The sequence below is a fragment of the Corynebacterium sp. S7 genome, from assembly GCF_054401105.1.
Genome location: NZ_CM136760.1, coordinates 796,640 through 853,799 on the forward strand (window position 1 = coordinate 796,640; position 57,160 = coordinate 853,799).

Sequence of the window (57,160 nt, forward strand, 5' to 3'; positions counted from 1 at the left end):
ATGTCGGCGCCGTGGAGTGGGCGGGGGGTAACGGTGATGATATCGGTCTCGTCATTACTGCTGTGCTCAAATTCCGTGCCGAGAGAGGCCATCGCCTGTTCCATCAGGTCCGTATCACGGGAACGTAGTGCGCCGATGATCTTCGACGGATAAGACGCCAACGCCGCCAAGATGTACGCGCGGTTAGTGATTGATTTCGACCCAGGGATGGTCTGGGTATGGGCAATGGGGCCGCGGGCGGTCGGGGCATGCCAAAGATCTGTCATACAGTACATAATAGATGGTATGTGTGGACGATTCGTTCTCTTTACCACCGGCGAGGATCTCATGAGCGAGATTGGCAATCTACCTGGTGTGACCTCCGTGGTCGCCCCCGAAGGTTTGCCCGTGCCGCGCTACAACGTGGCGCCGACCCAGAAGGTGCCCGTGGTGCGCTTTGCAGGCTCCGAGGCCAGCATCGAACCCGCCCGATGGGGCCTGTTGCCTGCCTGGAAGAAGGATGAGACGGGCCCGCCGCTGTTTAACGCGCGCGGTGAGACCGTGGCCGAGAAGCCATCGTTTCGCTCCGCGTTTAAGGCGCGGCGCGCGATCATGGTGCTTGACGGCTACTACGAGTGGCACGAAAAGAAGCCATACTACGTCACCCGCCAGGAAGGCATGCTGTATGCCGCCGCACTCTGGGAGACTGGGCTCGATCAGCTGTCCACCACGATGGTGACCACGGCCTCGCAGGGCAAGATTGAATGGCTCCACGACCGTCTGCCGTTGTTCTTGCACGAAGATGACATTGAGCAGTGGGTCAGTGGCTCTCCAGAGCAGGCCCTTGAGCTTGTCCAGCCATCACAGCTTGCCGACGATCTGCAGTGGAAGCCGGCCGACCCCGCAGTGGGCAATGTGCGCAATGATTACCCTGAGTTGATCTCAGATTCGACCACCTTGTTTTAGAAAACTGGTTGTGCTTTACAATGGCCACATGTCACAGACCGATAGTTCTCAGCGTTTCACTGAGGAGGCCATGCCACTTCTGGATCAGCTCTACGGTGGCGCCCTGCGCATGACCCGAAATCCTCAGGACGCCGAGGACCTCGTCCAGGAAACGTATCTCAAGGCATTTAAAGCCTTTGATTCGTTCAAAGAGGGGACGAATTTGAAGGCATGGCTGTACCGCATCATGACGAATACCTATATAAATACGTATCGCAAGAAGCAGCGTCGCCCGCTGGAGACGTCGGCGGATGAAGTAACTGATCATCAGCTCTACACCACGAGCACACATGACTCGACCGGCCTGCAATCGGCCGAGGTCGAGGCCTTGAAAAACATGCCGGATTCCCAAATCACCGAGGCATTGAATTCGCTTTCCGACGATTACCGCATGGTGGTCTACCTCGCCGATGTCGAGGGCTTGGCCTATAAAGAGATCGCTGAAATTATGGATACGCCACTCGGAACTGTGATGAGTCGTCTCCATCGTGGAAGAAAACAACTACGGGGTTTGTTGAAAGACGTAGCAGCCGAAAAAGGCATTGGATTAGACCACCCAGACATGCAGGAAGGAATCGAGCAATGAGTGCCGAGAACCACGAGGAAAATTGCGGCAAGCAGTGCGACGATCAGCAAGCGCTTCTCTGCGAGCTACTCGACGATGACACAACCCCAGAGCGCGCAGAAGAAATTCAAACGATCATTGCAAGCTGCCCCGAGTGCTTCGGACGATTGAAGTCAGAGCAAGAAGTTAGGGCCATGGTGCGCCGTTGTGGGCAGCCAGAGCCTGCGCCTGAGCAGCTGCGCACGCGTATCATGCAGCGTATTTCGATTACCTATACTGAAAGTCACTGGTCATAATCAAATATATAAACCAACGAAAAACGCCCTCTTTCCTGTGAAAGGAAAGAGGGCGTTAGCTGTTCTTAAGCATTTGGACGCTTACCGTGGTTTGCGCCCTTCTTGCGACGGTCCTTACGCTTACGACCACGCTTCGACATATGCGGCCTCCTTCGAGATAGGTGAGTAGATAACTTCTTACCTACTGACAATAGTGTTTTGGATTATCAGCAGGAAATTTGGGTCCTGTTATTAAAGGAGGCCAGCAGAAGAGGAGACTTTTTAGAAAGTCGCGCTAACGCGCTTATGCGGTGACGCGAGCACGACGACCGCGTGCCTTGTTGCGACGCTTGAGAGCGCGACGCTCTTCTTCAGACAAGCCGCCCCAGACACCAGCATCCTGGCCGGTTTCAAGTGCCCACTTCAGGCACTGGGAGGTTACTGGGCAGCGGTTGCAGACCAGCTTGGCCTGGGCGATCTGGGAAAGTGCAGGGCCGGAGTTACCGACAGGGAAGAACAGTTCTGGGTCTTCATCGCGGCAAATAGCTTCGTGGCGCCAATCCATGGTAATTTTCTCCTTAAGTGTTTCGAACAGCGAGTTCGGTGTTGCTTGTTGTTGCTTGGTGTTGTGAGACTTTCAATGCGCACCACAAATAGACCCCATGTGAAGTGGGTGTCTAATGCAAAGTGTTTGCGTACCAAGTGGTGGGACGGCAGTCCTGCGGTGGTTCCGAGGCCCATCAACTTTACTTGGTTTTAACTCCGTGGTGACCGAGAGTTAATGGCTAATTAATTAGCCCGTCGTTTTTGCTACCCGAGAATCATGACATGTTTAGTTCATTAGCGCTAGAGTTAGCGCCTAAAATGTGATGAAGCTCACATAATTTCATGCAGTTAATCTACGTAACCTACGCCACATTTTCTAAATGTGTCCATATCACCAATGGCGTGACCTGCGGTTATCGGGACTAAAGAAATATGCGCACTTCTTTGGAAAGGTCAAATCTTCGTGGTTCAAATTGGGGCGCAGATCACATTTCCATTAAGCAAACTGCATAAGCTGCAAGTTACGTTGAGTTTGCTTTGACTTAAAGTTAAGGGAAAGCGGAGAAAATTCCCAGGGAAGCTAGACTCGCTTAATGTGACGAAGAAACCTCAAGCACCAGGAACTCAGCTCCCCGCCCCATTGAAATGGGCCGCGATAATCTCGCTCGTACAGATGGTTGCCGCATTCATTTACGCCGGCATGCAAATTTATTGGGAGATAGCGGGCACGGAGCAGTCCTCGGTGGAATCGGCAAGCCCGAATGCTCAGTACGTTGGATACGGCACCGCCATCTTCATCATCTTGGTCTTTGGCGGGATGGGCGTGGCCGCCGTTGCCATGCTGAAAGGTAAGGTTCGGGGCCGCGGTCTGATCGTGCTGATGCAATTCATCCTGCTCGGCGTTGCCTATTTCATGATCACGGGCGGAGCAATGGCGCTGGGCATCGTTACCGGCCTGTCGGCGATCATCACACTTATCATGCTGTTTAACCCGCGCTCTACCGAGTGGGTTGCCTCGCATTACGGCGCTTAGCTTAAGAAGAACAACTCGTCGCCACGCTTTTCGACGATGGTGCCCCCCGCGGAACCGAGCGATACCGTGCCGACATAGCCCCCGCGATCGACCGGAATGGTGCGCTCGACTTGCTGGGCATCCCAATCGGCTACGGCGATCCCGCCCTCGACAGGGTATAGCAGCTTGTTGTCCACGGCGATACCTGTGCCCAGTGCCCCCTGGTAAACAGTTTGTACGGCCATGGTCTGCGGATTCATGAGCCAGAGGCTGGTGCCGTCGAAGAAGCTCTCATGGTTCGGAAGCGAGTGAACTGCAGGTTCGAACAGCGTGGGAATCTCGCCGAGAGCTGCAACTTTGGAGCGAGAGACTTCGACTCCTGAATCGTTGATTCCGATGACTTCTTCGGTCGTGGGATCGTATATAGCTGCGACATGAGTGCTTGTACCAACAAGCACGGAGCCGGGAGAGATCGTCGCATTTGCGCGGATTTCGGGTGCGCGTGAATCCTTCGGCGTGGTGTCCTGGAAACGCAGCCAGGTCGTATCTCCACAGATCTCGGTAACAGTGAAGAGGTCTGAACTAGTCAGTGCCGAGGTAATGAGGCAACCTGAATTCGGCTGCATGCCAGCCTCTTGGGGGGCTTCTACTTCTCCGTACTCGACGGTGCGCACCAGATCTGAACGCCACAGCTCAGTGCGCGCTCCACTGACCGTGCCCACCCGCTCTTTCGAGGAAACAGAGACGACTTCATCAGGGGCGTTAGCGGAACGAGTGCCGGCATAATTGCCAGAACTTGCATCAATGGCCACAACATCGCCGCAGCCCACATTGGTACGGTAGGTAGCTACTACTTTCCCCCACGCTGAGGCGAGAGCGCACAACTCGTCGTCACGCGAATAACTCCAAGCCTGCGAACCCGCCGGCGTATAGGCGCGCAGGGTATGCCCGTCGTAGCCCACGGTCATCCCGGACGCCACAATCGGGGCAAGCGCGGGGGAGGATTCGGAAACGCGTGTGGTCTCGTGAAGAGTTTCCGGGATCACGGTGAGCTGGCCGTAGTCTTGATGCGTACTGTTCGCCGGTGTGAGCTCGGCAGAGCGAATGGGCGCGGTGAAAAAAGCTATCAAGACAACCACCACAACAATCACGGTGATCACACCGGTGGCAATCCAATCCTTCTTCGAGCGATTCAGGGGTGCGACGGCCATTTAGGAGCGGCCCCGAAGACGCGATTGCCGGCGAGCGGAACTTGAACCGTGTGGCCTGCGCCCTTGCTGCGACACTGATTTCGCACCGACAACCTTGCGTGGTTCGCCGACCGTGGCGGTGGCATCCTTTGGAATATCCAGGGCTTCATAGAGCTCGGGAGATGTGGAGAACCACTCTGGTGGGGAAGGTTGCTCGAGGCCAAGCTCGGCGTTAATCAAAGACCACTTATGCAGTTCGTCGTAGCCGACCAAAGTCACTGCCGTGCCGGACTGACCTGCACGACCGGTCCGGCCAATGCGGTGAACATAGGTCATTGGGTCATCTGGCGTTTGGTAATTGATCACGTGGGTGACATCGTCGACGTCAATGCCGCGGGCAGCAACATCGGTTGCGACAAGGATCTCCACGGAACCAGTACGGAACGCATTTAGCGAGCGCTCCCGGGCCTCTTGGCCTAAGTCACCGTGCACCGACCCCACGGAGAAACCCCGCTTGGCCATGTCCTCGGCTACTTCGGCAGCCGTGCGTTTTGTCCGGGTGAAAATGATGGTGCGCCCGCGCCCCTTAGCCTGAAGAATGCGGGCGGTGACCTCGGGCTTGTCCATCTTGTGCGCCTGAAAAACCACTTGCTTCGTTGTCGCGTGGGTGGCACCGGCATCTGCGGATTCTGCCCGGATATGTACTGGTTTGTGCATGAACGTGCGAGCCAATGTCAGGATCGGGCCGGGCATAGTGGCCGAGAACAACATCGTTTGGTGCTTATGGGTCAGTGCCGACCAGATTTTTTCAATATCAGGCAGGAAACCGAGGTCGAGCATCTCGTCGGCCTCGTCGAGGACTAAAATTGCCACCTTATCGAGGGTGAGCGAGCCACGCTCGTAGAGATCAAGCAGGCGACCAGGAGTGCCCACGACAACGTCTACTCCAGCGTCCAACGCTTCGATTTGCTCGTCGTATGGGCGACCGCCGTAGATGTTAAGCACCTGGATCGGCAGATTGACTGCAGCCTGGGTTAGATCAGAGCCCACCTGGACTGCAAGCTCGCGTGTGGGAACGACCACCAAAGCGCGTGGAGTGCCGTCAAGCTCTGCGATATCAGCATCGTCAAAAACCCTATCTAGCAGGGGAATTCCAAACGCATAGGTCTTACCCATACCCGTGCGGGCCTGCCCGATGAGGTCGGTGCCGTCCAAGGCCAAAGGAAGCGTGAGCTCCTGAATAGAAAACGTATGCGTGATGCCTTGTGCAGCAAGCGCGTCGGTGATTTCCTCGGCGACACCAAGCTCGGAAAAAGTCGGAGTTGGTGTTGGAGTATTGGCACCGTGGTCTAAACGGTCTTGACGGTCTGAGTGGTCTAAGTGGTCAGATACGTTCGAGGACACACGAGCTATCTTAGCCGACGCGACTACAATAGAATCACTGTCGTATTCAGCGACCAAATCAACAATTTACTAAGGATAGTGAAAACCCACATTATGGATATCAAGATCGGTCTTCTCCAAAGCCCACGCGAACTGGTTATCTCTAGCTCTGATGCTCAGGAAGATGTAGTAGAAAAGATTACTCAGGCCATCGAGTCCAACCAGGCTACCGTGACCCTGCAGGATGCAAAGGAGCGCAAGTTTGTGCTTCGCACCGACCGGATTTCTTACGTCGAGGTTGGCCAGTCCGCTCCTCACGCCGTGGGTTTTGCGGGCTAATGCGCTAAATTGTTTGTACTATGGCAGACCTCCAAGATTTCGAAGGTGATCAGCACGCCACCTCGCAGGGGCAAGACACCGAACCAGAATCAAAGCGCTCAAAATTTGAAGCGTTTTTAGTTCGGTTTGCCCGTGAGTACGGGTGGCGCGCCTACGCCATCCCTGTGCTCGCTGTAATCACCATTTTTGTGGTGGTTGATGTAGTACGAACGCCTTCTGAAGATGCCTCAGCGGCGGATTACACTTCAGAAGTTTCTTCTTCGACAGGTTCTCGTACCCCCAGCGCCTCGCGTGGCCCTGGGCCCGATCCTTCACAGTCGAATCCCGTCCAGATCGACATGTCGAGGCTGCCTGCCGGTGGCTCCTTCACCCAGCAGGGTGAAAAAACTTACCGCGTTGTTGGTGAGCCGGGCCTAGTTGCCGGCCAGGGGGATTCGTTGGTAACTACCTACGTCGTTGAGATTGAAAACGGCGTGGATACCAGCTCCTACGGCGGCGACGCAGCATTTGCCCGCATGGTGGATGCAACGCTTTCGGATCCCCGTGGCTGGACAAATGACCCCAGTTTCCGTTTCGAGCACGTGACGCCCGACCAGAACCCTGACATGCGTATCCAGCTCTCGTCAGTAAATACAACGGCTGAGATGTGTGGCGCAGACTTGGAAATGGAAACCAGTTGCCGCACGACCTTGGGTGGAGGCAACACCGTCGTACTCAACGAGGCGCGCTGGGTCCGCGGTGCCGCACCATTCGAGGGTGACCTCGGTGCTTACCGCCAGTACCTGATCAACCACGAAGTCGGCCACGGCATCGGATACGCTGACCACGTCCCGTGTGGTGAAGATGGTGCGCTTGCCCCGATCATGATGCAGCAAACGTTGAGCCTGAACAATTCTGACCTGCAGCGCATGAACCCAGACGAGGTTTATCCGGACGATGGTAATACATGCCACGCGAACGCTTGGCCGTTCCCAAATCTGTAAGTCCCAAAGGAGTTTCACGTGGCATTACCTAAGCACGTCTTGTCTGCATTCCAGGCCGATTCTTTAAACCCCACCGCGTTGGGCCAGGCGTGGGACAACGGAGTGTTGTACGGAAATATTGTCGTCTCTCAGGCGAACTCTACGGCCGCGTGGTCGGCCAAAATCCGCGACAAGATCTCCATTGACGGCGTCCGCGTTGCACGCCCCGTTCGTGCAACTGACGGACGGTTCATCGTTGGCGGATACAAAGCCAGCGATTACATCGAGGGCGAGAACGCGCGACGCGTCGACGAAACCATCGCTGCAGCATTGCGCTTCGATACGGCGATGGCCGAGGTCGAGGTCCCCACAATAGAGCGTGACGACGAATGGGCCGCCGCGGACCGTGCTGCGTGGGATGGAGCAGACGTGCCTGGAAAGCCACAGGTCTGCCATGCGGACTTTCTTGCCTGCACGATCTACTCCGGAACCCTGCTCCCAGCTCTGACTGATATCGTGCCAACGGCAACGCCACACCCGCACGGATATAGTGCCGCACTTGTCTTGGTCGATGGCCTGCTTCACCGCGCTGTGGACAGCGCGGTCTTAAGCCGATGGATGCACGTTCCGAACTTCTCTGAGCTTTGCCAGCGGGCGTTGGAATACCGCCAACGACTGGTCCAACCAGGGGATATTTACGCGCTTTCGAACATTGAACGAGTTGAAAAGCTCATCATGTCTGACGCGTCTGCAACAATCTAGGGCATGTCGAATAAGCGGCCTGAACTACCCAGCGTTGAATTACCTCCCAACCCCACGGTGTACTTAGTCCCGCGTACTGCGGTGACGAAGAAGCGCTCGTGGCAGTACCCCCTGCCTGAGCAAGGGGTGTGGAAAGTAACCGGTCAAGCCGGCTCAGGTGTGTCCAGCTTTTTGGTGGACACGGTGATGAACACCATCGAGCAAGGCAAGGACCCAGATGGCGTGCTGGTAGTTACCGCTTCGAAGGAATCTGGTGCGCGCTTGCGCCGCGAGCTGTCAGAACGCGTGGCGGAGTCTGGCTTCGTGGCCAACGAACCACTTGTTCGCTCCGTTCACTCCCTTGCCTTTGCGCTGCTACGCCAGCGTTCAAGCGAACAAATCCGGTTGATCTCCGGCGCGGAGCAAGACTCGGTCATTCGCCAGCTGCTGCAGGGTAATGCGGAATACGGCACCGGTTCCTGGCCACAGGATCTGCGCTCGGCGCTCACGTTTGTGGGCTTTGCCCGCCAGCTGCGAGATTTCATTTTGCGTGCCGTCGAACGCCAGCAAACTCCCGACACCCTGCGTGATCTGGGTGTCTTGCACAACCGGCCGATTTGGCAGGCGTCTGGGGATTTCCTCGCGGAGTATCAAAACGTCATGCGTTTGTGGGGAGTACACAGCTATTCGGCCTCAGAGCTGGTTTCGGCGGTGCTTTCCGGGCCGATTAGCTCTCGCTGGCACACGATTGTTGTTGATGATGCCCAGCACCTCGATCCAACATCGGGGAAGCTGCTCCAGCAACTGATCGACGAGGCAGATCTTGCCGTTGTCGGGGGAGACCTTGAACAGTCGGTCTTTCATTTCCGTGGTGCCTCTCCAGCGTTTTTCCAAGAGCTTAAGGCCACTCCGATTGATTTGGGCGCCTCGCGTCGTAGCCCGCGTCGTCGAGTAGCGGAAGCTCCAACACAGGCAGCACATACAGCGTTCCTGACCGATTATGTGCGTCGCGCCCACCTAGATGAGGGCGTTGCCTGGCGGGACATGGCAGTGGTGGTGCGCTCGACAGGGATGATTGAGCCGATTCGCCGCGCATTGCTCCAGGCTGAGGTACCCGTGTCGCTGAACCCCACCGATGTGGTGCTGGGAGAACAGCGCATTGTCTCGGCGATGCTTTTGGGCATCCGTGCCCTGTACACGGAGCTGACACCTTCGGAGTGGCGCGAGCTGCTGCTCGGACCGGTCGGTGGCGCGGACCCAGTCACCCTGAGGCGTTTGCTGCGCGGTCTACGCAGGTTCGCGCCGGGAACACGTGCCGAAGATACGCTGCAGGAATTGCTTCGCCACTCCAGCGAATTGCCTGATTTTGAAGGAGTGCTCACCGACCGTGAGCTTGGCATTCTTGAGCGGATCAGGTCGGTCTTGCGAGCCGGCCACGAGGCGTTGGAAAGAAATGCCAGCGTGGAAGAGGTTCTCTGGGAAGTCTGGAATGCCACCAAGCTCTCGGACAGGTTGTTAGCCCAGGCCTTGCGTGGCGGTGCGGCCGGTTCGCAGGCAGACCGAGATCTGGACGCCATGATGGCGTTATTCGATGCCGCGGGCGATTTCGCAGAGCGCAGGGAGCACGCCAGCATCGATGCGTTTGTCACTCACATCACCGAACAAGAGCTGCCTACGGGTGTGCGCGATCGTCGTATAGCAACTCCTGATGCCGTCGCCCTGCTTACGGCGCACGGCGTGGTCGGGCGCGAATACCAGCGCGTGGTGGTCGCGGGAGTTCAAGAAGGCACGTGGCCGAGCCTCGGGGAGACGGGCTCCTTGTTCGGGCAGGAGGATTTGGTTGACCTGCTTGACCGAGACATTGACCCGAACTTGCCGGTCTCGCATAGCGCGGACCGGCTCAAAGAGGAGCGGCGCCTCTTCCATGTGGCTAGTACTCGTGCTACCGAAGAAGTTGTGGTGACCTCGGTCAATGCCCCCGATGACGATGAGGCCCGCGAGCCCTCTCGGTTCATCGAGGAATTCTGCGCACGCCACGATCTACACGTTGAGCTGGTGGAACAGGCCTATGCCCCGGCGAGCGCGGACGCAGTCGAGGAAGGCACGTCTACTTTCCGAGTACTGGCCAAGGACGAACTGCTTGCAGAATTACGCCGGGCCGTGTCGGATCCTGAGGGCTCGGAAGCCTCGAAGAACCAGGCCTCCCGGCAGCTCGCGCGCCTGGCGCAGGAAGGAGTAGCAGGCGCTCATCCTGAGCAGTGGTACACGACGACGCAGCCGTCCACGAGTGAGCCGATCGATGCGCCGCGTGCGTTATCTCCTTCGCGGATCGAGGGGCTGTTGGCCTGCCCGTTGCAAGACGTACTAGGTCGAGCTCTGCAGACTCCCAACACCGTGGCCATGGTGCGTGGTTCCATGGTGCATGCCTATTTTGAGGCGATTGCCAAGGGCGCCGATGAGGAATTAGCGCGCCGGGACACTATCAACGCATATCAGGAAATCCGCAGCGTTCCCGCTTGGAAGGCGGAATCGGATACCGAGACCTTTGACGAATTGTTGCAGCGATCGCACCAGTGGATGGTGCAGTCCCGCTCGGCCCTCGAGCTCGTTGGCACCGAGGTCGACGTTGATGTGAGCATCTCCGAGGAGGTGAGAATCCGCGGGCGCATGGACAGGCTGGAACGCGAAGGATCTGGCGAGGCCGTCATTGTGGATCTTAAGACAGGCAAGTCGGTTCCCTCGAAAGAAGATACGGCCGCGAATGCCCAGTTGTTCGCATACCAGTTGGCGCTTTCGCGCGGGGTGCTTCGCGACGAAGGCGTGGTCACCGCGGGGCCCGGAGAAGAACCGATCAGCGTGGGTAGCGCCATCTTGGTCTATCCAGCAAAGGCGTCCAAGGGCATTACCACCAGGGAGCAAGCGAAGAAATCTCCCGAGGAGCTCGATGAGTTCCTCGAGGCGATTACGCCCTTGCCCGCAGAACTTACCGGTCCCACACTGACCGCAAAAACAGGCCCGCACTGCACCTATTGCCCAGTGCGCCAGGTCTGCCCAGTCCAACCAGAAGGAGGAGACGTTACTCATGGCTGATATGTCGCCCAAGGTCCTGTCCGGATACCTCGGTCAGAAGTTTCCCCCAACCGACCAGCAAGCCGATGTGATCGGCGCGGCACCCGGCCCGCTATTGGTGGTTGCCGGAGCCGGGGCAGGAAAAACCGAAACCATGGCCTCGCGCGTGGTGTGGCTTGTAGCCAATGGCTACGCCCGCCCCGAGGAAGTCCTGGGGTTGACCTTTACGCGTAAGGCCGCCCAGGAACTCGGGCGCAGGATCCGCGACCGGCTGGCCACGTTGGCCTCCAACTCTGATTTGGTGCGCCGGCTTGATCCCACAGGTCAGCTGGGGGAAGCCCTGACAGTTATTGCGCCCACGGTATCTACTTACGATGCCTATGCAGCCGATCTTGTGCGAGAATACGGCCTTTTGGTCCCCGTCGAGCCGGACTCGCGCCTGATTACCGCCGCCGAACTGCACTCCATTGCCCGCGAAGTAGTTATGAACTACACAGGTGATCTCCGTGGAGGCGCCGAGGTGAACTCCGCGACGACACATCTGCTGGATTTGGTCACTGAGATGGGCAACGGTCTTGTCACCGCCGAGCAGGTCTCGGACGATGCGCACACGTTTATCTCAGAGAGCGAGTCCTTGCCTAAGGGCCCAAAGCAGCGAGTTGAGGATTTCACCGCTACCGTGGCTGGGTGGCGCGACACCCAACTGGAGCGCTTGGACTATCTGCCGTTGATTGAAGAACTCAAGGCCGAGCTGAACAAGCGCGGAGTAGTCACGTTCAACGAACAGATGTCGGTGGCAGCGAAACTCGCCGCCGAGCACTCTTATGTTGGAGCTTCGCAGCGTCGCCGCTTCCGGGTGGTCATGCTGGATGAGTACCAGGACACCTCCCACGCTCAGCGAGTGTTGTTGCGCAGCCTCTATGGCGAGCGCAGGGACGAAGAGGAGAGTGCTGGTTCTGGTGCTGGTTCTGCGCGCCCTTTGACCGTGACCGCGGTGGGCGATCCGATGCAGGCGATCTACGGTTGGCGCGGCGCGACAGCCGAAAACCTTGAAGCCTTTGTGCAGGATTTCCCACCGGTTGGCGGGGAAGAAGCACCGAAGAAGGAACTGACCACCTCGTGGCGCAATCCGCCAGAGGTCTTGCAGCTAGCAAACGCTGTTTCTGATGATGTTTTGGGTTCCGATCCGAAAAAGAGGACCGTGGCCAGGTTGGAGTCGCGTCCGGAACCCGGCCAAGGAGAGGTCCGGCTGGGCTTCTTTGACCACAAAGACGAAGAAGTCGATTACATCGCCGACGAACTGGCAGCGCAGTTCAGCGCGAGCGACGAATTCTCCGCAGCTGTGCTGGTAAGAAAGAACAAGCATTCGCAACCCATCGCCGAAGCGCTCGAAGCACGGGGAGTGCCCTTCGAAATCGTGGGGCTTGCAGGCCTGCTCGATGTGCCGGAGGTAGCCGACGTTGTCGCGATTGCCACCATGCTGATCCGCCCGGAGGACTCCCAAGCAGCCTTGCGCATCCTGTCGGGACCTGCCGTTGGGCTTGGTTTGAAAGATATCGTTGCCCTTGCCGGGCGCGCCCACAACCTCTCGGGCGCAGCCGACCATAAAGACACCACCGAGCAGGTCGCATCCGAGGATCCACTCGAGGCCCTGCGCGAGGAATTGGACGCCCTTGTCCGTGAGGGCAGTGATGCCTCGGTAAATAGGGAAGCAGCCGGGCTCACCGATGCCGTGGCCGACCTAGGTGAGCCGGAGCGCTACAGCGAGGAAGGCCTCGATCGCCTGCGCATCCTCGCGTCCAAGCTGCGTTACCTGCGCACCCATTCGTTGGGCAAGCCACTCACGGATATTTTCGCCGATATCATCAGCGTGTTTGGCATCCGCACCGAAGTGCTGGCGCGCCCCAGCAGCACCGGCACAGTCCACCTCGACAAACTCGCCGACGAGGTAGCAGGCTTCTCAGGTGCCAGCCTCGACGGTTTGCTGGACTACTTCGAGCTGGCACGCGAGCACGAGGACGGCCTGGCCCCTGGCTCCGTCTCGGTGCGCACCGATCGGGTGCAGATCCTCACCGCGCACAAGGCAAAAGGCCTGGAATGGGACACCGTTGTTGTTGCCCACGCCGACACGGGCACCTACGCCGCGAAGGCAGAAACCTTCCTCACGCAGATTAAGCGGCTCACCCCGGATTCCTTCGATGCCTTCGAAGAAGCCGGTGATCGCAAAGATTTCGAGGACTTGTGCAAACAATTCATCGCCGATCAGCGCGGGGATGTCGCCGAGGAGAACTACCGCCTCTTCTACGTGGCACTGACCCGCTCCGAGCGCAAACTACTGATCACGGGTTCGCGCCACAGCGGAACGGGAACAAAGGCAGTCAAGCCCTACGAGCCGTTTGAAAAGCTTGCCCAGATCGTCCCCGAAGACTGGATCGTCGAGTGGAGCGAAGCCGAAGGCGAGGAGGCAGAAAAGGGCGTTGCCCGCGCCCCGGAGGTAGGCACATGGCCACAGACGATCGTCGATAAGCATGGCCTCGAGGCAGCATCGCGTGTCGACGACGCGCTGACCTCACCCCCTGAACACGCCCGTGGCGAGCTCTTTGACCTGTGGGAACGCGACACAACGGCGCTGATCGAGGAACAGCAGTCCCTCTCTGCGGCGGAGCTTGCGGTGGAACTGCCAGGGGAGCTCACGGCCTCGGATGTTGTGGCGATTCATGCCAGCCCCGAGCAGTTTGCGCGCCGGGCGAGGCGGCCAGTGCCGTTCAAGCCGAATTCCTACGCCAAGCGCGGAACGGCCTTCCATGAATGGCTCGAGGACTTTTATGGGGCAAGCCCGTTGCTCACCGAGGACGAATTGCCGGGTAGCGACGACGCCGATGTGGACGAGGCGACTCTGGCAAGGTTGAAGGCATCGTTTGAGCAGAGCCACTGGGCCAAACGCACGCCGCGTTTTGTGGAGCACCCGTTTGAAATCGCGCTGGGGTCGTCGGTGGTGCGCGGTCGCATTGACGCGGTGTTTTCTGTGACAGTGGATGGGCAGGAGCAATGGTGGGTGGTGGACTGGAAGACTGGTCAGCAACCGGTTGGCTCGCAGATGGACACGGCGAAGATTCAGCTCGCCGTGTACCAGGAGGCCTGGCGGCGGATCGCGGACGATGGGAGACCGGTGCGCGCGGCGTTTTATTATGTGCGCACCGACAAGGATTTCGCGCCACAAGACCTACCGGACCAGAAAGAGTTGGAAAAGCTACTAGAGTTCAGTGCAGAATCTAGTAAGAAGGGACTCTAGGGTGTGAGCGCATTTAACCAATTTCGGCCGCGCTTCCGGGGCGATTTAGAGCTCACGGAATTGCCGGACCACGCCCTGCTCGGCGTGATTAACATCCCCGAGCAGCTTGCGTCTAGCCCGTGGGGCCTGATTTTCCGCAGGTTCTCATGGGCAGCGGTGCTATTGGTGCTGGTGTCGCTGGTCGTTTATTTTGACAAGAACGGCTACTCGGAAGAACTGACGTTTTTGGACGCCGTGTATTACTCGGCAGTGTCACTGTCTACTACGGGCTACGGTGATATTGCCCCGGTGACTCAGGGCGCCAGGTTCGTCAATGTTGTGTTTATTACCCCGGCCCGCATCGCTTTTCTGATGCTTTTGGTCGGTACCACACTCGCGGTGCTTACCGAAGATTCCCGCAAGACTTTGCAAATTCAGCGTTGGAGGAAAACAGTGCGCAACCACACCATCATCATTGGTTATGGCACGAAGGGGCGTTCCGCAGTGGACGCGCTCGTCGCCGATGGCGTCAACCCTGCTCAGATTGTTGTGGTGGACACGAACAAGGAAGGCCTGCGCCGTGCGGAAACAGAAGGCCTGGTCACCGTGCACTGCAACGGTACGAAGTCGGACGTGTTAAAGATCGCAGGTGTGACCAGGGCGCGGTCTGTGGTTGTTGCGACCTCCTCGGATGACACCGCCGTGCTGGTGACGCTGTCGGTGCGCGAGCTCGCGCCGTCGGTGATGATTGTGGCCAGTGTGCGTGAAAGCGAAAACCAGCACCTGCTGAAGCAGTCTGGCGCGGACTCTGTGGTGATTTCCTCCGAGACCGCCGGGCGCTTGCTCGGACTTGCCACCGTCACCCCAACTGTGGTGGAGATGATGGAAGACTTGCTGAGCCCCGATGAAGGCTTCGCGGTGGCAGAGCGCCCAATCGCCGACGACGAAGTGGGCGCAAACCCGCGACACCTAGCCGACATTGTCCTTGGCGTGGTGCGCTCGGGCGAGCTCTACCGCATTGATTCTCCAGAGGCGGAGACGGTTGAACCAGGCGACAGGCTTTTGTATATCCGTTACTCCCCGGGCGCGACGGAGGTACCCCGCGACTAATGGCCAAACTGCTACTTATTGACGAAAGGGGAGCCTTCCCCTTAGACATGGATCGCCGCCCGCTCTACATCACAGCGGCAATAGGCGCGGGTCTGGGGCATGCGATCCGCGTGCATGACGATGTCTTTGCGGTGAGGGTGCCCCGTGCGGTGGTCAAAGACGTGGCGCTGAACGGGATTGGGTATGCGCGCAATTTTGCCCAAGACCGCACCATTGCACGTGCAGTGAGCCTGCTGGCTAATCGAGACCGTGCACTCTACGATCCGCGTGATGGTTCACCGGTTGATTTCGACGAAGCTGGGTTTGTCTCCCAAGGAGCGGGGGAGCATCCGATTTTCCCGCGCCTCGACCCGGCCGTGATCGGAGTGGTCGTCCACGAACACCACGACGCGATCTTGCTGGGCAGAAACTTTAACCGGCCGTTCTACTCCTGCATCGCTGGCTACGTTGAACACGGTGAGAACTTGGAAGAAGCGTTCATCCGCGAGGTGTTTGAAGAAACCGGTTACGTGGCCACAAACCCGACCTATGCGGGCTCGCAGCCGTGGGCAATGTCGGGCTCATTAATGATGGGGTTTTATGCGCAATCTAGCGACGAGGAACCATCTGGCGAGACCGATGGGGAACTCTCCGACATCATCTGGGCCACACGCGAGGACTTGAACACCTTGGCGTTGCCACTTCCTGGTTCACTTGCTCGCACTCTTATTGAAGGCTGGCGCACGGGAAACTATGAAATTCGAACCGAAGGGAATGCTTAAGTGATCGACCTCGATCTACTCGACGACGATCAACGGGTCGCCGCCACCGCCCCACGTGGACCTGTGTGCATCCTGGCTGGTGCGGGCACCGGTAAAACCCGCACCATCACCTATCGCATTGCCCACCTGATCGACCAGGGCCATACCTCCCCGAACCGTGTCCTCGCGGTGACGTTTACTTCGCGTGCGGCAGGGGAGATGCGCGACCGCCTGCGCACCATGGGCATCGGCGGAGTCCAGGCCCGCACCTTTCACGCGGCAGCACTGCGCCAGCTGCGCTACTTTTGGCCCCAGGTGGCAGGGGATCTGCCCTGGAGGTTGCTGGATAACAAGTTTCCGCTGGTTGCCAGGGCTGCGCATTCGGTTGGGCTGAGCTCGAACAAGGAAACTGTCCGAGATCTGCTCGGTGAAATTGAGTGGGCGAAGGCCACCTTGATCACGCCTGAGTCCTACGCCGACAAGGTTGATGATTATCACCGTACCCCGCCGGTAGAGGCGAAGAAGGTCGGCGAGGTCTTCCGTTTGTACGAGGATGCGAAAACTAGCTCCGAAGGCATGCTGCTTGATTTCGATGATCTGCTTCTCCACGTTGCAGGTGCGCTCGAGAACGCGCCGGCGGTGGCCGAGGAGTTCCGCAGCCAGTACCGCACATTTCTTGTCGACGAGTACCAGGACGTCACCCCACTGCAGCAACGCGTCTTGGAGGCATGGCTTGGCGAGCGCGACGATCTCACAGTGGTTGGCGATGCGAATCAGACAATTTACTCCTTTACCGGAGCGACCCCGAACTACCTGCTGAATTTCTCGCGGACCTACCCCAATGCCACAGTGGTCAAGCTGCAGCGCGACTACCGATCCACCCCTGAGATCACGCAACTGGCGAATACGATCATTGGGCAGGCCAAGGGGCGCGTGGCAGGGACTCGCCTTGAGCTGCAAGGCATGCGCGAGCACGGCCCGCAGCCCACCTTTAGTGCCTACGACGACGAACCGACCGAGGCGCGAGAAGTCGCTGGCAAGATTTTAAGCCTGCTCAACCAGGGCGTGCCCGCGCGGGAGATCGCGGTGCTTTACCGCATCAATGCTCAGTCGGCGGCCTTTGAACAAGCACTCGCCGATGCGGGAATTCTCTACCAGGTCCGCGGTGGCGAGGGATTTTTCAAGCGTCCCGAAATCCGCGAGGCCATGAACACTCTCATTTCGGCTGCGCGCCGCACCGATCCCGGGGAGTCCCCGGTCGCCGTCGCCCGCGCCGCGTTCGCCCCGCTCGGGCTGACACCAACGGAACCTCAGGGCGCACAGGCCCGCGAGCGGTGGCAGACCCTGGGTGCCCTAGTGGATTTGATCGAGCAGATTGAGCGCTCCGGTGAGGCAAGCACCCTCACTGATGTGTTGGGCTCGCTGCAACGCCGCGCGGAATCCAAGCAGCCACCAAGCGTCGACGGGGTGACCCTGGCTAGCTTGCACGCTGCCAAGGGTCTCGAGTGGGATGCCGTGTTCCTAGTCGGCCTGGTCGAAAACACACTGCCCATCTCGCACGCGGTCAAAGCCGGCGACGAACAGATCGAGGAGGAGCGCCGCCTCTTCTATGTCGGCGTGACCCGCGCGAGGATCCACCTGCATCTCTCTTGGGCTCTTGCGCGGCAGGAAGGTGGCAATAAATCCAGGAAACGCTCCCGTTTCCTCGACGGCATCGCCCCAGAGCTCGAAGTGGAGAAATCCCCCGAGCGGCTCAAGCGGGCCAAGTCCTGTCGCGTGTGTGGCTTCCCGTTGGACACCCCGGCGGAAAAGAGCCTCGGCCGCCACGAGGATTGCGAACCCGGCTACAACGAGGACGTTTTCTTCGCCCTCAAACAGTGGCGGTTGAGCGAATCGAAGCAGTTCGGCCAGCCCGCGTTCATGGTGTTTACCGACGCGACCCTCATGTCTATCGCCGAGGCCATGCCACGCAACCAAGCCGAACTCCTCGACATTTCGGGCATCGGGCCTGCGAAGGTGGACAATTACGGCGAGGCAGTCCTCGAGGTTCTCAACCGATTCCGCTAGCGTGGCGCGCCTGCAGACACACCGGGCACACCTCGCTCTGCGGCATGGCACCCACCTCACGCGCAGGTTCCACGAAGGGGTCAAGCAGGACATAATCGCCAGGTCGCAGGCGCTTGACGACGATTCCCGGTGGGATCTGTTCATCAATCAAGCGGCGCACAAACGCCACCGCCTCCGCCGCAGCCACCGCGATAACCGTGGGATCAACGCGAAGGGGCCCACCCGGCAACTGAGCTGAGACGTGGTGCCAGCGCTCGTCGATCTTCGTCAGCCCCAATTGCAGGCACAACAGACACGGGCCGTGACCGGCGATGCGTGCCGGGCCCACTAACGCCCGGTGATCGAAAATGGTCACGGGAACCGCATTGGGCGCCAACCTGGTCAGTGCAGGTGCCAGTGAGCGGCTGTGCGCCAACCGATCCACTAGCAAGACTGGGTTTGCAGGGTCTATTTGGGCCAGAAAGGCGTTGTCGGTCTCCCCGCGGGTAGGCCGGCGCACGCGAAAACCCAGGTCGTGGAGTTGGCCGCTGATCTCCACCGCGAGGGGAGAGGAGCCAACGAGATACACAGTGCGCCCATTCGGTGGGATGAGGACTTTGTAGGAGAGGAGCTCGTCGAAAAGCGACTCAATCTCTGCTCTGTCTGCTCCCGTACGCACCGCAAACTCCTCGGCGGCCAGCGGGCGCGCGATGGGTGTGCTCAGGGTGTGCAAGAGCTCGGCAAGTTCCGGGGCAAGCGGTGATTCTAAGACCCCGGTGCGCGTGGCATCGAGGCCGAATTGGATGTGGGTGGCGTCGCGCAGGATGATGTTCACGCCGCTGGCAAGCACAAGGCGTGGCGGATTGTAGGTTGGTGGTGTCGGGCTCACGAATCTCTCCCCCTTGAGATGTAGTCGCTGGCACCGTGTTAAACCCCATTGCACCACAGCTAGAATCGACTGTCATGCCGAAGGTTCCAAAGGTGACAGTCATCCGTTCCGCGAAGCGCCGCCGCACGATCCAAGCGCGCGAAGTCGGGGGAGTGATTGAGGTGCGCATCCCGGCCAGTTTTAGCAAGGCGCAGGAGCAGGCAGCGGTCGACGAAATGTTGGTAAAGCTGGCAAAGAAGCGTCGCTCCACGCACCAAAGCGACGAGGACCTGCAGCGTCGTGCGCACAGGCTTAACGACGATGTGCTGGCCGGAAACGCCACAGTGGGATCGATTCGCTGGGTAAGCAATCAAAACACTCGCTGGGGCTCATGCACGATTTCTACCGGCGATATCCGAATCAGCGACCGGCTAAAAAACGTGCCGGATTATGTGGTGGATGCGGTGATCGTCCACGAGCTCACCCACACATTTATCCCTGGCCATGGGCCGGATTTTTGGGCCTGGGCAGACAAAGCGCCCCTCGCCGAGAGGGCGAAGGGCTACTTGGAGGCGTATCAGAGGTTCGGAGGCCAAAGGCCTGGGGAGTAAGGGCTAAAGTTCGGTGCCGTCCTGGCTACCGTCGTCCTTGCCGTCGCCTTCCTCGCGCTCCTTAATGCCAGGCTCATTGCGCAGCATCTCTTCGAGCTTGGCAATTTCTTCGTCGAACTTGGTGTCTGGCGCATCGTCAAGAATCGAATCAATGAACGAGGCGGGGTTTTCCAGCTGATCTGCGGAGGGCAGGAAGTCCGGGTGATCCCAAACCTTGTCGCGGCGTGCGACACCCACTGCCTGGGTTGCGCGACGCCACAGCTCAGCGGCTTGTTCCACGCGAGGAGCCTGAACATCAATGCCGACAACCTGTGCGATCGCGCGCTCTGCGGAACCGCCGGTGGCGCGGCGACGACGCCACGCCTCGCTCATGGCTGCCTCGGAGGGGAAGCGTTCCTTCAACGCCTCGGTGACAACGACGTCAACCCAGCCCTCGACGAGCGCGAGAAGCGTTTCCAGGCGCGACGTTGCAGCAGCATTGCGTGAGGTAATCTTCGGGCTCATGTCCATGCCCTGCATCTGGTTCAGTGCATCTTGAATGGCCTGTGGGTCACCGGACTCTAGGTTGAGCCCGCGGGCGGCCTCCTCAATATTGGAGGTATCAATTTCTAGCCCGTTGGCGTATTCCTCAACGGAGGCAACGATGCGCTCCGTGAGCCATGGGACGTGCTTAAACAGGCGCTGGCGGGCAACCTCACGCGCGGAGATGTACACCAAGATCTCTTGGCCTGGGACATTCAAGTCCTTGGAAATCTGCGCGACATTGTTCGGCAGCACGGCAGTGACACCAGAAGGTGAGGTAGGAAGACCGAAATCAGAACCGCTCAGCGCCTGCTTCGCCAGATCGCCGAGAGCGTGGCCGAGCTGCATCCCGTAATTCATGGCGTTCATCTGGGACATCATCTGCGCCATCTGGCCCATCATCTGGCGGGCTTCCTCGGGCATGGAATCTAATTGTGCGCGGCTCATCTGCTCGGCCACAGGGTTCACTAAACGCTTCCACATAGGCAGGGTGTTGGTGACCCAATCCTCTGCGTTCCACGCCTCAACGCGGCCCTCAGCGGTAGGCAGATCGGAGGCATCATTAAGCCAGAGATCAGCTAGGCGCACAGACTCCTCGACCGCGTTGCGGTCACCTGCGGAAACCTTTTGCACATTGCCGATCTGTTGGCGGGCGATACGTTCAGCCATGTCATAATTCACGGCACTGTTGCCGTCGGAGGACTTCATTGAATCCCCCATGCCGGAAAGCATCTGGCCAAATTGGTTCAGGATATCGCCCAACCCACCTTGGCCCGTGCCGAAGCCGAAACCCTCATAAGGGTTCTGACCATTACCGTCCTTGCGGTTTTTGTCATCATCGTCGTCGCGTCCATCATTTGGGAAGGAGAAACCGAATCCGTTACTCATACACCCAAGACTACAGTCCAATACCCTCATCAAGCCATGGCAACTGTAACGCTCATAGCGAACAGCGTAAGGTATCAATTTGTGACTGGCCCGAACTCGCAGAACGCCCCAGAGAAAACCCCCGAGAACACCTCGCAGTATTCCGAGCTGAAAACCTCGAGAAGAAAGAGGCGCCTTTCCACGATTACGTGGGGAGCGATTCCCGTGGTTCTTCTCGCAGCCCTGGTCACTGTTGATCGGATCCCAGGCACCGATATCTCGCTGACCGTGCCTTATGCCGCTGAAGGTCCCGGGCCGACCTTCAACACGCTCGGCGATGTCGACGGCCAACCCGTCGTTCAAATCGACGGCGCCGAGACGGATCCAACCTCCGGCAATTTGAACATGACCACGGTGTCGGTGCGCACGAATATGACGTTGGCACAGGCGCTAGGTCGGTGGTTGCTTACCGACGATTCCCTGGTCCCCATCGAGCAGATCATTCCTCCAAACGTCTCCCAGGAGGAAATGCAGCAGAGCAACGAGCAGGCTTTTGTGTCCTCGGAAGCCTCCGCGACCGTGGCCGCCATGAACTACCTCGGTCGCCCCACCAAAGTGATCGTCCACGACACCGTGGCGGACTCCGCGGCCGCCGGCATTATTCAGGCCAACGATGTGATCAATTCGGTCGATGGCACCGAGGTCACGCAGCCAGGCAAGGTCCAAGAGATCGTGCGCGCAAAGGCACCAGGAGACACCATCGAGTTAGGGATTTCGCGTGGCGACGAGCAGCTCACCGAAACCATTACGCTTGGCCAACACCCCGAGGACTCAAAGATCCCACTGCTGGGCATCACCATGACCTCTGAGCCTGCGGACGGCGTCAACGTGAATTACAACCTCAACGACGTCGGTGGTCCTTCTGCCGGAATGATTTTCTCACTGGCTGTGATTGATAAGCTCACACCAGGCGAACTCAACGGCGGGAAATTCGTCGCTGGCACGGGCACAATCGCCGAAGACGGCACAGTGGGCGCCGTCGGCGGTGTCGAACACAAGGTTGTTGCGGCGAAAGATGCCGGCGCAGAGCTATTCCTCACACCAGCCGACAATTGTGCAAGCGCACTGAGCTCCGACACCGGTGACATGGTTGTTGCCAAGGTGACCAACCTCGACGATGCGGTCAAGGCCATGGACAGTTTCGCCAACGGCGAGCAAGTAACAACTTGCCGCTAAGCGGCACCTACCTGGGCTGGTTTGTCTGCCGCACTTGGGCTCGTGGTCGGGGTTTCCTTGACCGCCAGGCCAAGATCGTAGATGCGCTGTTCTGGGTCTTCCTGATCGGAGGAGACCATCTGCTGCATGACCAGGCCTTCGTCGTTGTCAACGACGGTAATCACAGCCGTGGTGCCCAGGGTGGACCAGCCGACAACCTTGCGGCCGGTATCTTCGACCACGCGTGAGCTGCGCAGTTCCGTGAGCAACTGTGTAGTCGAGGCCGCCTTTGAATCCGAATCGAAGAACTGGAACTGACCAACCTCAGGGCCGGAGCAGTCATAAGAACCTGAAATGCCCGATTCCGAGCAGGTATCAAACCCATCGAAGAAGGATTCTGGAGCCAGTGGTGCGAACGTTTCCTTCACATGTGCCAGGATTTCGGCGCTCGCTGCCTTTTCGTCGCGCTCAGATGCCGTGGAATTGCGAGTGGTCTCCGAAGCAGAAGGCTTACTCGATGAGGAAGTACTGGTTGCCTCAGAGGAAGGCGCTGGTGCAGATTCCGAAGAAGTCGGTTCCGCAGGAGTGGGCTGCGCGGTTTCATCGGTGGCTTGATTATTCCCGCATGCAACGAGCAGGCTTGCGGCAAACACGCTAGAGACGAGGCTGGCCGTTATACGAGTCGCGCGGGTGCGGTGCACGTTTCACTCCTGAGGGTGAGGTGGAAAATCTTAGACTTTATCTATCCTAAACCATGTCCTCAGGATCCTGCTCCAAACCGTAGCGCAGAGCAGAAATGATCCCGGGTGCTACGTCAGGCCCACCGCGCAAAGAGATCTGATCTTCAGCAAAAGGTCCAGCCGCCTCGATCTCCTCAACTGTAGGTCGAATCTGCAGCAGGGTCAGGTCCACCTCTTCGTCGCGAAGCGCCCCAGAGAACAACCGCGCCGGACGCGGACCCTCCCCGGGGGTGGATGCATCCTTGAACTTAATTTCTTGTGCGAGCACGACACCGGCGACTTCCTCTGGCCAGGCAATGCGCGAAACGTATTCAGCTAATTCTTCCGAACCTGGCAGGATAGACTGGGGAAGATTGTCCTGTACTACCAGTGTTAGTGGGGCTTTCTCATCTTCATCGAGGGTATCAATTTGGTCGATGAGAAGTGATGTAGGAACGAGTGCGAACAGCGTCGGGGAGGCATCCCAGCCTTCTGCGTGGACGAACTCAACTGCCTCCATCATCGCCTTATTGAGCGCTTTTTGGTTGGGAGAATCAGACAACGGGAACCCTTCTGGTCAAACTAACGTTGGACAATTTAGAGTAGAAGATTATACGCCTTCTCACACAACTATTAATTAAGGAGCTTGGTTTTGGCTACAGGCCTAACTAATCCTCAGCAACCTATCAGGAGACCATCAAATAAATTGATGATCACAGTGGTAGTCATTGCAGCTATATTGCTGCTCTTGCCGATGGGAGTTGGTCTGTACACAGACTGGCTATGGTTCGGCGAGCTTGACTATCGCGGAGTATTTTCCTCCGTGATTTTCGCTCGTATCATCCTCTTTATTGTCTTTGGCCTGGTTGCGGGTCTGATTACATACGTGGCAGCGCGATTTGCTTGGCGCGGCCGTCAAACGGATACCACCTTTATGGATCCGAACTCGCCAATAGCGCAGTACCGCGCGAGTATTGAATCTGGTGTGAAGAGCCTCTTGATGTGGGTTCCAATCGTCGTTGGCATCATCGCTGGTTTTATCGGGCAAGGCAACTGGCGCACGGTATTGCTGTGGCTGAACGGTGAGAGCTTCGGCCAAACCGACGCCCAGTTCGGCCGCGACTTGGGCTTCTACGCCTTTACGTTGCCGGCGCTGAACATGATTGTTAGCACGCTGTCGATCCTGCTGATCATTGCCTTCGTTGTCGCCCTTGTCGGCCACTACCTGCTCGGCGGCATCCGCATTGGTAATCAGGCCGCAGGCGTGAAAGGGTACATTTCCAAGCCTGCTCGCGTTCAGCTGGCAATCACCGGCGGTCTGTGGATGCTGGTTCAGGCGGTCCAATACTGGCTTGAGCGCTACTCGCTGCTTTATAACGAAAACGACATCTTCACTGGTGCATCCTTTACCGATATCAATGCGCAGCTGCCAGCAAAGATCATTTTAATGATCATCGCTGTCGTTGTTGCTGCCGCATTCTTTTTGGCAATTGTCTACAACGACCTGCGCGTGCCTGCCCTTGCAGTGATCCTGATGGTTGTTTCTGCTCTGGTTATCGGCCAGGGTTGGCCGGCGCTGATGGAACAGTTCTCCGTTGTTCCAAACCGCCAGGCCAAGGAATCCGAATACATCGAGCGCAATATTCAAGCAACGCGCGAAGCCTATGGCTTGACCGACGATAAGGTGACCTACCAAGAAAATTGGGGCACCGACAACGTCTCCAACGAAGATGTGGCCAAGGACGAGGCAACGATCTCGAACATTCGCCTGCTGGATCCGGATATCTTGTCACCTACCTTTACCCAGAATCAGCAGCTGCGTAACTTTTACGGCTTCCCTGACACTCTGGCGATGGACCGCTACCAGGTAGACGGTCAGATGCGCGACTTCGTCGTTGCAGCGCGTGAGCTTGATCCGAACGCTCTGTCGGAAAACCAGCGCGACTGGATTAACCGCCACACTGTGTACACCCACGGCAATGGTTTCGTGGCCGCCCAGGCTAACACCGTTGATGAGGCCGCACAGGATGCAGGCTCGACCCGTGGTGGCTTCCCAGTCTTCACCGTTTCTGACCTGCAAACAAATGCGCGAACTGCAGATAGTCAGGAAGCACAGCAGCTTGGTATCCATGCTGATCAGCCACGTATTTACTACGGTCCAGTGATCGCGTCTGCCACCGACGGAATGGATTACGCCATCGTCGGTGACACGGGCCAGGGCCCAGTTGAGTACGACACTGATACGTCTTCCTACACCTACGACGGTGAAGGTGGCGTGAATATCGGTAACCCGATTAACCGCACTGCTTACGCCTTGAAGTACCAGGAAATGAACATGATCCTCTCGGATCGTGTTGGCTCTGACTCGAAGATTATCTACGACCGCGATCCACGTGAGCGCGTGGAAAAGGTCGCACCGTGGCTGACCACTGACTCTAAGACCTACCCAGCTGTGGTCGACGGCAGGGTGAAGTGGATCGTCGACGGGTACACGACTCTGTCTGAGCTTCCATACTCCACCCGGGCCTCGCTAACCGAGACCACCCAGGATGCACTGAATCCCGATGGCACCACCCAGCGTTTGATCTCCAATGATGTGGGCTACATCCGCAATTCCGTCAAGGCAACGGTTGATGCCTACGACGGTACGGTGACTCTCTACGCATTCGACGAGGAAGATCCAGTTCTGAAGGCTTGGATGAACGTCTTCCCAGACACTGTCCAGCCAAAGAGTGAGATTTCCGACGAACTGAACCAGCACTTGCGCTACCCAGAAGATATGTTCAAGGTGCAGCGTGAACTGCTGGCTCGCTACCATGTCTCTGATCCGGGCGTCTTCTTCAACAACGATGCCTTCTGGTCGGTTCCAAGCGACCCAACTGCAGCCGATGGCAACCAGCAGCTGAACCAGCCTCCGTACTACGTTGTGGCTGCCGATCCTGACAATGGTGGGGAAGCTACCTTCCAGCTGGTCACCCCGTACCGTGGCCTGAACCGTGAGTTCTTGTCCGCCCACATGTCGGTGACCTCGGATCCGCAGAACTACGGCCAGATGACCGTGCGCGTGCTGCCGACGAACACACAGACTTCAGGTCCGCGTCAGGTTCAGGACGCGATGATGTCGTCCGACCAGGTCGCCCGCGACCGAACTCTGTGGGAGGGCACCAATGACCTGCACAACGGCAACCTGCTTGCACTACCGGTTGCGAACGGCGAGATTCTCTACGTCGAGCCGATTTACTCGCAGCGCAAGGATCAGTCCTCGGCCTTCCCGAAGCTGCTTCGTGTGCTTGTGTTCTACAAGGGAAGCGTGGGCTACGCCCCAACCATCTCGCAGGCGCTGTCGCAGGTGGGCATTGACCCGGCCGCAGCCCAGGACATCAACGTTGTTGACGAGAATGGCAACACTACGCCTACCGAGACGACACCTTCCGACACGGCACCAGCAGCGCCAGCAAATGCGGACGCAGCATTGCAGCGTATCGACGATGCCCTACGCGGAATCGAGTCTGCGAAGAACGGCTCCTTCGAGGAGTACGGTCGTGCACTCGATGAACTGGACAAGGCCGTTCAGGAATACCAGAGCTCGCAAAATAGCGCTGGCTAACTTGAATGAACCGAAGGTAAAACTTAGGTAGCCAGACAAGCGGATCCCCTGCATGGAAATAGCTTCCAAGCAGGGGATTTGGCCTTTGTGGCTATCATGGGTATAGTTACATCTCGTTGCCCAGTAAGGCAGCAAGGTGAAAATTAAAGAAGGCACCCGACGCGGGGTGGAGCAGCTCGGTAGCTCGCTGGGCTCATAACCCAGAGGTCGTAGGTTCGAATCCTGCCCCCGCTACCAACTTCTTGCGATTGACCCCCTCTTCGGAGGGGGTCTTTTCGTCTGTCGTGACCTCGACGCGACGGGGGAGAAGGTCTGTTACTTCAACGCCAAGTACATCGGCTACTACGTAAAGATCTTCAGTTGTCCAAGCAGTTTGACCGTAGAGCTTACGACTCACGCCTGCACCGGTAATTCCTAGAGCTTCTCCAAGCGCCTTCCTGGTTATTCGGCGCCGGAACATTATCTGATCGACCTTTGCTCCGATCGCCTCATTGAGGGTCATTGTTTGCTGCGTAACTGTCATAAATAAAACCGTAACATGCGAAAGAAACCAAGGCAACCGAATGTAACTGACAGTTGCGAAAGTTTTGAGCATGTGTAACTCTGAGTTACATGAATGTGAGTAGCAGTTACGATGATGAGTGTTGGTTGACGCCGGAGCGTGCGGGAGGCAAAATCCCGGGACATCCTTCGGCGGTCACAGTTCGGAAGTGGGCGAGGGAGGGGAAGCTCCCTGGCTCGGTTCAACTTCCGAGCGGACACTGGCAGATTCCAGCTAGTGCTATTAGCGCACTCTATGCGGGGGGTGTCTAGCCATGGTGACAAAAAGAAAAGTTGCCTCCGTTAGCGGCGGAGACAACTTCAAAGTGGCAACTGTTCATCTTGATGCTCGGTATTTACTCTCGCAGGAGCTGCGTGAGCTGTCAACTGCTTTCTCTGGCTCGTTTTGCGAGGGGGCACCGGCATGAGTACAAAAGCTGTTGCGTGGGTGCTCGATGATTTGCAGGCGCTGAAACCTGGGCCTTCGTTGGTGATGTTGGCTTTGGCTGATTTTGCTGATGAGCGCAATTCGTGCTTTCCGGGGCAGGAACGTCTCGCCAGGCGGTCTCGCTGTTCTCGAAGGAGTGTTGTTCGCCATCTTGCAGAGCTGCGCGACCTCGGGCTGATTTTCGTAGAATCCCGGACGACGAACGACGCGCATGGACGTGTCCGCCGGACGTCAAACCGTTATGTTCTCAATGTTGGTGTGGTGGTTAATACCGAAAGTGACATTGTGGCACTTTCGGCCAAATATGCTGGTCAATCCGAATGTGACAGTTTGGCACCTACGGTCACCGAAAGTGACAAAAACGTCACCGAATGTGACACCGGTGTCACAGGAACCACTAGTTATATAACCACCAGTAATTCCCCCTCCCCCCACCCCTCCACGGTTGCTCAGTCGGAAGCAGCGGCTTCGCCGAGGGAGGGCTCGCCTGATGGCTCGGTGAGGGAGGATGTTCCTTCCATCGATGACGGGGTAGCTCGCCGCGGCTTCGCCGACGGCAACGCTTCACGGTTGGGCGGTGAGGCGCCTTCCGAGCGTGTAATTACGCTGATGGAAAACCAGAATACCCACCCTGACCTGCGGGACGATCGGCAGGAGTTGTCGTTCGAGGAGTCATCGTCGCTGGCTCGTGAAGTATTGCCGAGCCCGATGCAGGCGATGGGCCCGCAACAGTTGGTCAGGGTGGGACGTGCGATTGAGCTGCGGATCGATGCCGGATGGTCGAAAAAGCAGATCACGATGGTTTTGGGGGCACGCGAATTGCCGTCCCAGGTGCGGAACTTGGTGGCGCTGGTCATGGCCCGCCTGCGCGATGACGTGCCACTGGACCAGGTACCGCCGAAAGGTGTGAATTGGGCGTCTGATGCTGGTCATTTTGTTCGTAAGTCGCAGTGGTCGCACCAACTCTCCGATGGGCGCGTCATAACGCGTGGTGATCTCGATGTTGGATTGATCGCGATCGAATTCAATGCCGCTCGAAAGGATGGCCGGTGGAGCTCCGATGATCGCATGGACTTCGCTGTATCCAGCGGTATCGAGCGGTTCTTAGTTAGCTAAACAACGATTTAGAAAGGTTTTGTCATGAGTGTTGGTCATGACCACCATGGTCCCGGTCCCTATGTGTTTTTCCTGGTCGTCCCAGTTCCTCGGGAACTGATTGACGATGGCTTGTGCGCGGTTGAGGACGTGTGGCCCAACGGGCTATGGGATTTATCGGTTCCCGGCGAGTCAGTGCGGCAGCGCAAAGAGCGAAGGGCGTTAGCGAAGCGGGTGTGCTCGCAGTGTCCGGTGCGCGCATTGTGCGGGGATTTCGCTCGGCAGACATCGCAGTCTGGTGTGTGGGGTGGTGAGGTTTTTCCACCTTTAGCGAGTAGAGGAGGTGATGGTGCTGAGTTACAAAGTGCCCCCTGCGACACCGCAGGGGGCACTCGGCGTGGTGTTGGCACGCCACGTTCAGCATAACGCAGTTCGTTCTTGGCCTGTATTCCGCAGTGTTTTCGCTGTGTATGAGGGGGTTGACTGTGATTTTTGGAATGGTGATGCTGAGTCTGTCAAATCACAACGTTGATATCTTTGAGAGGAATTGTTGATGAATAAGAATCTGCGTGCAGCGCTTGCGTTGGCGGTTGCTGGCTCTTTGGTGCTCCCAGGTTATGCAGTTGCCGATGAGAAGCCAGCTCAGCCGGGTACTGTTCGCCCGGCAGAGAAGGCTGAGGCTCAGCCGGGAACCGCGAAGAATGAAGCTCCGAAGGAAGAAATAACGAAGGCAGAGTCAAAGCCTGAGGTGCAGGCAGCGCCAGATCCGGCTCCAGTCATAGAAGCGGCACCTGAGCCGATGCAGGAAGCTCCTGCTCCTGCACCGGCCCCAGCACCTCAACCTGAACCTGCGCCAGTGAACTACGAGCCGGTGGTGGAGCAGACTGGGCCGTCCCAGGCCGAATTGGCTACCGAGCAGGCGGCAGCAGCGCCAGTGCGAGAGAGCGTGGTTGAGCCTGTCATTGAGGAAACCACACCTGTGCGTACTGAGCGGGCTGATGAGGTTGCACAGTACGAGCTTGCTGCTGCGGTGGAAGACGGCGGTGATGTCCGTGATCAGGCGGGTAAGGATGATGAGGTCGTCATTCGTGAGGGGGAAGACGGCGAGATTGCGCCTGCCGATTCTCCTGATGGTGAGCCGGGCGAGGATGACGACGATGTGCAGTCTCCAGCAGCCCCCTCAGCTGAGGCTGTGGCGGGTTCTGAACAATCGCCTCCTGCAAACGTTGACAGTCAAAGCGTGTCGGCCGAGGATCTTCAGGGAACAGAGCAGCCCGTCGAGCAGGTTGATCTAGCTCAGCCTGCAGCCGAGCCCTTGGAGTCTGTGACTGCAGGTGCGGGGGTCGACAACTCCGTGGGAGCCGCGTCGATTGAGGTTCAGGCGTCGCCAGCGGAGACAGCGGTCTCGGCGACCGGGCAGGCGGCGGGTGGCTCTGAATCAGACGTGTCCGTTGCAATTAATCATGCAGATCAGGTTGTGAGCGTGGGCGTTGAAGGGCAGCAGACGTCGGCGTCTTATGACGCAGCAAGTCATGTGGTCAATGTTGATGTTGCCGGTCAGCAGTTTGACGTCGAGATTCCTGACGTACCGAGCCAGGTCACTGAGACTGTGGAGCAGGTTCAGCAGGCTGTGCCGGCGAATGTTGCCGAAGCTGTCGATAGCTCCGTTGTCCAGGTGGAAGCAGCGACCAATGACGTCCTTGCATCTATGCCGAACGGTGAGGAAGTCACTGATACTGCGGTAGGCCAGGTCACGACATGGTTTGAATCGAACTAACGAGTACACACCACCACGAACACGACTAGGAGGAAAAATGAGCTCGTGGTTCGATCAGTTTGAGAAGTCTCCGCTACCCGATGATTCAGACAATGATGTCGAGATGCCAGAGACTCGATCGGCGCGTTACCGCGGCGGAATGGGTGTGAGGAACCCCATGTTATGGCTACTTGTTGCTCTTGCGGTGGTCGTGCTTGTGCTCGCTGGCAGTTTCGTGTGGTTGTTCTCGGGTTCCTCGACGTCAACGGCAGCTGAGGAAGGTACCGCAGAGCCGACGCCACCTTCGGAGGTCGTTGAAGCAACTCCTACCAACCCAGATTTGCAGGTGGCTGTTGCGGGCCAGTGTGAACCTGAAGAAGGCGAGACCACGCTATCGACGGGCGATGATTCTTTGCGCGCGACTGTTGCAAATTGGCAAGACGCCTACTATTCCCAAGACACTGGCCTGACGAAGTACCTCACTGAGGACTCCTGGATGCACGAACAGGATTGGGAAGAGATTCTTCCCGAAGCAGCACCTGACGGTGTGTCGTGGTGCGCAGTCATGGCACCCGTGGAAGAAGCCGATAGCGGCGCCAGCGTTGATGTGGACCTGATGGTCACATTCGCTGATGATTCCTCTCAGACGTACCAGCAAACTGTCATCGGTGATCAGGACAACGAGGGTGCCTGGTTCATCGCGGATATTGTGACCCGCTAGAAAAGAGAAAAGAATATGAAACGTTTATCCACGCTCGGGTTCGCGACAATTGCAGCCTTGATCGTCTCAGCGTCTACGACTGTTATTCCTGCCAAGGCACAAGAAGCCGGATCCGAGACGGGGCGGGGAACGTGCCCATCAGTGCAGATGATTGCGGTTAATGACGTCGCAGATTCCGCGCTCGATCAGGCTGATGCGGGCTTCCTTGCTGATGTCTCGACGCCTGTTCTGGTTGCTGCGAATGAGGAAGGCACCCCTAGCGAGGCCTTGGATGCTGGTTTTAGGGCTCCTGCCGGACCTGCTGATACCGAGGATGTGCCAACGGGAAGCGGTGGGGATTCTGATGCTGATTGGAAGCCGGACGTCTGGGGAGAGGCGGGAGAAACTGCCGATGCGAGCAGTACGAGCTGGAAGCCCGACGTTTGGGGTGAGACCACTGCAACGGCAGAGACATCACAAGGTGAAGCAGCTCTAGAGTCACTAGAGGAATCAGTTGAAGAGTCTGAGAGTGCGCTGGCGACTGAGACTCCATCGGCGACGGCCGAAGTACAACCTGAAGCTCAGACTCCTGAGGTTGGGCGGACTATCATCTCGGTGCAGTCCACGGACGATACTCGCGCATACATTCCAGGCGTCACTGGGCCAGATTCGGTTCCGTCGTATAACGAGTCGATCACTCGGGCTGTTTCGGATACTGAGTCCGTTCTGGACGAGATCGATGAAGCTTGCCCTGGTACAAAGGTGATTCTGCTCGGCTCGGGACAGGGCGCGCAGGCGGCGTCGATAGTATCTAAGCGGATCGGTGCAGGTGAGGTATTCCCAGCAGACAAGGTGCTAGGCGTTAGCCTTTTTGCTGACCCTTCTCGGGGTGAGGATCAGCCGGTCGTTGCGTCCGGCGATTCTGCTCCAGCGGGTGCTACTGGCCAGTGGGACGCAGAAGCGGCACCGGGTGCCGGCGTTGCGACGGTCACCGGCGAAACGGCCAATGCTCCTGAGGGGGACTTTGGTGATGTCGCTGATCGGACGGTCTCGTGGTGCGCGGAGGGGGATACGTCGTGTGCCCTACCTGAGGGAGCACCATTGCGCACGTTAGTGGCAAATACTGCAGCCGGTACTGAAGGCAAAGCACCGGAGCAGGCATTATCGCACGTTACTGATGTCTTAGCTCCGGCAGTACTTCTGGGGTCGGTGGAAACACTGGCCTCGGATGTGGAGTTTGGTGACGACGGTTTTACTTTCAGTCGTGCAAGTAGCCCTGATTCCACGCTAGTGGGTCGGATTGCGACTGAGTCAGAGCGCGAGGTGCCACAAGATGAGATGGAACAGCGTCTACTCGCGTCCGGCATGCAGATTGGTGGTATGGCGTTGGCGGCAGGCGTCACGGTCGCGAAGGAAATGGTGCGCCCGGAGAATATCGCTCAGATCGCTGCTGCGTCGGCTGTCTCGCCGGCGGCTGGTGTTGGTGCTGCACTCGTGATTGGCGGTGGTGTTGCCGCAACGGAACTGATTTCACCGCGCACTATGACCACCGGTGCTGTGCGTTTGGCTGACGAGGCTCAGTCGCTCGGGATTGAGGACGAAGGTCTGGCACAAGCTGCTGTGGACGCAGCGGTTGGCTCCGAGGTTTCGAAGTCGAACGGCGCCTACTCGCAGGGCGCGGCTACCGCCACGGGTGAGACTGCCTCCGATGCGACAACAGGCTGGTTGCTCGATGTCGTCGGCACAGAAATTGGCCGCGAACTGGGGGCCGGTCCGCAGACGGGGCCAGCAACCTATGACACTGCCGCTATTGCGGCGGCACTTAAGGAGGCATGATGTCGATCTCGACGACGTATCAGAAGCAACGAGGTCAACCAGAAAACGATGTGGAGGTGGCACCGCGATTGAAGGTTGATGCGCAGACTCGTCACGCATTGACTGTCGCAGAAGAGCCAATATTTACCGGAGAGGGGTACTCACCTGTGGCATGGGCCGTGGGAGCGCATGGTGGTGCTGGTGCCACCACTCTGGCGCGAACTCTGGCACCTGTCGGCGATGCTGGCGCTGCGTGGCCGACGAAAGACGAGTACCCGCTGTGCGTGGTTGTCTGCCGCTCGACGCGCATGGGCTTGGACGCAGCCCAGTCGGCGGTATTGCAGGCCAAAAGTGGTCATGCAGGTGAGTGCGAAGTTCTCGGTGTCGTGATTGTCGCTGATGCTCCTGGCAGGACCCCGAAGTCATTGGTCCGTCGTGAGACGGTCTTAGAAGAACTCACCCATGTTTGGCACGTGTCGTATCTGCCAGGCATTCGTGAAAATGATGTCTCGGACTTAGCCGTGTGGGTTCCACGATCAGATTCCGAAGATGAAGGTCAACGGCGTAGCAGGAAGAAGAATCTTCCTGTCACAGAGGAAGTTCCGCAGACTATCGCTCAACTTGGAGCCAACATTTTCGAAGCGGCGTATGCCGCACATTCACTCAAAGATAAGGACAAGTAAGCATGAATCTCTCTCTTTTGCCTTACACGATTCTCGCTCAAATGCCTGGACAGAACATTCAGCCGCAGGCCCCCGCCGAGTTGTCATCGAAGTTCGATCGTCTTCTCAATCTGTTCATGTACGGCGGTATTGGTGTCGCAATTATTGGTGTCATTATCGCTGGTGGGACCCTGGTGATCTCGCGTTCGGCAGGTACTAGCGAAGAAGCCACCACCATGGCGTTGCGTATCGGGGCCGGGGCCATGGTTATCGGCAGTGCCGGCGCAATCATCGCGGCGCTGATATGAGAATCCTGCTTGCGCAAGAACCGCCGACAAGTACCTGGGTACCTCCGAATGCGGTCATGGCTGAGATCAGTAGTTGGCTCAACTTGGCGTTGTATGTGGTCCTCGGGTTGTCTGTGCTCGCCGTGATCGGCTTTGGTGTGTTGCTTGTTGCTGATCGCGAACGTGGAGAGCCAGTCAGCGCGACTGCACCGCACATGCGCGGACTACAGATCGCCCTTGGAGTGCTCGTTGCCTCCAGCGCAGGCTCACTGGTGACGTGGCTGGTCGCATAAATCCCTATCTGTCATATGACGAAACAATCAACGAAGGACTAGGCAGTAATGAGCAAAAATTGGGCACGCAAGGCATGGATCGCGGTGTCGCTGGCCTGTGTGGCAGGGCTTGGACTGACGGCTTGCTCGTCAAATGACGAACCATCTGATCAGCCTGCTGCTGTCGCTGAGGTCGATGTGTCGGAAGCACCAGCAGAAACAACGTGGGTCACTGGCCCCGCAGGACTTCAGTACCCGGTCAGCGAGGTTGCTGGACCAGAGAAAACTGCCGGGGTACCGCAGGGTTTTGATGATTCGTCGCAGGGGGCCGTGGTGGCCGCGGTGATTGCGCAGGTCTTTATGGCCGGTGCGGGGGATGAAATGTGGCCAGAGGTATCCCAAACGTTGCTAGAGCCGGGTCCTGGCCGCGACCAATGGGCACAGGCTCGTGGACTCATGAGCGTGGCCGACGAGCCAATGGGGAATCCGCCAGTGTTTCGTGGCTTTCGGGTTACACACTTCTCAGATACCGCGGCGATTGTGACATTGGCCGTGGATTACCCAACTGGCCAGCTTGCCGCTATGCCGGTTCAGATGTCGCGTGCCTCTGGTGAGTGGAAGGCTGTCCTGCCAACACAGGAGGAAGCACCGGATTTGCAGGAGATCACCGAAGAGGACCTAGTAGAGAACTTTACCGCTTACGGACCGCAGGAGAACCAGTAATGAAACGACATGCACGAAAGATCGGTGTCGGTGCCAGTCTTGCGGTCACAGCCCTGATTATCACGGCGTGTGGAAGCGAGTCTGAGGTTGCAGAAGCTCCGGAGCAGGACACCGCCGTCTCGTCGCCTGCACCGGCGACCCCTAGTAGCGAGGCAGGCAACGTCCCTGGTGCCATGATCGGCAATGGCCAGCGCACGTGGCCAGATCCTGACGGGATGTTTGACGATTCTGCTCATGCTGAGCCGGGCACATGGTCCGTTGACTTTGCCCATCAGCGTCCGGTGTGGACACCGAGGAACCATGACGGTGATCTTCCTGCGAGGGGTGATCTTGTAGACGGTGGCTTTGAGCAATGCGCGAATGGCAACGTCACGTTGGAAGGTGTGACGCAGCAGCAGTACGTCAATGCACGCTACTTGGCTGTTAATGACGAGGCGGGACCGTCGCGCGTGGACAACGGTGTTCCTGGTGGTTTTGCGCATTCTCCGCAGGGCGCGATCATGCTGGCGATTAATGCACTTGGCTACGGTGCCGCTGGACAAGGTGACGGGGTCGGCGAGGAAATCGACGCTACGTGGTGGTCGAACTATGACACTCTCCAAAAGGACCGTGAGTTTCGCGGACTCAACGATGAGGACTACGACCATTCGCGAGTGCGAGCGCAGACCCTTCCTGCGGTCGGTTATTACAACGTGCAGCAATGCTCGGAAAATGTGGTGGTGGTTGAAGTCGGCCACGACTTCACACAGTCGGGTGATGAAGCATTAAGAGTGACCGTTCCGCTGTACTGGCGTGATGGTGATTGGATCCCGGACCTGTCGGGTCAGGCTGGCGTTACGTTTGATAAGACAGAGACGTTTAGCCCTGAAGAGCCTGCACCTCTGAAAGAGGTGAATTACCAGTGACCTCGACGATTCGCCCCCGACTGACCCGTCTTGGTGCAGTGTTTTTCGCCGTGCTGGTGTGCGTGGTGATTACAGCTTGGCCTGCTGCCGCACAAGAGGAAGAAGAGCAAGGTGCGCTGGCGCGAGGCCAGGAAAAGTGCATGAGCGTGGATGATTCGCGCTCGGTGCTTGACCAGTTGGTTACAGACGGCGCGATTACCCAAGAGGAACGCGACGAAGCAGCGGGCACTTTCGGGTTCGATGAGGATAAAGTTGCTGAGATTCAAGCGAACAACTCTGAACGCTGGGATGAGATCGCGACTCATCATGAAGAAGAGCGCGGCGCCTTTGGGGAGATTGGTCGTGCTGCGCAAAATTTGGTGTGCTGGGTTGGCTCTCCTGCCAGCGCGGCTGTGAACGCGGTTAATGATTCTCCGTTCTGGGAGGATCCGATCGGTAAATTCACCCAATCCGTGCTGGAAGGCAACACAGAGTCGCTCAATGCGGCCATGACATTGTGGATGGACTTTTCAACGACAAGCGTTGATGTCGATGCAAACACTCAAGGTGTTAAGAACATTGTGATGGGTGTATCTGGTTTAGCCCTGGCTGCGAGTTTCATTATCGGAGGGTGGAGGATTGCGTCTGCCCGAAGAGGCGGATTACAAGAAGGCTTTAGTGACTTAAATGAGAACATCGTGCGCTGGCTGGTCTTTAGCATCGCGGTGCCTGTCATGGTCCCGGGGGCCATGGTCGCCAGTGACATGCTCGCTGACGCGATTATGGACGAATTCGGTGGAACTGAGGAACTGGTTAATCTCGGTGCCCTTGGAGAGTCTGAGTTTGGGCCAATCGTCACATTGGTCTTAGCCCTGATCATGCTTATTGGTTCGGTCGTACAGATTCTCGCGCACGTGACCCGAGTGCTTCTTGTACCTATCGCTGCTGGCTTGTCACCACTGTTTGCAGCGCTGTCATTTTCAGATACAGGTAGGCAGGGGCTCAACCACCTGGTGTCGTTTATGATCGCAGCAATTGCGTTCAAGCCGGTTTCTGCGTTGCTCTATGCAGTTGTCTTGTGGAACGTCTCGGGTACCGATGACATCGGTATGGCTGGTGGGGTCATTAATGCTCTCATGCTGGGCATTGCTGGTTTTGCCGCTCCTGCACTTGTGCGTGCTATTGTCCCGGCTGTATCCCAAGCTGGTGGTGGTGGCGCGGCACCTATGTTGGCGGGTGCTACTGGAATTATGGCGGCAGGTATGGGCGCAGTCGGTTCTATGGCCGGACGCGCTGGCGGGGCGCTGAGCAAGGCTGGTTCGTCTACTGGTTCGGGTGTGAACAATGTCGCTGGCTCTAGTAGTGGCGGTGGTAGTACTGGTCCTTCTGCTGCTGGTTCGGGTGCGCCTGGTCCTACCGGGCCCTCTGGTCCTCGTGGTGGCTCTGGCGGAGGTGGCGGGGGTGCTGGCCGTAGCAACGCGCCTACGCAGGCAGGTTCTCAACCGTCTGGATCGAGAGGTGGCGGTGGTGGACGTGCCTCAGCGTTGGCAGGCTCACAACCTTCTGGGGCCAATGCTGGTGGTGGTCGTGCCGCGGCTGTATCGCGTAGCGCAGGTCGTGGAGCAGCGGGGGCTGCTCGCGGTGTCGGCCGTGGGGCAGGGCGTGTCCTTGCAACGACGGGAACGGCAGCGTCAGTCGTTGGTACCGGTGTGCGGCGTGCCGGCGAGGCGGGACATCGGGCTCAGGGCTTGTTTGATGATTCGATCGGCGTCCCTGGTGGGTACGCCGGACAGGCACATCGGTAAACGGAACCGGAGGGGTACATCATGGCAGAGCACGATCACGAAGTAACAGTGCCGCAGTATTCATTGGGACAACCACCGCAGCGTACCGGCCTGGGTGGGTTGTCAATGACAACGACGGCAATTATTGCTGTCGGGTTTATGACCTTTTTGCTGATTCAGTTTACAGGTCTGGGTCTAGGTGTTGGCCTTGTGGTTTTGGCGTTGACTGCGGTGATTGCTGGATTGGTCACCTTCAAATGGGGTAATCGCTCGCTGGCAACTATGGCGCGGATGAGTGCCCAGCATCGGGCGCGGCGCCGACGCGGCGAGGAGGTGTATCTCTCCGGCGAGTTGTCGAAAGTTCCTGGTGGTTTTCGGCGCTTGCCGGGTTCCCTGGCGCGAACGATACTGGTCGATGGCGTGGATGCTGACAATCAGGAGTTCGCAGCGATTGTGGACGGGCCGGCACGCACGGCCACGGTGATGTTTGATTGCCAAATGACCGGGCAAACTCCCATGACGCAGAAGGAACGTAATCGGAAAACAGCGGAGTGGTCCCGTTGGTTGTCTGTGCTGTCACAGTGGGGCGATATCGAGCATGTTGCAACCGTGGTCGGTGTTCGCCCTGGTACTGGCCAGCTTGTCTCTCAAGAAGTGGACGCGATCGTGGATCCGTTAGCACCGGATGTTGCCAAGCAGATCATGGCGGAAGCGGGACAGAGGCTTTCGATGGGAGTCCCGGAGATTGTCTCTCACATTGCTGTGACCTTCCATGTTGAAGGCGAGGCGCTCAAGGACAACGCTTTTATGGAATCGCTGGCAACCCGTTTGCCGGTGCTGTATCAGGAACTGGCGTGGGCAGGAATCATCGCAGCACCGATGAGCAAGGAGGAAACTGTGGCCCGTGTGCACCAGTTTTACAATCCTCCGGCGGAAGCTGATTTTGAGGAACTCTCTGTCATGGGGAGACCGCATCATTTGGAGTGGGAAAATGCAGGGCCTGGATATGCACAGACGAAAACAGGAGTGTACGAGCATGAGGGCTGCACTTCTGTGTCGTGGGAAATGCGCGACGCACCCCGTTCAACTTTCGAAGATGGCCTACTGACCAGTCTGCTCTCGCCGCATGAACGTATCGAGCGTAAGCGGGTGGCATTGATTTATCGCCCGTTTGAAGCAGGTAAGGGGGTCAGCAAAGTTGAAGGTGAACACCGCGATGCGATGGTGGCCGCGAATAGTTCGAAGTCGATCAGGTCGGCTAATGCTGAGTTGCGCCTTGAGCATACTGACGCAGCCCGTCGAGCTCAGGCTCGCGGTGCTCAACTAGGTCGTTATTCCTTGTTCGTTACCGCGACGGTGACCAACCCGGATGATGTTGCCCGCATGGAACACGACATCGTGCAGCTGGGGGCGGGTGCGAGTGTGCGGTTGCAGAAAATGACCCGCCAGCAAGACACAGGCTTTATTACCACCTGTGGTGTGGGACAAATCCCGTGGCAAAAAGAGACAACTGATCTGATCTAAGACAGGAGAAAAGCCAATGTTAGACAAGTTCTTTCGACGCGGAGTCGCCGAAGTGAGTGGGGTGCCGCACCCGGCTGTTGCTGGATTGCGTCTAGAGTCGGAGCGCGATGCGCGAGGTTTCCCGATTGGGATCGTTGTTCCTCGTCACGCAGATGAAGCGTCGATTGCTCTTAGCGTGGCGGACGCGAGCACTGTATCGTCCCAGCGTGTCAGTTCTTGGCATGACGAATTGAGCAGCAATCAAACAGTCATCGCGACGTGCTCGAGTATCACCTTTCAGGACACTCAAGCTACAGCGGTGCTGTGGGCAACATTCGAAGCCTCCAGCGCTGAGCGCAAAGAAACCTCCGAATTTCTGACTCGCTTGGCCCGGTCCGCACCGGCGGCATACGACTTAGCTGATAGCAACGGCATGGATACTCGCCCGCTTTCACCCGAAGAAGTCAGCACGTGGGTTGGTGCTGGTCTGATAGGTATGGACGATGTCGATGAATTTCCGCCCCGTGCTCGTAACGTGAGCGAGGGACCTGCCGCACTTCTGGTCGACGGGCAGGTGACCATTAGTTTTGAAGTCGACGCCTACGACGGCGAAGACGATGTAATCACCGCTGTTACTGAGATTGGTGAAAATTTCAGCATTGGTACCCACGGTGCGCTGAGTGTGCGGGTCGGTACGTGGGCGCGGTCGGCCGAGAATGATGCGTCGAGCCCTCGCCGAGTTGGGATAGTCAGCTTGACCGCCAGTAGCAGTGAGGTGGTCGAAGATGCTGCGCTTATCCTCATCGCTGACTTAGATGCCCGGCAACGTCTGCATGTGCGCAGAATGTGGCATCGACAAGCAGTTGGTGCTGGAGCGTCGCTGGGAACGGGCGTTTTAGGGTGGCAACGCTTGGAGGTATCCGCATGAATGCCGAGCACGTCAGTGATTTTGAACGCCTGAATAAGGAGATCGAAACAGGCGTAGCAGTGACTCCATCGAGATGGAGCAGTGAGGGACGCGCATATCGGCGCTGGCTCAAGGAAGAACGTCAGCGTGAGCGTCAGCATGAGCTTGATGGGCAGTTCCCGATGGGGGTTGCCGCACGCGGGGAGCGAGCCTTTGGCCGACCTGGTCCTCACGGCTTTCGCGGAGCGACCGCAGGAACGCAGCGCGTGATCTCAGGGCCACAGGAATGGCAGACGACCACGAACTTCGGTGCTGGGTTTAACCCAAACGTTGTCGGCGCGCCGGCACCGATGATCGGCACACCTTTAGGTGTGCATGTCACCACCGGTGCAGAGATTGGGTGCGACCCTTTAGCGTGGTTCCGCGAAGGAATTATTGCCAACCCTTCGTGTTTCGTGCTGTCTCTACCGGGCTTGGGTAAGTCGACTCTGATCCGCAAAATGCAAATGGGCGGGTTGCGTCCGTTAGCGTGGTGTATCTGTAACTGCCGGTGACAACCCTCATGAATGCACGAGGCGACCACCGCAGTACCTTTCGAATCAACTCCTACATCTCCTCGAAAGGGACACCACGATGGCCGCTGGCCCCCATTCTATCGACCCCACCACCTATCTCGACGACCTGCTGTCTCAAGCCTCCCCGGACCTGATGAGACAGATGCTCCAGGGCTTCATCAACCAGATCCTGTCCACCCAGGCCGACCAGATCTGCGGCGCCGAATACGCCACCACATCCGAGTCCCGCACCAACGTCCGCAACGGCTACCGCCACCGCGACCTCGACACCCGGGTTGGCACCATCGACGTCGCCGTGCCCAAGCTGCGTACCGGTTCGTTCTTCCCCGACTGGCTGCTGGAACGACGCACCCGGGCCGAACGGGCCCTGACCACCGTGATCGCCACCTGCTACCTCAAAGGTGTCTCCACCCGCAGGATGAACGACCTGGTCGCCAGCTTGGGGATCAACAACCTGTCGAAATCACAGGTGTCAGAGATGGCCAAAGACCTCGACGTCATGGTCGAGGACTTCCGGACCCGGCCCCTGGATACCGGACCCTACCTGTATGTTTCATGCGACGCGCTGACGATGAAGGTCCGTGAAGGCGGCCGCGTGGTCAAAACCTCCGTCCTGCTGGCCACCGGCGTCAATGCCGAAGGCTACCGCGAGTTACTCGGTATGCAGGTCGCCACATCCGAGTCTGTGGCCTCCTGGACCGGGTTCTTCCGCGACCTCAAGGCCCGGGGCCTGGATCAGGTGTACCTGGTCACCAGCGACGCGCACCTGGGCATCCAGCACGCCATCAGCGACGTCCTGCCCAACGCGTCCTGGCAGCGGTGCCGGACGCATTTTTCGAAGAACCTCTCCGGCCTTGTGCCCAAGACGCAGTGGCCGACATTGTCGGCGATGTTCCAGACGATCTTTCAGCAACCCGACGCCCAGGCTGTGTGGGATCAGGCACGGGAGGTGGTGGGCTTCTGTGAGCAGAAGTTCCCCCATGTCGCGGACTACCTCGAGGAGTCCCTCGATGAGCTGCTGGCGTTCACGAACGCGCCGAAGGCCGTGTGGACGAAGGTGTGGTCGAACAACCCGACCGAGCGGTTGAACCGGGAGATCCGCCGGCGCACCGATGTCGTCGGGATCTTCCCCAACCGCGACGCCGTCGTCCGCCTCGTCGGTGCCGTGTTGGCGGAGCAGCACGATGATTGGATCCAGCAGAAGCGCTACATGTCGTTGACGAGCCTGGAGCAGACGAAGGCGATGATGGCCAGCTCTGTGATCGACGCCAGGGAATCCACTCAGGAGGTTGCATGAGCCCGCGCCAGCATCGAGCTCGTGCCGGTCCCTGAGGTCGTCACGCTGCTTGTTTTATCGAAAGGCAGAAACACCACTCCCGCGGACTTGACCAATGGGCGCGGTCGCGCAGCGGCAAATCCCGATCATTGCAGGAGACATTAAAGGTGAATATGTCGGTTTTTGCCATCAAGTGGGCGGTCAGGTTATCACTATTGGGCATGGCCAGGGGCATATCAATCCACTGGACGTGGGAGCGCTGGGCAGGATTATTCCGGAGTTGGAAGCCTCCGGCGAGGTGGAACTAGTCGAGCGAGCTAAAGCACAGGTTCATGGTCGTCAAGTCACAATGGTACAAACCTTGATCAGTTTGGGACGTGGTTCCCGACCTGCTGATTATGAGGTGATGCTGATTTCGGCCGCGCTTCGTGACCTCTACGGTGGCGATGATGTGGATTGGATGAATCCACCGGTGCTGGCTGACCTGATTGACCTGCTGGAGGAGGGCACACCACAGCTACGGAAGAAAGCGCGTGCGCGTGATGATGCAGCGTGGGATGCACGTGTCGACGACTTGGTGCTGTCTTTGAACTCGCTGTTGGATGGGCAAACCGGCCAGATTTTCTCCGGGCAGACCACCACACCCATTGATGTCGATGCTACTGCGGTGTGTATCGATGTCTCGGCCATTGATCGTGGTGATGCAGCCATGAAGGCTGCTGTCATGATGGCATGCTGGTCGAATGCGTTCGGTGCAATCGAAGCAGCACACCTTCTCGCGGATGCGGGATTGGGCCCTCAACGGTTGTTTTCTGTTGTTCTTGATGAGATGTGGCAGGTGCTCTCATCTGCGCCTGGGATGGTTGGCCAGGTGGATGCGCTCACACGCCTGAACCGTACCGACGCCACGGCACTGAGCATGATTACGCACACCTTCCAGGACCTCGAGGCCTTGCCTACGGAAGAGGACCGTAAGACGGCGATGGGATTTATTGAGCGCGCAGGCATGGTGATCTGCGGGGGCCTACCTACCTCGGAGCTGGATATTTTATCGTCCCGGTTGTCATTTACCGCGGCTGAAGGACAGATGATTACGGGGTGGTCGACGGGTGCGCCACCGAAACGGTCACGTACGCGTGGATCTCGTGCGATACCTCCAGGTAGGGGTAGGTTTATGATTAAGCCGAGCAAGGATGGAAGCCCAGGTATTCCGGTGCAAACGGTTCTCATGCCAACAGAGATTGAGCACCGCTTGCATGACACGAACGTTCGCTTTGAGGACTACTTCGCCCTGGGTGTGGAGTCATGAGTGACAACGGTGTCGCGCACCCTGAGCATGTGCGCCAGGGTGCGATGGAGGAGTTTTTGGCCGTCTGGCGCGAGCATTCTTCCCCGTCAGCGGCATCAGCAGTGGTGGCGAAAAATTGGGGTGTCGGGCGCACGACACTTTCGGAGTGGCTCCAAGCCGAAGGCAAATGGCCATACACCCGAGTGGCAGCAAATTTGCGTCTCGCAGAAGAAAACGAGCGTCTGCGCCGTGAGCTCGATGAGCTTAAAGGCCACGGCGCATGAAACGCATGGGGTGTTCGGCACTTGTCGCGTTGCTGGCTTTTGTCGTGCTCATTACAGTGATCCTGATTGATCAGGACGAGGACAAGTGCTTGCCAGGTAGCGGGTCATTGAGCTCCGATGGCGGAGTGCCTGCCGGTAAATTCTCCCTCCCGGAAAAAGGTGCGATGGACGCCGTCACAAGTGAGTTTGGACCTCGCGGCGGGACATCACATAACGGTATTGACATTGCTCAAGGTGAGGGCATACCAATTTATGCATTCGCCGATGGCGTTGTTGCCGAATCTGGCCCAGCCAGCGGGTTTGGTAACTGGGTCATTGTGGACCACCTGCTCGACGGGAAGCTGGTTTCAACGGTGTATGGACATATGTTTGATGATGGCCTCCATGTACAACCTGGTGATCGCGTGAAAGCGGGCCAACATATCGCAGACGAAGGCTACGACGGCGAGGTCTCGCCCCCTGGTCCGGGTGGCTCACACCTGCACTTTGAGGTGTGGGAGGGGGGCCGCCTTAACGGTGGCACACCGGTAAACCCACGTCCTTGGTTGGAACAAGCCGTGGAACCGGGAAGTGGTTTGGAGTCCGGTTCTGACGATCAACAGGCCCACGAGCAGGGGCACGGTACGACGACGTCGCCCGAAGGAACGAGAGAGCTGGCCCCGGATCCGAGGTTTAATGAAGACAATCTCCAGGTCAACTCCGTCAGGATGGGCCGGGCGATTGCTATGAACTTCCCGGAGGTCGACACCATTGGGGGTTGGCGTCCGTCCGATGCTATTGCAGATGACCACCCGGCCGGGCGGGCTGTCGATGTGATGATCCCGCAGTGGCAAAGCGATGATGGCCGCGTGCTTGGTGATTCCGTCACCGAGTACGTGTTGGGCAATTGGGATGAGTTCAACGTCGACTACATCATTTGGCGACAGGAGCTCATTTACCCGGACTCGACCAGCGGAATGGAAGATCGTGGGAGTCCAACGCAAAACCACTTCGACCATGTGCATATCAGCTTGGAGCCTTCCGAGATGGCAGAACCAAACTCTGACGTCGGCACCGGGCCGATGGGAGGCGCGGCCAGTGCCGCAGAGCCAGGCGAGATGGATCCAGATTGTGACGTTGCTGTAGGCGAGCATGACATGGCACTTAACGCTGACAACATTCCAGAGGAATGGGTACGACCTATCCACATCGCCGGCGGCACATGCACGGCGGTCAGTGCACCATTGATCGCTGGACTGCTGGATCAGGAGTCTGGCTTTAACACCGAGGCGGTCTCCGGTGCCGGCGCAACAGGTCCCGCACAATTCATGCCAGGAACGTGGACGAGTGCTGGTGCAGAGATGAGTGATGACGGTGAGATCGTCGGGCCGCCTGGCTCGGGCGACATCAACGACCCTAAGGATGCTATTCCTGCCGCAGGTCGGTATCTCTGTGACATCGCAGAAAGGCAAGCACCACAGATCGCCTCTGGCGAGATTAAGGGAGACTCTATGGAGTTGATGCTCGCTGGATACAACGCCGGTGAGGGAGCAGTACAGCAGTACGGAGGGGTTCCACCTTTTGCCGAGACGCAGAACTACGTGAAGGTAGTCCCCGAAAAAGCTAGAAAATACGAGGAGCTATAACCATGAAGCGAATTTCGAAACCAGCGTTGATTGTCACAGTCGTTGTGGCCGCGCTTGTTATCGCCGCGGTGTCGTGGGGTGTCATTGCACGCATGAGTGCGCCGAGGGAAGGCACAGACGAGCACGTATCAACCACTGACCCTCTTCAGGCCGATCCGAAGCAGGCCGCGACTTCGGCCATGACTGGGCTGATGACGTGGGACCCAGCCCGACAGAACAGCCCGCAGGATTCAGCGGCAGCAATCGTCGACCGCTTGACCGGGCAGCTTGAACAGTACGCCACCTCGAATGAGCCTGATTCTGTCCTGCCCGAGCTATGGGCGACATGGAGGGAATCAGGTGATCGAGTCCATGCGGTCACCACGGCTGACGAGGACGGTGTCGATCTCGTCGGAGGTGGGAGCCAGGCGGTCGTGGACGTTGTCGTCGAGCAGGAGGTGTGGCACCCCTCGGGTGAGACAACCCCGTACTCGCGGTTCAGTGCCACGGTGGAGGTCCACGATATTGACGGGCAGTGGAAGGCGGAGCGTTATGAGATCACCGAAGCTGAATACTGACTTAATAAGTCATAGTGACGAATCTGCAAGGTATCTACAACCAGTCAACATCCAAGGGGAAAGCAATGAACAGTAAAGGAAGAGACAATCCACGCGCAGCCGGTAGCGTCGGTTGGGACGTGCAGACCATTCTCGGGTTCGCATTCCTCGGTAGTGCGGTCGCAGCGATTGTAAGCGTGCAAGTAGGGCAGGCGATACAGTCTCGTGTTGGTGCAGGCCCGGCTGTCTCGAATAACCCGTTTACCACCGTGGGTGAGCTTTTCGGTGGTGAGCGCTCCTGGTCGCACTCGGCGACTGTTGGGGTTGTCGCATTGTGGGCACTCATTGTCCTTGCAGCTCTGATTGTGTCGCTGATCTCGCGTATGATGCGCAAGCCTAAGTCTCGTGTGGATACGGCATCAAAGTACCTAGCCAGCAAAGACGAGATTGCAAGTTTTAGCCAGAGTGCCGCAGAATCGTCAGCAACGAAATGGCTTCCATCAAAATCCATGGCCGCTGAGTTTCCTGGCCTAAAGTTTGGGCGCGTACCTGGATCGAAAACCGGTCTATGGTCAACGTGGGAGGACCTGTATCTGATTATTTTCGGTCCCCGTATGGGTAAAACAACATCACAGGTTATCCCCGCAATCGTAGACGCCCCAGGACATGTCGTGACCACGTCGAACAAGCGTGACATCATTGATGACACCATCGGTGTGACGTCGAATCGCGGCGAGGTTTGGGTGTTCGACCCTCAACGTATTGCCCATGGTGTTGCCCAGGAACAGTGGTATTTCGACCCGCTGGATCTTGTTCGTCGAGTGCCGCAGACGATGGACTCATCCGCGGTGCGCTTGGCCGACATTTTCAAAACTGCAGCGCGCGGTGCTGTCGATACGGGTGGCGATGCTTATTTCACCGAAGGGGGTAAGGAATTGCTCGGGCGTTTCTTCCTTGCAGCCGCACTAGATAATCGCCCCATCGGTGATGTCTACCTGTGGGTCAACGACGACGCTGACCGCACACCTGTCTCGATTTTGGAAAGATATCCGGAGTGGTCACAGCAAGCCTCCGCATTGTCGGCTACCTACCAAATCACGGAAAAGACCAGGTCCGGTCTATTCTCCCAGGCCGCACAAATGGCCACACCACTTGGTCGGCGTGAAGCACTGAAGTGGGTCACGCCGTCATCTGGTGTACGGAAGTTCGATGCGGAGGCCTTCGTGCGTGGCCGTGGCCGCGATACTGTCTACCTTTTGTCAAAAGAGGGCGCCGACAATGCGGCGGCGTTGACAACAGCTTTGACCGCAACGATCATGACCGCTGCCGAAGGCTATGGCGAGGAAAGCGGCGGACGGCTGCCTGTGCCACTTGTCGCAGCGCTTGACGAAGCGGCTAACGTCGTGCGCTGGCCAGAACTACCATCGCTCTACTCTCATTACGGTTCTCGCGGCATTATCCTCATGACAATTTTGCAATCGTATGCCCAGGGCGCAGAGGTCTGGGGTGAGAACGGCATGGAGCTTTTGTGGTCAGCAGCAGCTGTTGTGCTGTACGGCGGTGGCGTGCGGGACGACAAAATGCTGCAAAAAATCGAGGCACTTGTCGGTGACGTCGAAGTCTTTGAAACATCGACGTCACGTACAGGCGAAGGAGCGCGCACTGTCACGCGTAACCGCCGTGAGAAGAAGATTCTCACGGTCGCAGAGCTGGCCAGCCTTGACCAAGGACGTGCCCTGGTCCTTGCGTCGAGGCGTCGACCACTCATCGCCCAGATGGAGCCATGGTGGGAGAGACCTTGGCCGCAAAAGATTCGTAAGCAACTAGGAGCTAAGAACTAATGGCTGATCTGCGTTTTCCAACAATGTATGAGTTTGTCGATGAGATTATCTTGCCGTACTACGGGACGGCATCGACCAGGATCGGTCAGGTGAACTGGGGACGCCGATGGTGGTCCCACCCGGAGATTGTCGCGCGCCTCGAAGCTTTGTGGCTGCGCTATGAGACGTTGCGCCAGGAGGAACCGGCAACGTATATGGAGACGTTCTTCCGTGTGCACGCTGATTATCACATGAGACAGCTCATGGGGGAGACCTCAGTGCTGCAGGACTGCCGTCGAGAAGATATGCCCACCTTGCCACTGCCCACTAGCCCAGTCGAAGAAAAACTCGCGGAGATTTAATTTATGTCTAGCAAAGCAAATATTGCACCTACAATGCGCCAGATTGACCTCACGCTCGCCCGGGCACTCATCAGGGCGCGAGAAATTGCCCGACGTGTTGAGCAGCAAGAGATCCCGGTCCGCACCAAGGAGCGCACCCGCACTCCTGGCCCTCACACCTACAAGCGGATGAGTGTTGGCGAACTGTCCATGGCCGCGCTCGGCGGTGTCGCTGTCTATCACTGGTCCCAACAGGAACAAGGCTTCTTTGAATCCGAACTCAATAATCGCGGATTTGATGAATCGCTGGCCACCTGGCGCGACCCCAATCACGATCTGCCTATCGAGGAGGAAGCGCTTGCGACCGACCGCTTCGACCACCTTAGCGAGACTGTCTCTGTGGTAACACCCAGCAGTTTGGACGGTATGGCCGCTGCCGTTGATGAGGTCGTCCTCGGTGGCGACGGCCGGGTGCCAGGTGCCCTCCCTCCGGTAGAAGTCATAGAGGATATGCAGATCACAGGGGCCGACGCTGATGCCATCGCTGCCTATGAGATCGGCGTCGGTACCTCGGCAGTTTCGCCGTCGGAGCAGATCGACGCGCAAGCGACAGATGCTCTGAGCGAGGAACTGGTCGTGGACAACGAACTTACCCAGGACCACGACCTCATCTTGTAGCGGGCTCGGTCGCTGTCTATAGCTCGCGCTGTTCGTCCACGTCATGGTGGAGAGGCTCTGGCGTGGCCGGTGTGGTGGTCTGGAACCTGGCAGCTTGCAGACCGAGCTGGGCCGCTATTCTCTCTGCAGCGTCACTGTTTGGCGCAGCCGGGCTTGTTCGACGTTGCCCAGGTACCTGTTCTTCCACCGCTTGCCGGGCTTGCTCGCTAGGCGTTTCGTCTTTTACCGGCCAATCCCTCAACGTCTCGAACGTCTCGACCAGCCATGCGGCGAGATCAGGATCACTGCCACGCGTTACCGGAGGAGGAGGGGCAATCTTTTTGTTGCCGCCGGAGGTTTCTGCCAGTTGATCGCGCAGACGCCACGCAACAACAGCACCGGTCTCATCTACGTCACCTAGATTAAAGATCGCTGTGGCCATGAAATCACGAGGGTCATACCCAGCAGCGATAGTCTCCTGCCATGCCTGCCGGACCTTTGTGCGGCCTTCCTCGGTCAATTTTGTGGACGCGTTGGCGTCCAGACGATCCCACCACCCATCGAGGTACCGGTCGATGAAGTCCCCGCTTGCAACGTCGTGTCCGTAACGATAGAGCTTTTCTAAGCGCTCTTTACTCTCGGCGTACTCGTGTGCTTCCGCGCGAATATCCGTCGCAGAGCGTTGGAGTCCATCGCGACTGACCGCGCGTGCAAGCACGTCGCGGGCAGTAGAGCCAGGAGTGTTACCGGAGGAGTGCTCGTGACCTTGCTCGGCCAGCTCGTCCAGGTTGTCGTCGGTGATTGCATACATGCGGTTTTCTTGCTTGCCACGCGTAATAGCGACATACAGACTCGCCCGTGAAGTCGTGGAGTCGACCACGGCATGAGTGGTGTCCACGGTCGCGCCCTGTGCGCGGTGGACCGTGGCGGCATAACCCAAGTGAGTGTGCTCGGCAACGTAGTCGGCAGGCAGGTCATAGACCTCGCCAGTGGAGGTATCCCCGGCAGTCACCGAACCATCATTATGAATATCTAGGACACGGAATAGCTGCCCATTAATGACCTTGCGTCCCGGCTCATGTTGATTGTGCGGGTTCGGTAGGCGCTGATTTTGCCGTGCAATAATAATGTCACCTAAACCAGCACGGTCGGATTGGGCAAGCTCCACCTCGCGGGATACGTCCACCTCACCGGTATCGACATAGTGCGCACGAATCATTTCATTGAGTACCGAGACATCACTGTTAGTCGTGGCCACAACCAAGGAGTTACGGCCGCGGGCCACGTCGGCCAAATAGGTGTCAACGGCCTGGATAAGCATGTCGGCGCGTGTGCCCCCGGTAACCCATCCGCGCTGATGGTAGAACTCTAAGGCGCTCACCTCGCCGCGGCGCACACCCAGTGACGCATCCGCCTGCTCGGTGTCATTGCCGTGCGAGAAGCGCATAACGTCGGTCAGTTCCACTGAGTCGTTGTAGCGGCACATCGTACCAAACAGGCCACCAGTGCCCACTGCGTCGAGCTGGTGGGGGTCACCAATCAGACGCACAATAGCGCCGGACTGTTCGGCAATTTCGGTCAGTGCCGCGAGGTTGTCGGTTGTGACCATGCCAGCCTCATCGACTAGCAACATGTCGCCGGGATTGATCTCGATAGGCAGGGCCGCCAGGTCCCCACCGGGCCTATTCGGGTGTCGGCCACGCCAGACAAAGCTCAAAGAATCAATCGTGTGTGCTTCGATACCCAGCTCATCTCCGAGGACGCCGGCGGCTGCTGCTGACGGCGCAAGGCCCACAACGTTGCGCCCATGCGAGCTCCAGACGCTGGACACGATCTGCATGGAAGTCGTCTTTCCGGTGCCTGCGGGACCAACGCCGCAACCAACGAGAGTGCCCGACTGTAAGAGGTGATGAGCTAGCTCAACCTGACCATTATTGAGAGAGAAACCGTGCTCTGATTCGAAGGAATCAATTGCCGATGTAATCTCTGATGAGTTCGCAAAGATCGCGACAGGCTCGGCCACAGCGGAGAGAACAAGATCTTCCTGGGCGAGAATTTCTGGTGTGGTGTAACGCCTATAACCCAAGTGATGATCGACGGATTCGCCTACGTCATTGCGTAACTGCGCGGGAAGTTCGAGCTCGTTATCCGGTGTCAGTTCCACTAAATGCTCGGCAATAATCCGCTCGGTCAGAAGATCAATCGCGCGTTGTGTATCTTCCTGACGATCGAACTGAAAGGCTTTCAGATAACTTCCGACTGCCGCCGTGACATGGTGGCGAGAGAAGTACGACCGCTTCCTAATCATGCGGTCGATAACCTCGTGACTGCGCTCATCAAGTAGGCCAGCGTCAACATCTCCGAGAGTAAAGAACTCTGGGCGTTGGTCGACTGCGTCACCGTCGACCACTTTGGCAAGCGATTCAAATAGTGCGTCAGCGTTGCCCGAATTCTGTACATTTTCACGCCAACCTGCGCGAAGATCAGCAAGTGATTCCGCTGGTTTCTTGGCGTCGCGAGTATCTAAAATTGCTGACTGCCACAGGCTAAGTTGCGTGCGTTTATCGGGCTGACGGCCATGATCTGAAACGTAGTTTTCAACCAAGGCGTCGTAGACAGGGCGTGCCATAGCGCGGCGCTTCGAGAACAATTCGATGAGTTGTTCTGGCACTCCGGCGACCTCCCACACTGGTTCGTTGCCCTGGCCGCGAGCACTCGGGACAAACGCTAAACCCATCTTGCGGGTTAAGAGTTCTTGGACAATCGCGTCATAGCGAGCGGAAAGCGTCTGATGATTCTTAAACATCGCGCGCGAATCAAGCGTGCGCCACTTTCCATCGGGACCCTGCACCTTGTTCGAAACAAGGACATGCGAGTGCAGATCGGGGTCGCCAGCGCGGGTATCAAAGTGGGTGAACTCAGAGGCAATAATGCCGTTAGTTTTAACTTGAGCCAGTCCGCCAGCTCCCATACGTGTTCGCACCGTGTTGTCTTCAGCCCACGCTAAGACTTCGGCAACCGCTTCATGGTGACAGGCCGCAATCTTGTTCGCAGTGTCCTCATCAGCAAGCGCCCAAAGAACCGAAATACTTTTGGCAGGGGAGAAGGTTAAGTCGAATCCGGCGACCGCTTGCTTGACCTGATCTCGTTGCTTATTCACCCAATCGATGACATCTTTGTCCGGTGCTGACTCCCACCCAGTAGATGCGACATAGTGCTTTCGACCGATAGAAATAGCCAAGTCACTGCGTTCTTCATCGTTTAACAACCGGCTGTTGGTCTCTATGAATGCTCGCTCTGCATCACGAAGTTCATTCAAGACGGGAATGTCATTGGTATAGACGGGGAATTTGCCGCCCAATTTGCAATCCTCTAGTTTCTTGCCGGCTTGCAACATAGCGTGAGTATCGGGGTGGTAGCCCAGTCCGTAGAGAGCTTCCATTTGATCTGCTTCTATTTCGACACCGGCAGCGGCTGTTTCCGTCGAAAGTGCGGCCAACCCGCGGCCAATCCAGCGCCCAGGTGGGGTTCCCTTTGCTTGGTAGTAGGAGGACAATTTTCCTTCCTCAACCATGTTGTCGGGTGCATCGTTGGTAGCCACAGAGCGCAGCAAGTATTGGTACCCGCTGCCCGCGTGGACTGCACGAAACGACATCATATTTCCCAAGCATAGCGGCCACCGCTACCATTTACACTAAAAGTGCCTACTGTGTGTGGCAGTTTGAGCGCCTAAGGCGCGAGGAGGGCCTAGTGGAGCTAGGCCTGAGGCATTTAGGTTTGGGGTATGGCAAAAAGAACAACGAAACGTCAACAAGCACGAGAACTAGCAATGATTGCGCTTGCAGAACGACTGGCAAATCAGGAAAAAGTCAAAGCCGCCACCCAGCGCGCGTTCCTCGCACAAACCGAGCTCGAAGCGGTACGTGCCCGATTCGCGGCCGCTCTCCAAGAGCTCGACCAGCTCGGCGAAGCACACACCTGGCTGCGCGAGTCCTTCGGCCTCACCGCCTCCGAACTTCGCCAGCTGCTCGCCCTCGACACTGACAGCATCCACGACGAGGACGACGACGAAGATCAGCTCGACGGCGACGAGGACACTACCACCTCCGACACCAACGAGAACGCGGAAGGGGAGGGCAACCGAGACGACCAGGAGCACGGCGGCGAAAATTCCCACGCCTCCGACAACGACGAGCGACGCGACAAGCACGACAAGAACTAGGAAGGCACAACTTCCCCCTGAACCACCGCCCCCCGTCGCCGCCTCGCACACCAGCGAGGCGGCCACCTTTTATTCAACCGCCGCTAACTAGCCGATCAGACACCCGCGTACCGGTATGGTAAGAACATGATTTCCTCGACCCCCATCCGCCTCGACCGCTACGAAATCAAGCACAATCTCGACGGCTTCCGCGTCCACTGGCGACAACGACTCGACACCTGGAAAGCCAACAACGAGGGGGCCATCGAGAAGAAATACGCTCAATCATTCTGGGCCGACTTCCTCGCCTGCTTCGGCATCTCCGCGACACGAATGGATCTATTCGAGCAAGACGCTCGTCGCGGCTCCACGGGCAACACCGGCTACATCGACCTGTTCTGGCCCTCCGTCGTCATTGGCGAAGCCAAGTCCCCCGGCGTAAACCTCGACCATGCCGTCGCCCAAGCACGCGACTACCTCCAAGGCGGCTCCGTCTCCGACACCGAGCAACCCCGGTACATCCTCGCCAGCGACTTCGAAAACTTCCGCCTGCTCCGCCTCGGCTCCCCAGACCAACGATTCGACGTAACCTTCACACTCGACGAAGTCTCCGACAACGTTGACCTCTTGCGGTTCCTCGCCGGTTACGACGACTCCATGAGCCGCGAGGAAGAAGAAGCCGCATCGCTTAAAGCCTCCAAAGTCATGGCCAACCTTTTCACCGCAATGGCAGGCGACGACGTAGACGGCGGCGTGGCCGATCAAGCCCCCATCAACCCCGAGGACGAGGACGAAGAAGTCCAACGTGCGTCCGTATTCCTCACCCGTTTGCTGTTCCTCTTGTTCGGCGACGATGCGGGCCTGTGGGAGCAAGACTTGTTCTATCGGTTCATCCTCGACCACACCACAAGCGAAAACCTCGGCAGCCAGATCGACGCGCTGTTCGACGTTCTCAACACCCCCGAGAACAAACGCAAGCGCGTTCCCGACTCGATGGCCGCGTTCCCATACGTCAACGGCTCACTGTTCGACAGGGCAGGCGAGACACGCACGACAACATTCTTTAGCCCCGAGATGCGCCACGCCCTAATAGATGCGTGCCGCTTCCGGTGGACTGACATTTCCCCGGCGATCTTCGGTAGCCTTTTCCAGCTCGTGAAGTCGAAAGAGGCACGACGAGGAGACGGCGAACACTACACCTCCGAGACCAACATCATGAAAACCCTCGGCCCGCTGTTCCTGGACGAACTGCGCGCCGAAGCAGCCCAGCTGATTGCAAAGACAACCGGCAGCAAGAAGAAACAGCTCGACGATCTCAAGCGATTCCGCGACGATCTGTCTCACCACGTTTTCCTCGATCCCGCCTGTGGTAGTGGAAACTTCCTCATCGTCGCCTACCGTGAACTTCGACGCATCGAAACAGACGTGATTGTCGCGATCCGCGAGCGTGAGGAAAACATAAACTGGGCACTCGACATTAGCTGGGAACAGAAGCTATCCATCGGCCAGTTCTACGGCTTCGAGCTCAACTGGTGGCCAGCCAAGATCGCTGAGACTGCGATGTTCCTCGTTGACCACCAGGCCAACCGAGAGCTCGCCGACCGCGTCGGCATGGCCCCCGAACGTCTGCCGATCTCGGTCACCGCCCACATTCACCACGGCAACGCCCTGGAGCTCGACTGGAGCGAGATCCTGCCACAGACCAACGGCATGACCTACGTCTTCGGCAACCCACCATTCATCGGCCAGTACACCAAGACCGCCGCGCAAAAGGACGATATGCGCCGCGTCTGGGGGAAAGACTATGACGGCTACCTCGACTACGTGACCGGCTGGCACGCGCAAGCAATGCGCCTACTAGCCGAGCGCAGGGGAGAGTTCGCCTACGTGACCACAAACTCGATCACGCAAGGCCAACCAGTACCGGCATTGTTCGGCCCTTTGACCCGAGAGAACTGGCGCATCAAGTTTGCCCACCGCACGTTCTCCTGGGACTCCGAAGCACCAGGAAAAGCCGCCGTTCACTGCGTCATTGTCGGCTTCACCCGAGACCGTGGCATCAAGCAACGACTCTGGGACTACCCAGACGTAAAGGGCGAGTCGGTCGAACTCCCCGTAACCCAAGGAATCAACCCGTATCTGATCGACGGGCCAAACGTCCTTGTCGCTAAGATGATGCACCCGCTTAGTCCTGTAATCACGGAAGCGACAAGAGGCAGCCAACCAACTGATGGTGGCAACCTCATTGTTGAGGAAAATGACTATGACGAGGTTGCAGCGGACCCGATTGCGGCGAAGTATCTTCGTCCTTTCCGCATGGGCAGGGAACTTGTGCGGGGTCTCGACCGCTGGTGCTTGTGGATGGCGGACGATGATTTCAACCCAGCCGATATTGGCAAGTCGCCGGTTCTGAAACGACGCATTGAAGCAACGCAGAGGATGCGTTTGGGAAGTACGAAAAAGGCGACGCAAGAATCGGCGGCTACACCGTACCTTTTTCAAGAAAATCGCCAGCCGTCATGCGCGTATGTAGGGATTCCGGCCGTCGTCTCGGAAACTAGGCGTTACTACACGGTCGCGCGCCTGTCCTCGAATGTCATCGCGGGCAACAAGCTCTACACGGCAATTGATCCTGACGGACTCCTGTTCGGGCTGATCTCCTCGTCAATGTTCATCACCTGGCAGCGCGCGGTCGGCGGCCGCCTCAAGTCAGACTTGAACTTCGCAAACACGTTGACCTGGAACACCTTCCCCGTACCCGAACTCGACGATGCAACACGTCAACGAATCATTGAGGCAGGGCAGAAGGTCTTGGCTGCACGCGACCTGCACCCCGAGCGCTCCCTGGCAGAGCACTATAACCCGTTGGCCATGGATCCTGCGTTGATTAGGGCGCACGATGCCCTGGACAAGGAAGTAGACAAGGCGATGGGTGCTCCTCGCAAGCTCACCACCGAACGGCAACGGCAAGAACTGCTGTTCGAGAACTACGCTCGAATGACTCGAAACACATAAGAAAATGGGGCAGGAACACTTTCGTTCCTGCCCCATCTCGGGTCTTGAAGTGGCCTAGTATCCCTCGGGCTCGGGCGCGGGGGTGTTCGCGATGGAGAACATGTGATCAAGCACATCGCTGGGCGAGTCCACAAGCTGCGGCGTGACCTGTGGGGCCTGCATGTCCTTTTCGAATTGGTTAGCGGTGCCAGCGAGCACACCACCGAGCGCAGCCACGACAGTTAGCGAAATTGCGAGTCCACCAATCGGCAAAATGCTTAAGATCGGGCCAGCGATGATGCCGCTCTCGCGCACCTTGGTAATGAGGATGGCCGCTGCACCCAGCCAGAAGATGTATCCCAGGATGTTCAGGAAGGTCATGTGTTCGCCTCTTTCTGTAGTTCGCGGTAGATGGTGCTGCGGCTAACGCCGAATGCTTTGGCTAATTCTGTTGGTCGAGCGCCGGCCTTTGCTTGCTTCCGGATCTCGTCGGCCTGGTCTCGGGTCAGTGCCCGTTGTCGGCCTTTGTATCTCCCGGCTTTCTTTGCCAGGGCGATGCCCTCGGCCTGGCGCTCGCGGATGATGGCCCGCTCGAACTCCGCAAAGGAGCCCAACACTCCCAACAGCAGCGTAGACCGTGGGTCCGACACGCCTGGGGCAAAAGTCAGTCCCTCGCTCAAGAATTCGACTGCCGCGCCCTTGCCGGTGATCTCGTCGATCAACCCACGAAGATCCACCAGCGAACGCGCGAGTCGGTCAATCGAAGCGACTTTGAGAGTGTCCCCGTCGCGCAGGTATGCGATGCAGGCCTCAAGTCCAGGGCGCGTTGCTCGACTGCGGGCTGAGAGCTCGTCGACGAACTCGCGCTCGACCGGCCCGATGGTCTCGCGCTGGCGGGCGAGATTCTGCTCAGCTGACGACACTCGAATGTACGAAACTGTTTGTCCGGCCACCCTGCCTCCATTCTGTGTCACTAGGTCATTGGCTTTAATGAGAAGTGTATCAAAAATGGAGGCTGGGACCCTGTGGAACAGTTGTTTTGGTGTCGCGTGTGGTGTCTCATTAGGGCATACCGTAGGCGGACGTGCGGTTGCAGCCTGCCAAACTGAAATAAAAGGAAGCTACAGGCGCGAGGTATCGCAGCCTGGTGCATTGATGACTCGTTGAGTTCCGGTGAGCGGGCCCAGGCTGAGCTTGTTGAAAGTTTGTCGCAGTGGTGGGACCGACTTGATGGTGCCCAGCAGCGTGCCTTTGTGGATGCTCTTGATGAGTCCACCGAGGAAACGGAAGCGACCGAAGAAGCAGGACTCAAAATGTTAGGCGTAAACAACGATACCGTTTGAGGAGATACCGCTAAGCTTTCCTAGAGGGTGCGGTTAAGCGTGAATAGTTAGCGAATAAGACTTCCTGGCGTTGGCGTTCGGTGGTGAGTTTGCGTGGTGCCCCCATGGCCTTATCGACCTCGCGATCAAGTGCGCCGTGTGCCTTGATCAGTTCTGGTGCCATTGCCAACGGGTTGTAGTGTTCCGCCAGGGAGAACTCGGG

Annotated in this window: 54 protein-coding genes and 1 tRNA gene (2 of these 55 cut by a window edge); 41 read left to right on the forward strand and 14 right to left on the reverse strand. The window is 58.0% G+C overall.

From position 1 onward, the window contains the following. On the reverse strand, positions 1-275 hold the beginning of the coding sequence (aroA, locus tag ACXZ66_RS03880) for a 3-phosphoshikimate 1-carboxyvinyltransferase (RefSeq protein WP_458750610.1). The gene continues 1,018 nt to the left of window position 1, outside the view; only the first 275 of its 1,293 coding nucleotides appear in the window; its start codon is at positions 273-275; its stop codon lies beyond the left edge, outside the window. A 10-nt stretch (positions 276-285) separates the two neighbouring features. On the opposite strand from aroA, the gene ACXZ66_RS03885 reads away from it, so the two are divergent. Genes ACXZ66_RS03885 through rsrA form a run of 3 tightly spaced genes read left to right on the forward strand, consistent with a single transcriptional unit; the run spans position 286 to position 1,845 of the window. Continuing rightward, entirely contained in the window at positions 286-945 is a 660-nt protein-coding gene (locus tag ACXZ66_RS03885) for an SOS response-associated peptidase (protein WP_458750611.1), read from the forward strand. A 28-nt stretch (positions 946-973) separates the two neighbouring features. Next, the gene (locus tag ACXZ66_RS03890) at positions 974-1,570 is read left to right on the forward strand and encodes a sigma-70 family RNA polymerase sigma factor (protein ID WP_458750612.1); all 597 of its coding nucleotides are present in this window, start codon (positions 974-976) and stop codon (positions 1,568-1,570) included. Next, positions 1,567-1,845, forward strand: coding sequence for a mycothiol system anti-sigma-R factor (gene rsrA, locus ACXZ66_RS03895; RefSeq protein ID WP_458750613.1), 279 nt, complete (start codon positions 1,567-1,569; stop codon positions 1,843-1,845). The genes ACXZ66_RS03890 and rsrA overlap by 4 nt, the downstream gene beginning before the upstream one ends. Before the next feature lie 65 nt (positions 1,846-1,910). On the opposite strand, the gene ACXZ66_RS03900 is transcribed toward rsrA, so the two are convergent. Next, the gene (locus ACXZ66_RS03900; protein WP_370513275.1) at positions 1,911-1,985 is read right to left on the reverse strand and encodes a 50S ribosomal protein bL37; all 75 of its coding nucleotides are present in this window, start codon (positions 1,983-1,985) and stop codon (positions 1,911-1,913) included. Between the two features lie 143 nt (positions 1,986-2,128). Beyond that, positions 2,129-2,389, reverse strand: a complete 261-nt coding sequence (locus ACXZ66_RS03905) for a WhiB family transcriptional regulator (RefSeq protein ID WP_458750614.1) — start codon at positions 2,387-2,389, stop codon at positions 2,129-2,131. A 576-nt stretch (positions 2,390-2,965) separates the two neighbouring features. Here ACXZ66_RS03905 and ACXZ66_RS03910 point away from each other — a divergent pair. Further along, complete coding sequence (locus tag ACXZ66_RS03910) at positions 2,966-3,403, forward strand: hypothetical protein (RefSeq protein ID WP_458750615.1); 438 nt, start codon at positions 2,966-2,968, stop codon at positions 3,401-3,403. Here ACXZ66_RS03910 and ACXZ66_RS03915 read toward each other — a convergent pair. Together ACXZ66_RS03915 and ACXZ66_RS03920 are read right to left on the reverse strand one after the other, a co-directional pair. Further along, positions 3,400-4,593 (reverse strand): Rv3212 family protein, encoded by a 1,194-nt coding sequence (locus ACXZ66_RS03915; RefSeq protein ID WP_458750616.1) that lies wholly within the window; start codon positions 4,591-4,593, stop codon positions 3,400-3,402. The genes ACXZ66_RS03910 and ACXZ66_RS03915 overlap by 4 nt on opposite strands. Then, on the reverse strand, positions 4,594-5,859 hold the full coding sequence (locus ACXZ66_RS03920) for a DEAD/DEAH box helicase (protein ID WP_458751258.1): 1,266 nt from the start codon (positions 5,857-5,859) through the stop codon (positions 4,594-4,596). Between the two features lie 195 nt (positions 5,860-6,054). Here ACXZ66_RS03920 and ACXZ66_RS03925 point away from each other — a divergent pair, with 195 nt between their 5' ends. The 8 genes from ACXZ66_RS03925 to ACXZ66_RS03960 are packed head-to-tail and all read left to right on the forward strand — an operon-like array spanning position 6,055 to position 18,254. Beyond that, complete coding sequence (locus ACXZ66_RS03925; protein WP_458750617.1) at positions 6,055-6,294, forward strand: DUF3107 domain-containing protein; 240 nt, start codon at positions 6,055-6,057, stop codon at positions 6,292-6,294. Between the two features lie 20 nt (positions 6,295-6,314). Continuing rightward, complete coding sequence (locus ACXZ66_RS03930; RefSeq protein ID WP_458750618.1) at positions 6,315-7,277, forward strand: DUF3152 domain-containing protein; 963 nt, start codon at positions 6,315-6,317, stop codon at positions 7,275-7,277. Positions 7,278-7,295: 18 nt separating this feature from the next. Next, on the forward strand, positions 7,296-8,018 hold the full coding sequence (locus tag ACXZ66_RS03935; RefSeq protein ID WP_458750619.1) for a TIGR02569 family protein: 723 nt from the start codon (positions 7,296-7,298) through the stop codon (positions 8,016-8,018). A 3-nt stretch (positions 8,019-8,021) separates the two neighbouring features. Beyond that, positions 8,022-11,087, forward strand: a complete 3,066-nt coding sequence (locus ACXZ66_RS03940) for a PD-(D/E)XK nuclease family protein (protein ID WP_458750620.1) — start codon at positions 8,022-8,024, stop codon at positions 11,085-11,087. Continuing rightward, on the forward strand, positions 11,080-14,358 hold the full coding sequence (locus ACXZ66_RS03945) for an ATP-dependent helicase (RefSeq protein ID WP_458750621.1): 3,279 nt from the start codon (positions 11,080-11,082) through the stop codon (positions 14,356-14,358). Before ACXZ66_RS03940 ends, ACXZ66_RS03945 begins: the two co-directional genes overlap by 8 nt. Positions 14,359-14,361: 3 nt before the next feature. After that, complete coding sequence (locus tag ACXZ66_RS03950) at positions 14,362-15,447, forward strand: potassium channel family protein (protein ID WP_458750622.1); 1,086 nt, start codon at positions 14,362-14,364, stop codon at positions 15,445-15,447. Continuing rightward, positions 15,447-16,208 (forward strand): NAD(+) diphosphatase, encoded by a 762-nt coding sequence (locus ACXZ66_RS03955; protein WP_458750623.1) that lies wholly within the window; start codon positions 15,447-15,449, stop codon positions 16,206-16,208. The genes ACXZ66_RS03950 and ACXZ66_RS03955 overlap by 1 nt, the downstream gene beginning before the upstream one ends. Beyond that, on the forward strand, positions 16,209-18,254 hold the full coding sequence (locus ACXZ66_RS03960; RefSeq protein WP_458750624.1) for an ATP-dependent DNA helicase UvrD2: 2,046 nt from the start codon (positions 16,209-16,211) through the stop codon (positions 18,252-18,254). It abuts the gene before it with no gap. Here the strand turns inward: ACXZ66_RS03960 and ACXZ66_RS03965 are convergent. Further along, positions 18,238-19,122: a hypothetical protein gene (locus ACXZ66_RS03965; protein WP_458750625.1), complete on the reverse strand. Its 885-nt coding sequence runs from the start codon at positions 19,120-19,122 to the stop codon at positions 18,238-18,240. The two genes, ACXZ66_RS03960 and ACXZ66_RS03965, sit on opposite strands and share 17 nt — an antisense overlap. 74 nt (positions 19,123-19,196) lie before the next feature. Between ACXZ66_RS03965 and ACXZ66_RS03970 the strand changes: the two genes are divergently transcribed. Beyond that, positions 19,197-19,712 carry a M48 metallopeptidase family protein gene (locus ACXZ66_RS03970; RefSeq protein WP_458750626.1) on the forward strand — a complete coding sequence of 172 codons (516 nt, stop codon included), beginning with the start codon at positions 19,197-19,199 and terminating at the stop codon, positions 19,710-19,712. A gap of 3 nt (positions 19,713-19,715) precedes the next feature. On the opposite strand, the gene ACXZ66_RS03975 is transcribed toward ACXZ66_RS03970, so the two are convergent. Then, the gene (locus ACXZ66_RS03975; RefSeq protein WP_458750627.1) at positions 19,716-21,122 is read right to left on the reverse strand and encodes a zinc-dependent metalloprotease; all 1,407 of its coding nucleotides are present in this window, start codon (positions 21,120-21,122) and stop codon (positions 19,716-19,718) included. A gap of 147 nt (positions 21,123-21,269) precedes the next feature. On the opposite strand from ACXZ66_RS03975, the gene ACXZ66_RS03980 reads away from it, so the two are divergent. Continuing rightward, positions 21,270-22,337: a YlbL family protein gene (locus ACXZ66_RS03980; protein ID WP_458751260.1), complete on the forward strand. Its 1,068-nt coding sequence runs from the start codon at positions 21,270-21,272 to the stop codon at positions 22,335-22,337. Here ACXZ66_RS03980 and ACXZ66_RS03985 read toward each other — a convergent pair. Further along, the gene (locus ACXZ66_RS03985) at positions 22,334-23,017 is read right to left on the reverse strand and encodes a hypothetical protein (protein ID WP_458750628.1); all 684 of its coding nucleotides are present in this window, start codon (positions 23,015-23,017) and stop codon (positions 22,334-22,336) included. The genes ACXZ66_RS03980 and ACXZ66_RS03985 overlap by 4 nt on opposite strands. A 46-nt stretch (positions 23,018-23,063) precedes the next feature. After that, positions 23,064-23,558: a PPA1309 family protein gene (locus ACXZ66_RS03990; protein WP_458751261.1), complete on the reverse strand. Its 495-nt coding sequence runs from the start codon at positions 23,556-23,558 to the stop codon at positions 23,064-23,066. Between the two features lie 129 nt (positions 23,559-23,687). Here ACXZ66_RS03990 and ACXZ66_RS03995 point away from each other — a divergent pair, with 129 nt between their 5' ends. Both ACXZ66_RS03995 and ACXZ66_RS04000 read left to right on the forward strand, forming a co-directional pair. Continuing rightward, on the forward strand, positions 23,688-26,642 hold the full coding sequence (locus ACXZ66_RS03995; RefSeq protein WP_458750629.1) for a UPF0182 family protein: 2,955 nt from the start codon (positions 23,688-23,690) through the stop codon (positions 26,640-26,642). A 160-nt stretch (positions 26,643-26,802) separates the two neighbouring features. Further along, positions 26,803-26,879 (forward strand) — tRNA-Met (locus tag ACXZ66_RS04000). Here the strand turns inward: ACXZ66_RS04000 and ACXZ66_RS04005 are convergent. Then, on the reverse strand, positions 26,836-27,237 hold the full coding sequence (locus ACXZ66_RS04005; RefSeq protein WP_458751263.1) for a helix-turn-helix domain-containing protein: 402 nt from the start codon (positions 27,235-27,237) through the stop codon (positions 26,836-26,838). The two genes, ACXZ66_RS04000 and ACXZ66_RS04005, sit on opposite strands and share 44 nt — an antisense overlap. Before the next feature lie 369 nt (positions 27,238-27,606). On the opposite strand from ACXZ66_RS04005, the gene ACXZ66_RS04010 reads away from it, so the two are divergent. From ACXZ66_RS04010 to ACXZ66_RS04115, 22 genes are all read left to right on the forward strand, one after another. After that, on the forward strand, positions 27,607-28,746 hold the full coding sequence (locus tag ACXZ66_RS04010; RefSeq protein ID WP_458750630.1) for a helix-turn-helix domain-containing protein: 1,140 nt from the start codon (positions 27,607-27,609) through the stop codon (positions 28,744-28,746). Positions 28,747-28,770: 24 nt separating this feature from the next. Then, entirely contained in the window at positions 28,771-29,151 is a 381-nt protein-coding gene (locus tag ACXZ66_RS04015) for a WhiB family transcriptional regulator (RefSeq protein WP_458750631.1), read from the forward strand. Between the two features lie 127 nt (positions 29,152-29,278). Then, positions 29,279-30,502 carry a hypothetical protein gene (locus ACXZ66_RS04020; RefSeq protein WP_458750632.1) on the forward strand — a complete coding sequence of 408 codons (1,224 nt, stop codon included), beginning with the start codon at positions 29,279-29,281 and terminating at the stop codon, positions 30,500-30,502. 37 nt (positions 30,503-30,539) lie between these two features. Further along, positions 30,540-31,202 (forward strand): hypothetical protein, encoded by a 663-nt coding sequence (locus tag ACXZ66_RS04025; RefSeq protein ID WP_458750633.1) that lies wholly within the window; start codon positions 30,540-30,542, stop codon positions 31,200-31,202. A 15-nt stretch (positions 31,203-31,217) separates the two neighbouring features. Further along, positions 31,218-33,017: a cutinase family protein gene (locus ACXZ66_RS04030; protein WP_458750634.1), complete on the forward strand. Its 1,800-nt coding sequence runs from the start codon at positions 31,218-31,220 to the stop codon at positions 33,015-33,017. Continuing rightward, positions 33,014-33,679, forward strand: a complete 666-nt coding sequence (locus tag ACXZ66_RS04035; RefSeq protein WP_458750635.1) for a DUF6668 family protein — start codon at positions 33,014-33,016, stop codon at positions 33,677-33,679. The genes ACXZ66_RS04030 and ACXZ66_RS04035 overlap by 4 nt, the downstream gene beginning before the upstream one ends. A 41-nt stretch (positions 33,680-33,720) precedes the next feature. Then, a complete protein-coding gene (locus ACXZ66_RS04040) occupies positions 33,721-33,966 on the forward strand; it encodes a hypothetical protein (protein ID WP_458750636.1) in 246 nt (81 codons plus the stop codon). 56 nt (positions 33,967-34,022) lie between these two features. Then, positions 34,023-34,238 carry a hypothetical protein gene (locus tag ACXZ66_RS04045; protein WP_458750637.1) on the forward strand — a complete coding sequence of 72 codons (216 nt, stop codon included), beginning with the start codon at positions 34,023-34,025 and terminating at the stop codon, positions 34,236-34,238. A 48-nt stretch (positions 34,239-34,286) separates the two neighbouring features. After that, positions 34,287-34,940 (forward strand): hypothetical protein, encoded by a 654-nt coding sequence (locus ACXZ66_RS04050; RefSeq protein WP_458750638.1) that lies wholly within the window; start codon positions 34,287-34,289, stop codon positions 34,938-34,940. Continuing rightward, entirely contained in the window at positions 34,940-35,845 is a 906-nt protein-coding gene (locus ACXZ66_RS04055; protein WP_458750639.1) for a hypothetical protein, read from the forward strand. The genes ACXZ66_RS04050 and ACXZ66_RS04055 overlap by 1 nt, the downstream gene beginning before the upstream one ends. Beyond that, entirely contained in the window at positions 35,842-37,629 is a 1,788-nt protein-coding gene (locus ACXZ66_RS04060; protein ID WP_458750640.1) for a hypothetical protein, read from the forward strand. The genes ACXZ66_RS04055 and ACXZ66_RS04060 overlap by 4 nt, the downstream gene beginning before the upstream one ends. Positions 37,630-37,650: 21 nt before the next feature. After that, complete coding sequence (locus ACXZ66_RS04065; protein ID WP_458750641.1) at positions 37,651-39,132, forward strand: SCO6880 family protein; 1,482 nt, start codon at positions 37,651-37,653, stop codon at positions 39,130-39,132. 16 nt (positions 39,133-39,148) lie between these two features. Further along, the gene (locus ACXZ66_RS04070; RefSeq protein WP_458750642.1) at positions 39,149-40,039 is read left to right on the forward strand and encodes a hypothetical protein; all 891 of its coding nucleotides are present in this window, start codon (positions 39,149-39,151) and stop codon (positions 40,037-40,039) included. After that, positions 40,036-40,572, forward strand: coding sequence for a hypothetical protein (locus tag ACXZ66_RS04075; protein WP_458750643.1), 537 nt, complete (start codon positions 40,036-40,038; stop codon positions 40,570-40,572). Before ACXZ66_RS04070 ends, ACXZ66_RS04075 begins: the two co-directional genes overlap by 4 nt. Positions 40,573-40,651: 79 nt before the next feature. Continuing rightward, complete coding sequence (locus ACXZ66_RS04080) at positions 40,652-41,890, forward strand: IS256 family transposase (RefSeq protein ID WP_458749673.1); 1,239 nt, start codon at positions 40,652-40,654, stop codon at positions 41,888-41,890. Positions 41,891-41,984: 94 nt separating this feature from the next. Then, positions 41,985-43,178, forward strand: coding sequence for an ATP/GTP-binding protein (locus tag ACXZ66_RS04085; protein ID WP_458750644.1), 1,194 nt, complete (start codon positions 41,985-41,987; stop codon positions 43,176-43,178). After that, the gene (locus tag ACXZ66_RS04090; protein ID WP_458750645.1) at positions 43,175-43,441 is read left to right on the forward strand and encodes a hypothetical protein; all 267 of its coding nucleotides are present in this window, start codon (positions 43,175-43,177) and stop codon (positions 43,439-43,441) included. Before ACXZ66_RS04085 ends, ACXZ66_RS04090 begins: the two co-directional genes overlap by 4 nt. Beyond that, positions 43,438-45,066, forward strand: a complete 1,629-nt coding sequence (locus ACXZ66_RS04095) for a peptidoglycan DD-metalloendopeptidase family protein (RefSeq protein ID WP_458750646.1) — start codon at positions 43,438-43,440, stop codon at positions 45,064-45,066. The genes ACXZ66_RS04090 and ACXZ66_RS04095 overlap by 4 nt, the downstream gene beginning before the upstream one ends. A 2-nt stretch (positions 45,067-45,068) precedes the next feature. After that, positions 45,069-45,623 carry a hypothetical protein gene (locus ACXZ66_RS04100; RefSeq protein ID WP_458750647.1) on the forward strand — a complete coding sequence of 185 codons (555 nt, stop codon included), beginning with the start codon at positions 45,069-45,071 and terminating at the stop codon, positions 45,621-45,623. A gap of 65 nt (positions 45,624-45,688) precedes the next feature. After that, positions 45,689-47,443, forward strand: coding sequence for a type IV secretory system conjugative DNA transfer family protein (locus ACXZ66_RS04105; RefSeq protein ID WP_458750648.1), 1,755 nt, complete (start codon positions 45,689-45,691; stop codon positions 47,441-47,443). After that, positions 47,443-47,784, forward strand: a complete 342-nt coding sequence (locus ACXZ66_RS04110; RefSeq protein WP_458750649.1) for a DUF4913 domain-containing protein — start codon at positions 47,443-47,445, stop codon at positions 47,782-47,784. Before ACXZ66_RS04105 ends, ACXZ66_RS04110 begins: the two co-directional genes overlap by 1 nt. 3 nt (positions 47,785-47,787) lie before the next feature. Further along, entirely contained in the window at positions 47,788-48,441 is a 654-nt protein-coding gene (locus ACXZ66_RS04115; RefSeq protein WP_458750650.1) for a hypothetical protein, read from the forward strand. Between the two features lie 16 nt (positions 48,442-48,457). Here the strand turns inward: ACXZ66_RS04115 and mobF are convergent, their stop codons facing one another. Further along, entirely contained in the window at positions 48,458-52,078 is a 3,621-nt protein-coding gene (gene mobF / locus ACXZ66_RS04120; protein ID WP_458750651.1) for a MobF family relaxase, read from the reverse strand. Positions 52,079-52,204: 126 nt separating this feature from the next. Between mobF and ACXZ66_RS04125 the strand changes: the two genes are divergently transcribed. Then, a complete protein-coding gene (locus ACXZ66_RS04125; RefSeq protein WP_458750652.1) occupies positions 52,205-52,642 on the forward strand; it encodes a hypothetical protein in 438 nt (145 codons plus the stop codon). Positions 52,643-52,768: 126 nt separating this feature from the next. Beyond that, a complete protein-coding gene (locus ACXZ66_RS04130) occupies positions 52,769-55,636 on the forward strand; it encodes a DNA methyltransferase (protein WP_458750653.1) in 2,868 nt (955 codons plus the stop codon). Positions 55,637-55,690: 54 nt separating this feature from the next. Here the strand turns inward: ACXZ66_RS04130 and ACXZ66_RS04135 are convergent, their stop codons facing one another. Together ACXZ66_RS04135 and ACXZ66_RS04140 are read right to left on the reverse strand one after the other, a co-directional pair. Further along, positions 55,691-55,996 (reverse strand): hypothetical protein, encoded by a 306-nt coding sequence (locus ACXZ66_RS04135; RefSeq protein WP_458750654.1) that lies wholly within the window; start codon positions 55,994-55,996, stop codon positions 55,691-55,693. Further along, positions 55,993-56,568: a recombinase family protein gene (locus ACXZ66_RS04140; RefSeq protein WP_458750655.1), complete on the reverse strand. Its 576-nt coding sequence runs from the start codon at positions 56,566-56,568 to the stop codon at positions 55,993-55,995. The genes ACXZ66_RS04135 and ACXZ66_RS04140 overlap by 4 nt, the downstream gene beginning before the upstream one ends. 210 nt (positions 56,569-56,778) lie before the next feature. On the opposite strand from ACXZ66_RS04140, the gene ACXZ66_RS04145 reads away from it, so the two are divergent. After that, positions 56,779-56,958: a hypothetical protein gene (locus ACXZ66_RS04145; RefSeq protein WP_458750656.1), complete on the forward strand. Its 180-nt coding sequence runs from the start codon at positions 56,779-56,781 to the stop codon at positions 56,956-56,958. Positions 56,959-56,968: 10 nt separating this feature from the next. Here the strand turns inward: ACXZ66_RS04145 and ACXZ66_RS04150 are convergent, their stop codons facing one another. Next, on the reverse strand, positions 56,969-57,160 hold the 3' portion of the coding sequence (locus ACXZ66_RS04150; RefSeq protein ID WP_458751265.1) for a type IIL restriction-modification enzyme MmeI. The gene runs 189 nt beyond the window's last position; 192 of the gene's 381 nt are visible here — the last part of the coding sequence; the start codon falls outside the window, past its right edge — the gene reads right to left on this strand; the stop codon is at positions 56,969-56,971.

What these genes read in the sequence shown, in the direction of transcription:
- ACXZ66_RS03940 (WP_458750620.1), top strand. Translation starts at nt 8,022, where the DNA reads ATGTCGAATAAGCGGCCTGAACTACCCAGCGTTGAATTACCTCCCAAC.
- ACXZ66_RS04125 (WP_458750652.1), top strand. Translation starts at nt 52,205, where the DNA reads ATGGCAAAAAGAACAACGAAACGTCAACAAGCACGAGAACTAGCAATG.
- ACXZ66_RS04045 (WP_458750637.1), top strand. Translation starts at nt 34,023, where the DNA reads ATGGCTGAGATCAGTAGTTGGCTCAACTTGGCGTTGTATGTGGTCCTC.
- ACXZ66_RS03975 (WP_458750627.1), bottom strand. Translation starts at nt 21,122, where the DNA reads ATGAGTAACGGATTCGGTTTCTCCTTCCCAAATGATGGACGCGACGAC.
- ACXZ66_RS04095 (WP_458750646.1), top strand. Translation starts at nt 43,438, where the DNA reads ATGAAACGCATGGGGTGTTCGGCACTTGTCGCGTTGCTGGCTTTTGTC.
- ACXZ66_RS03990 (WP_458751261.1), bottom strand. Translation starts at nt 23,558, where the DNA reads ATGATGGAGGCAGTTGAGTTCGTCCACGCAGAAGGCTGGGATGCCTCC.
- ACXZ66_RS04005 (WP_458751263.1), bottom strand. Translation starts at nt 27,237, where the DNA reads ATGCTCAAAACTTTCGCAACTGTCAGTTACATTCGGTTGCCTTGGTTT.
- ACXZ66_RS04100 (WP_458750647.1), top strand. Translation starts at nt 45,069, where the DNA reads ATGAAGCGAATTTCGAAACCAGCGTTGATTGTCACAGTCGTTGTGGCC.
- mobF (WP_458750651.1), bottom strand. Translation starts at nt 52,078, where the DNA reads ATGATGTCGTTTCGTGCAGTCCACGCGGGCAGCGGGTACCAATACTTG.
- ACXZ66_RS04050 (WP_458750638.1), top strand. Translation starts at nt 34,287, where the DNA reads ATGAGCAAAAATTGGGCACGCAAGGCATGGATCGCGGTGTCGCTGGCC.
- ACXZ66_RS04085 (WP_458750644.1), top strand. Translation starts at nt 41,985, where the DNA reads ATGGGCGCGGTCGCGCAGCGGCAAATCCCGATCATTGCAGGAGACATT.
- ACXZ66_RS03915 (WP_458750616.1), bottom strand. Translation starts at nt 4,593, where the DNA reads ATGGCCGTCGCACCCCTGAATCGCTCGAAGAAGGATTGGATTGCCACC.
- ACXZ66_RS04025 (WP_458750633.1), top strand. Translation starts at nt 30,540, where the DNA reads ATGAGCTCGTGGTTCGATCAGTTTGAGAAGTCTCCGCTACCCGATGAT.
- rsrA (WP_458750613.1), top strand. Translation starts at nt 1,567, where the DNA reads ATGAGTGCCGAGAACCACGAGGAAAATTGCGGCAAGCAGTGCGACGAT.
- ACXZ66_RS03970 (WP_458750626.1), top strand. Translation starts at nt 19,197, where the DNA reads ATGCCGAAGGTTCCAAAGGTGACAGTCATCCGTTCCGCGAAGCGCCGC.
- ACXZ66_RS04130 (WP_458750653.1), top strand. Translation starts at nt 52,769, where the DNA reads ATGATTTCCTCGACCCCCATCCGCCTCGACCGCTACGAAATCAAGCAC.
- ACXZ66_RS04110 (WP_458750649.1), top strand. Translation starts at nt 47,443, where the DNA reads ATGGCTGATCTGCGTTTTCCAACAATGTATGAGTTTGTCGATGAGATT.
- ACXZ66_RS03955 (WP_458750623.1), top strand. Translation starts at nt 15,447, where the DNA reads ATGGCCAAACTGCTACTTATTGACGAAAGGGGAGCCTTCCCCTTAGAC.
- ACXZ66_RS04080 (WP_458749673.1), top strand. Translation starts at nt 40,652, where the DNA reads ATGGCCGCTGGCCCCCATTCTATCGACCCCACCACCTATCTCGACGAC.
- ACXZ66_RS03905 (WP_458750614.1), bottom strand. Translation starts at nt 2,389, where the DNA reads ATGGATTGGCGCCACGAAGCTATTTGCCGCGATGAAGACCCAGAACTG.
- ACXZ66_RS03930 (WP_458750618.1), top strand. Translation starts at nt 6,315, where the DNA reads ATGGCAGACCTCCAAGATTTCGAAGGTGATCAGCACGCCACCTCGCAG.
- ACXZ66_RS04035 (WP_458750635.1), top strand. Translation starts at nt 33,014, where the DNA reads ATGATGTCGATCTCGACGACGTATCAGAAGCAACGAGGTCAACCAGAA.
- ACXZ66_RS04105 (WP_458750648.1), top strand. Translation starts at nt 45,689, where the DNA reads ATGAACAGTAAAGGAAGAGACAATCCACGCGCAGCCGGTAGCGTCGGT.
- ACXZ66_RS04070 (WP_458750642.1), top strand. Translation starts at nt 39,149, where the DNA reads ATGTTAGACAAGTTCTTTCGACGCGGAGTCGCCGAAGTGAGTGGGGTG.
- ACXZ66_RS03890 (WP_458750612.1), top strand. Translation starts at nt 974, where the DNA reads ATGTCACAGACCGATAGTTCTCAGCGTTTCACTGAGGAGGCCATGCCA.
- ACXZ66_RS04055 (WP_458750639.1), top strand. Translation starts at nt 34,940, where the DNA reads ATGAAACGACATGCACGAAAGATCGGTGTCGGTGCCAGTCTTGCGGTC.
- ACXZ66_RS04015 (WP_458750631.1), top strand. Translation starts at nt 28,771, where the DNA reads ATGAGTGTTGGTCATGACCACCATGGTCCCGGTCCCTATGTGTTTTTC.
- ACXZ66_RS04090 (WP_458750645.1), top strand. Translation starts at nt 43,175, where the DNA reads ATGAGTGACAACGGTGTCGCGCACCCTGAGCATGTGCGCCAGGGTGCG.
- ACXZ66_RS04075 (WP_458750643.1), top strand. Translation starts at nt 40,036, where the DNA reads ATGAATGCCGAGCACGTCAGTGATTTTGAACGCCTGAATAAGGAGATC.
- ACXZ66_RS04065 (WP_458750641.1), top strand. Translation starts at nt 37,651, where the DNA reads ATGGCAGAGCACGATCACGAAGTAACAGTGCCGCAGTATTCATTGGGA.
- ACXZ66_RS04040 (WP_458750636.1), top strand. Translation starts at nt 33,721, where the DNA reads ATGCCTGGACAGAACATTCAGCCGCAGGCCCCCGCCGAGTTGTCATCG.
- ACXZ66_RS04030 (WP_458750634.1), top strand. Translation starts at nt 31,218, where the DNA reads ATGAAACGTTTATCCACGCTCGGGTTCGCGACAATTGCAGCCTTGATC.
- ACXZ66_RS03945 (WP_458750621.1), top strand. Translation starts at nt 11,080, where the DNA reads ATGGCTGATATGTCGCCCAAGGTCCTGTCCGGATACCTCGGTCAGAAG.
- ACXZ66_RS03885 (WP_458750611.1), top strand. Translation starts at nt 286, where the DNA reads ATGTGTGGACGATTCGTTCTCTTTACCACCGGCGAGGATCTCATGAGC.
- ACXZ66_RS04020 (WP_458750632.1), top strand. Translation starts at nt 29,279, where the DNA reads ATGAATAAGAATCTGCGTGCAGCGCTTGCGTTGGCGGTTGCTGGCTCT.
- ACXZ66_RS04115 (WP_458750650.1), top strand. Translation starts at nt 47,788, where the DNA reads ATGTCTAGCAAAGCAAATATTGCACCTACAATGCGCCAGATTGACCTC.
- ACXZ66_RS04010 (WP_458750630.1), top strand. Translation starts at nt 27,607, where the DNA reads ATGAGTACAAAAGCTGTTGCGTGGGTGCTCGATGATTTGCAGGCGCTG.
- ACXZ66_RS04135 (WP_458750654.1), bottom strand. Translation starts at nt 55,996, where the DNA reads ATGACCTTCCTGAACATCCTGGGATACATCTTCTGGCTGGGTGCAGCG.